We start from the raw sequence: 57,671 nt of genomic DNA, 5'->3' as shown, positions 1-57,671 counted from the left end.
TTCTTCCCGCATCCTTTGGATCGTCTCTGCATCTGCCATATGCGCCATTGCACAATCAGCTGACAGCTCCGGCATTAGGACCGTCTTGTTTGGGTTCAGTATCTTAGCGCTCTCTCCCATAAAGGACACCCCGCAGAACACAATCGTCCGCTCCTTCAGATCAACTGCTGCTTTACTTAGATAGAACGAATCTCCGACATAATCTGCAATCTCCTGCACCTCAGGGGCCACATAATAATGTGCAAGAATCACTGCATTCTTCTCTTTTTTTAATCTCTGGATTTCTTCCGTAATACTCATATCCCTTGTCTCCTTTTTTAAATTCACCCCATTATATCACTGTATATTACATATGACAAGACACATGAATAGACAAAATATCCATAAATTCTCTTTTACTCATACACAAAGCATTGATCATTCCCTGCTGATCCTCTAACAATCCGCGGATCTCCCTGTCATTTTCAGCACAATGTTCAAGCATATATCCAAGCCGCTGATAATACAGACCGGTCTCTCTATCCTCTTCTTCTTCCTCCTTCTTAAGTCTCCTGCACCTCTGCCATAATTCTTCCGCATTTTCTATCATTGCCGGCCTCCCGTTACTATCTCCTCACTCCAGAAGAATATACACCTTCGTTCCAATTATCCCGGAATATTCTCTCTCCTTTTTCAACTTGATCTTATCCAGATATTCACATTTCTCTTTCATATTGTCCGTTGGAAGAAAATTGCCGGATGCATCGTATCTCTCAGCATTCGAAATCTGCAGTACCAACGCCTCGTTGGGAATCCTGGGCTTCCTTCCCTGCGCTTCCGAATAGAGGAAGCTGCCTTGATCTTCTCGATTCCTGGGATTCCTGACCCTTATGACCTCCTTACAGGTTTCCCCTGCCATCCGCTTAAGCTCATCCGTCACTGCTGCCGTTCCCTCTTTCAGCTGAGTCTCCAGAAGCTTTAGCTGGTCTTTCTCCAGATATTCGATGTAAAGATTATTCCTCAGATAGATAAATTCCAACCCCATCGTGGATTCTCTCTCATACAGATTCTTATTCGCAGGTTTCTTGCTTACGAATCCCAGTCCGCTGTTCTTCAACTCATCATCCAACGCTCCAAGATCAAGAATTTCCAGCAGATACGCATCCAGATTCGCCCTGTATACTGCCTGCATACACAGATAATACCGGCTGAGACTGTCTCCGTCTATCAACCCTTTGTCCTGGCACAGTTCATGGTTATAGCAATATATATACTGATTGTTCTCTGCAGCTTCTACCGACGGAATCTTAAGCTTCCCGGCAAGCTTATACTCCTGATGTACCTGTTCCATATCCTCCTCCTTCTTACATCCCTGTCCAATCCAGCACATCACCAACGTCAACACGGTTATTACAATGAATCCAAGATATCTTCTCATATGCTTTCCTCCGGTATATCCGTCATAATTCAACAGACTGGATCCTTATATATGCATCCCTTGCCCGGTTCTTGTCCGGTTCCCTGTAATCCGAATCCTCCGGAGTGATATAATACTTCTCTCCCCAGGATGAGACCTCTATTCTGCCGTCGTCCATAAGCCCGGTCACCGTCATCGCATGACCGCCATCCATATAAGCTGGTTCATCCGCTTCATCCACCAGCCTGACCGGACAGGTACTTATAATGATCCGTTTCCCCTGACTGATCTCTTCCTCACATCTGCCGTAGATCTCATCAGGCGTACACTCAATATTCTCGATCCCTGCCTGCAATCCATAACTCCTCATATATCTCTCAAACCGATACACCCTGTCCTCCTGCGTTGTTCCCCTTCCAAACGTTGCCGAACTGTCCTCGTCAGCATTATAAACGTCATATGTCCATCCGGCGATTCCTGCTCTGTTATGATTATCACTGGCACAATACAGATCCACGATAAGATGATCATAGTTAACATATGTGTCTCCATTTACATCTTCAAGAAACAGGGGAAATCCAAATATTTTCTCAAACTCCTCTTCTTTTCTCCTGTACGCATCCACAATGATATTGGCAAATGCCACATATCCGCAGCCTTCACTGTTCAGCCTGGTCAGCAGCATCCCGATTTCTTCATCCGAATAATCCGAATACTCTTCATAACTTCGGACCAGTTCCCGCAGGCTCTCCCTGTCAGAGGCTTCCCCTCTCTGCCATAAGGTATAGGGGCCGTTCTGATCCCCGCCTTTATCTCCGCAGCACATGGCAAGACGCACACCTGCATTCCTGATCTGACTGCGCCATTCGCTCTGAAAGACCGGCATGTATCTGCCCATTTGGAATGCGCCGCCGATTTCGTCCAGTCCTTTTTGTATCCAGGACTCGATATCTCCACTGTCTGCAAACAGATGGGCCGTCGATGCGGCGATCTCATCAAAACGTTCCGTCTTTTCCAACCATTTCTCATATAGTCTCTGGCTGTTATCGGCAAGGCGAGCGTACTGCTCTGCTTTCCGCCAGTAATACAGCGATAGCAGAGGCTCTCCTTCCGCCGCCATTTTTCTTCGGAAGAAGACTTCACTCGAGAGATAACTCTCCTTCATATTATTTGCATTTTCCATCTGACAGAATATGTTCTCTCCGTCCAGCACTTCACTGCCTGCAAGATCGCCGAGGCTTCTAAAATCCGCCGCATCCGCATCATTGGCAATCTGCATCCCTTCTATAAGAAGCTGATAATCCGCAAGCTGCTGTTTGAGCGTGTCAAACGCTGTGCTCTCTATCTCACTGTCTCCTGCAAACCGGCCAATACTCTGATAGACGGTCTCAAGCGCCCTTTGATCCTCCTCAAGGCGGTTCGCCGCTTTGGCGCACTGACACTTCAATTCAGACGGATTCAGATAATCAGTTCTTTGCATCACTTTCACCCCCTGTCATTTTGCTGATAAGACCGGATACCGATTGCCGTTCCCCCTCAACTGCCCCATCATCTCATCAAATTGTGCAAATGCCGCGCCAAGCCCCCGGATATTCTTCACTTCCTGATCTAACAGACTCCCAAGAGCGGCAATCCGCTCCTGGGACCTTCCGTATGCCTCCCTGCCCTTTTCATTGGCGGGAAGGGTCGTTTTATTGTCCTGCGGCGTTAATGGTACATTCACTAGATAGGCTGCCGCGCCTCTTATCTGTCCTGCTTTCTCTTCAACCCTGCCCTGATCAATATTTATTCTATCTGCCATTTCCTTTCTCCTCATATCTGCTTTCTGGAATACGGACTCTGCGATATACACCGTTCTTAAAGAGCAGTCCGTCCCCAAACTTCGGATACTCCCTCATACTCGCAACCGGGAAGATGGGCACGATCCCCTGCGGTCCCAGCACAAGCCCGTTTGCCGCCTGCTTCACCATTCGGTCCATCTCACTGATGCCGTGCACCTTCGCCGCATGTACTGTGACAATACAATTAACTCCAAGCGTTCTTCCCTCTTTGAGCATCGCCGCTATCCTGTCAAGCTCCATATTCACAAATTCCGCGAAATCATCCAGATCATCTATCAAGACCGTGTAAAACGACATTTCTTCGATCACCTGCCTGGGAAGCATCCCCGGGCATGCCTGAAGTCTCTCCTGCAAGAACTTCCTCCTGCTTTTCAGTTCCTCCGACAATTCCTCCATAAAAAGTTCCAACGCCTTCTTCCCATCCACGTACAGTGTATTGGAATTCTGCCGGAGTGCATAGAGCTCCATGCTCTTTGAATCAAACAGGTAAGTCTTCCCCAAATCTCCCGCCTGATCCGCGAGTACCTTAAGGATATTCGTCTTCCCGGTTCCTGTATTCCCAATGATCACAAACAAGCCCGCCGTCTGATCGAAGCCTTTCCCCACTACCTCTTCTGCATCCAGGCCGACCAGATAACTGCTCCCATCACTCGTATAATCCCTTAACATCCCTGAGCCAAATTCCTGCGGCAGAACCGAGATATGCGGCGCTTCCCTGCCAGGACAGCTCCTGCGGATCTCTTGTATGAGCGTCTTCAATCCCCTTGTATAGAACGCACGCTCTGTGCAGTCTTCCATAACATAGAGCTGCGCCTCATGCACAGACTCGCCGCCTGTCAATACGCGTCCTTTGACCTCCGTCTGTCTGTATACCGTTCTTCCCGCGGCCAGGAATGTCTCATTTTCATCAAAATTATATCCTGCCAGCTTATTTTTGAAATTATTCAAAGTAGCCTGACGGACCGCACTGACCCTTGCTGCCGCTGCAATGGTATAGATTCCAAGTCCCAAACCGTCCCGTGTAAGCTTCATAAAGAATTCTTCCTCTTCTATCCCCATCTCTTTCACAACATCCAACTGATCTACCGCAACGATCACGGCCCTTCGCGGATTTCCTGACAAGTCCCGGCAAGTCTCCCATGAAGAGCACGCCGACTTCGCTAACAGCTTCTTTCGGGCAGTGATCTCTTCCATAATCAGCTTCTTAAACTTCTGGTACCGCTCTTCATCATCAAGAGAGATATAATCGGCTGTGTGCGGCAGTTCCTTCAAAGGCATACAGCCATGATTTCCGCAGTCTACGATATAGAAATTCACCATATCCACATCATAAGAAACTGCAAAGCTTGTCAGCACAGTCGTTAAAAATACCGTCTTACCAAAACCGGCGGAAGCCACAAACAGCAGATTCCCGTCCCTTTCAGGACAATACTCCATCTCTCTTTGCTCCTGCATCTCCGGGATATCCAGCTTCCCGATACATACTGACAGATTCTTTTCTGTTCTGCCTGCTTCCTTCCGTTCTCCTTGGGCTGCATATGGACTGATGAGCATGCTCTTAAGGGGCGGCATCCAAGGCTTTTTCACTTCTACTTTGCCTTCCTCCTCTGCAATCTTGCAGATCTGCTCCACTGCCGCCTCAAGCTGTGTCCTGCCGGAACGATATTCCCCTTCTCTGCCGCTTAGATCCTTATTGACCAGTTCTCCCTGCCCCAATTCATTCACCACATAAATACGTTCATCAGCCGCATCCCCGCCAGTATCTTCTCTGTACGGCGCTTTACTTAACGCCGCCTGGAACAATTCATAGGTCTCGTTATTTCCCACCTTAAGATAGGCTCTTCCGGGTATCGCAATATTCGCTGCATCCATCGTCCTCAAGACCTCTTTGCTGTCCATTTCCTCCTGCACCTTCAGACACAGCTTAAACCGGCTGTTACTCCATATCTGCTCATCCACAACGCCGGAAGGCTTCTGCGTTGCCAGGATCAAATGCACCCCAAGGCTTCTCCCTATACGCGCCGCCGAGATCAGCTCCTTCATGAAATCAGGCTGCTCCTTCTTAAGCTCCGCGAACTCATCACTGATGATAAAAAGATGCGGAATCGCTTCAGACGCTTTTCCTTCCTTGAACAGCTTCATATAGCCGTTGATATGGTTCACATGATAGCTCCCGAATATCCTCTGTCTCCGGGACAGCTCCGCCTTAACTGAAATCAATGCCCTCACACCGCCCTGGCCGTCCAGATTCGTGATCGTTCCCAGATGATGCGGAAGTTCATGGAACAAACTTGCCATCCCGCCCCCTTTATAGTCGATCAGCAAGAATCCAACTTCATGAGGGTGAAAATTCACTGCCAACGACAGAATATAACTCTGGATCAGCTCTGATTTGCCGGAACCGGTCGTTCCGGCTATAAGGCCGTGAGGACCATGGGCCTTCTCATGAAGATTCAGATACAGAATATCATCTCTCGACCGCATTCCCAGAGGTACTGCCAGAGACTTATAGGATTCCCCCTTCTTCCACCGGCTTTTTATATCAAGCTCTTCCGGATGCCGGATCCCGTACATTTCAAAGAAAGTGACCTGTTCGGGAATTTGGCCCCCTCTTCTCTGTTCATGCACCAACACGCCCAGATTTCTTGCCATCCACTCACAGTCTGCATCCCGGGCATCATACAGCTTTAATCCCTGTTCCAGATACTCTCCCGCCTCCGTCAGCAGCACTCCTTCCTCGGAATTCTGGATAGACAGCATCGTTCCGATGAATTCTGGAAGGCGGGCCTGGATATCACTGGTATATACAACTGAAAAGCCCAATGCGCTCCCATCCATATACAGATATTCCATAATTCCATGGTTCAGTATCCAAGCCGGTTCATCGATCAGGAACAGATAATGCGGCAGATATCCGCCCGTCTTCTTCCCGTCTCCAGACCTTCCTGCCCGATCCTTCAATATCTGGTACATGCTTCCAAGCACAAGATCCCTTGCCCGCGGGGAACTAACCATGCCAAGCACATTCACAGAACGCAGCCGCAGATGAGGAAGCCAGCGCATCCAGGCAAATTCCTCTTCGTATATCGGGTCATAGACTGCAATAATTTGAAGGTCATGATAACTGTGGAAAAATGCAAGCTGGACTGTCAATATCTTAATCTGTTGATGCAGGACGTCCTTTGCCCCTGTCAGCCCAAGATGTGCTTTCTTAAGATTGACCGCCTTCGGCTTATCCACAAGCGAGTATCTTCGCACAATCTGTCCCGCAAGCTCGGCCAACAGATCCTTATCTGCATCCCATGCCGGTTTCTTTCCTTCCGCCGTATATGCCGGTTTGCCCAAATAATGCCCGATCAGCACAGTAAGAAAATCATTATCCGAATACATCCTCTCATAAATCCTGCTGTCATACCGCCTCACCATCTCGCACAGGTCCGCCGTATCTGGATACTGATAGGCATAGATTTCCTGTTCCTGTTCATACATCTGTGTAATCTCCTTTTTCTTCCCCCAGAGATATTCTCTATACTGTTCTTCTCTCTTCTGGTTCCGCTCCTTTCGCCCCCGCTTATCGTCCATATATTTTATCACGGAGAAAAGAGCCGTCACCCCCGCGCCTGCCGCAGAGAGAATCAGATAGACACCTCGTCCTGCAATCAGACCGATGATGAACGTCACCGCTGCCATACCAAGCGGGGGCATAACCGCCATAAGGAGTTCTTTCTTCTTCTGTTTTTCTTTTTCATTTGGGAATTCTATCAAGATTTTTTCCGTTGACGGCCTTTTTATCAGCCTTGGTGAGCGTTTGCAGACTGGAAACCCCTCGGGATTCTGTACCGGCGGGCACTCTGGAAGTACGGTCTTATAAGCATCCGGAGAACCCCAGACGGCGATCTGGTCTTCCCAGACTTCAAGCTTTAGATTCCTGAGAAACAGCACATCGCCGGAGTGCATCTGGAAATCTCCCGTCGGCATCTTCCTCTGGTTTCGATAGAGATGATCCTCGTCTGCGGCTTCATAGAATACCCGCATCCCTCTGATATAAAAACGGCTCTTTAGAGCCAGTATCCGGAGTACGGCTTCTTCCCCGGAGGAGACGGTTAGATTCTCATCCCGCCAAAATAGGCGCCTTTCCCCGCTAAGGCAGAATACGAGCTCTCTATCCTTAAACTGCCATATATTCTCCTGATATCTATATCCGTCTTCCTCCAAGGGCATCTCACAATAACCATACCCCGTCTCCGTAAGCAAATATCTCATAAACCGGCTCCTATTGGTCAGATATAGAGAAAAGCCGCAATCAGCAGAACCAGCATGATCGCCGAAGCCGTGCATGCCCTGACCAGCCGCTCGTAAGTTCTTCTCTCCACCTTCTTCATACATTTCTTCTCGTGTTCCAGACAGCTTTCATAAGCTTCCACAAGCAGCTTCTTCTCTTCCTGCACTGTCTCAGGTTCAAAGAATTCTGCATCCGGCTCCTTTGCAGTCAGAAGCTCCGGCTCCCCATACAGATAATCCTCATAGGTTCTGGCTCCATCCATTACATACCCGATCAACGCCTGATACCGTCTTAAGAATTCCTTCCTCCGGTCCTTCCCGCCGGGCAGGGTACAATCACGTCTCTTCACTCTCACTCTGCCCAAGATATCATAGTATAGATTCTCAGGCTCCAGTGAGAATTCATATCGCAAATACAATTCCTCAAGTTCCGCCGCCGCGATCAAAAGCGCCAGCCTCACAGGCCTGTCCGCCTCTTTTATCCCCTCTAACGTCTGCATTCCCCGCAGATCGTAACTCATGCAGATGGTTTCCTTCTCTTCTTCGATCTTGCAGGGAAGCAGCAGATGATGACTCTCCTCCAACCGCCGGAAATCATAAACCGTCTTCGCCGTCATATCGCTTCTTCGTATCCTGTCTCTCAACTCTCCTTCCCCCCTTTATACAATCGGTCTCTAATACAACTCACACTCAACGAGGAGAATATCTCCCTGGAAGACGTGTCCTTCCCGGAAACTGAGCATAGAATTCAAATATGCCTTCTGCCGAAGTGAATATACCCTGACCTGCCTTCCATGGCATACCGATGTGAAATAGCCGTTTCCCTGAAGCCTCTGGTATACCTCTTCTATCTTCTGCTCCGGCTGCACCATGATATCAAGCTTCTTGTTATCTGCCACAAATGTAATGACCAACTTCCGCCTCCTAACCGCGGTTCATAGCGCCTGCTGCCCGATCGAACTCCGCATACTGCTGTGCATTCATCACGACTCCCTGGCCGATGGCACTGATAAGCTCCCGCATCGCGCCAAAGCTCGGCGCCAACTCCGCCACTCGGGCGGCGAACCCTTCATAGCCGCTTCCTTCCCATAACTCCGGGAGCTGGCGGTTCACAACGTCATTCAGATAATTCTGGAGCGCCGTAACATCCTCCACATGACTTCCAATCTCGCGTCCTCTGGCAATGACATCCTCTGTGTTCATTCTGATACTCATAGGCAATCTTCCTCCTCTTTCTGATGATCTTAGATAATAGGTCTCACATGGGTTTTTTAAGAACGGAAGGTATCGCACAGAACCTTCCATACAGATTGATATAAATCTGATTAATAAGAAATTCACTTAGATGAATTAGATCCATACTTGACAGCGCTGTCTGTATGTGAATCGTATCATACATGACTCACACGGATATGTCAATAACTAACCGTTCGACAAATGTTCATCCTCTCTCTTTTGCACAAAAAAAAGCTTCTAATTTTAGAAGCTTTTCACAAACTTTATTTCTATATAAAGATAGACTGACTTATCCAAGTACTGAGACATCTTAAGATTTGCCACCTCGCTTTAGTATAACCAGGAGATTGGCAGCACTCAAAGAATATCTTTCTTACAATACCGATAGAAGCCCGCACTGATTCCAATTACTGTAAACACCAGCCCCACAGAGAGATACTCCATGTTCAGACATTCATCCGCTATAATATCCGCACCCTCCGTATATCCAAACGGCGTGATATATTTCAGGAATTTTGCGTCTTCCGTCAGGTTTGCGATGATATTAAGGAAATAAAGAAGCGCCGCCATTCCAAGCCCGACTCCCATACCGCCGTGACTCAGGAACGCAGAGATTCCAAAGCAGACCGACGCCACCTCAACCTGCAGGACATAATACGCAAGAAACAGAAGAAAAAGCGGACGGTTATCCAGTGATTCCCCGATTATCTGCATAGACAATAAGGTAACGGCAATAACAGCAATATTCAGAAACAGGATCTGTATCATTATGGAAATATATTTCCGCATTACAATCTTCCGCCGGCTTACCGGGTGCGTCAACAGGAATTCTGCCGTCTGCTCCCTCTCCTCTTTCGACAGGACGGAGATACCAAGAAGCGCCGAGAAAAATGCTCCTCCAAGCCCAAGGATGTTACCGCATTCCACACCAAAAAACCCCATGAATTCACCGAAATTCAACCGATCCATGCCAAATGCGGCTGAAAAACTGCCCATCTCGGCAAACATAGTGCTTACATCCCCCATCTGCGTCTCCATCTCCGGATAGATCAGAACACAGAGCGCTAGCATAAATGCGATCACGGCCGTCCATATCATCAAAGTTACTTTTCCCTGCCTTAATTCATGTTTGATCAGAGTCATATCAATTCTCCTTTTCAATATAATGACTTTTTGACGCTTGTATCATAATAATGCATGAATATCTCTTCCAGATCCGGTTCGGTTATGGAGATATCCGTAAGCGGCAGCTCGGACAGGGTACGAAGCAGAATGTTAAGATCTCCGCCGTAGAGGAAGCTTATGGAATCCCCGTCTGTTTGTATGTCTTTGACCTGTGTAAGCTCTGGCAAGACGCCGACACCGCTTAGCCTCACCCGCCTAGTATCGGTATGCCCCAGGCTCTCCGTAGTGTCTGAGACTAACAGGCGTCCTTCCCGGATGATGGCAGCATGACGGCAGTTCCGCTGAATCTCCGAGAGAATATGTGAAGAGACGAATATGGTCGCACCTTTGGCGTTACGCTCTTCCAGTATGGCATAGAATTCCCGCTGCATCAACGGGTCCAGTCCACTTGTCGGCTCATCTAAGATACACACCTCCGGCTCATGCTGCAGCGCACAGACGATAGATACCTTCTTACGGTTGCCAAGAGACAGCTCGCGGATCTTCTTACTCACATCCAATTCCAATCGATCGCAGAGGTTCGCCGCTTCCGCACGGCAGTTCCTGCCCCTTAGATCCGCGGAGAGTTTTATCACATCCTTCACCCTCATATTGCGGTAAAAGGATGCTTCCGAGGGCATGTATCCTACATGTGAAAGGATCTCTTCTCTCTGCCGGATACTATCCCTCCCAAGAATCTGCGCACTCCCGTCCGTTGGAGCGATCAGGCCCAGAAGAATCCGGATAGTAGTGCTCTTCCCGGCTCCGTTCGGTCCGATAAATCCGAAGAAATCCCCCTCTTCTACCGTCAGATTCATATCCGTGATTCCCCGTGATCTTCCATAATATTTCGTTAGTGAATTCGTCTTTATTGCATCCATTATCTCTCAAGACTCCTTTCTCAGATACACATTCTTCCAGAATGCCAGCATCTCCGAGAAATCCGCTTCCAATGTCTTCGCCTCCAGAACCTCACCCTGCTGAGATATCTCCCACAGATAACCCACAGACATCAGGTAAATCTGGCGATGCATCATCGCCAGATCCAGTCCCGGGATAAAATCCTCCGGGTCAAGCCCTGCAAGGGCATCCGCCGCCTTCCTGTTAAAGTACTTCCGGTAGCTTCTCTGGATATCTTCGCAAACAGCCGGATCCTTCTCATAGAATGCTTTCATGGCAAACGCAGATATATCCGGATATTGACACATGATCTGAATCTTCGCGTACATCCCGCGTTCCATCATCTCGAACAGGTCCCTGCACTCATAGCAGTGATTCCGGGTAAGATACTCGATCGTGATATCCGCCGCTTTCTCCCACAAAAACAGATACAGCTCCTTCTTATTATGAAAATAGTGAAACAGAAGGGATTTGCTGATTCCCGCCTCATCCGCAATCTCCTGCATGGGACTCTTCTTATAAGTATTCTGGGAGAACACACGGAATCCGGCATTGATGATCCTCTGCTGTTTCTCAATCGGCAGGAAATAGAATTTCTCATTCATATCAAAACCTCGCTGACTAAAATGGTCAATGGTTATAACTATTATTATAATCCATTGACCATTTTTGAGAAGCCCTCTTTTACATATTCACGGTTGCGGCTGTCATGCCAGTTATTGTTCACACCTGCTTCTACAAGGCACATAAGAATAAATCTGATTCCTATCCTCTCTGATCAAAGTCCGCAGCGCTTCAACCGCCACCCGTACCGCCATATCCGTATCGTGAACGACCGGGTTGGGAAGCCCTTCCTTCTCCCGCTCCTGATTCGCGACCACAAGGAAGCAAGAACCTACTCTGACACGCAGGCTGCTTGCAACGACGAACAACGCCGCCGATTCCATCTCAGATGCCAGACATCCCAGTCTCTTCCATGCTTCCCACTTGTTCAGCAGTTCATAACTGACCGGTTTGGTCTCTGGAGAATGCTGTCCATAGAAGGAATCCTTACACTGTACCACCCCTACATGATAATTCCCTCCCAGCTTCCCGGCTGCATCCGTCAATGCATTAACGATCCGGATATCCGCTACCGCCGGGAATTCGATCGGCGCATACTCCCGGCTGGTTCCTTCCATACGGATCGCACCGCTTGCGATCACGACGTCACCGCTCATCACTTCCGTCTGCATGCCGCCGCAGGTTCCGATCCGGATAAATGTATCGGCCCCTGACATTACCAGCTCTTCCATCGCTATGGATGCCGACGGGCCTCCGATCCCTGTAGACGTCACACTCACCTTCACTCCATCCAGATACCCCGTGTAGGTAACATATTCCCGGCTGTCCGCCATCAGCTTCGCGTCATCAAAATATTTCGCGATCTTCGCACAGCGCTTAGGATCTCCCGGCATGATCACATACTTGCCCACGTCCCCCTCGCCTACCTGGATATGATACTGCTTTCCTTCAATTTCTGAATAATTCATAGAATCCCTCGCTTTCTTAAGGTAAGTATACCAGAAAGTCAGCCCTCTCTCAATCAGTTTAAGTATCCCGTAGGATCTGACAACAGCCTGCCCGATCGTGCCCGCTCCGTAACGGTTAATGACAGCGGCATACTTCAAGTCCAGATCACCAGAAATATCATGCGGATCAAATGCGATAACAGAAGTCGCATCACTCCACGATCAGCGGTACGATCTCGCTTCGCTTCACATCCACAAGCCCTTTATCCGTCAGTTTTAACGCGGGGCTTACCGGAAGTCCCAGAGTTCCAAGCGACATAACCGGATTACTGTGCCGATACCCCAGATCCTTAAGGCTGTCCCGGACTGCTCTAAGCCCGAGAGCCGTCTCTCTGACTCCCTGCTCGGAAAGTATGCCGCACACCGGCAGCGCCAGCTCTGCAAGGACCTTTTTGCCCTTAACGGTCAGGAATCCTCCCTGCAGTTCTTGAATCCTTCTCACAGCGAACAGCATATCCTCCGGGTCGTCCCCTGCAACAAAAAGATTGTGATGATCATGGAAATACGTGGCGGCAACGGTTCCGGTATTCAGGCATGAGCCGGTAATGAATCCGTAACCGATATTCCCGTTTTTCCCATGACGTTCTAAGACCATAGCAAGCAGGCACCCGCTGCCCTTCCAATCCACTATATGATCCCGCACCGGCATGGCAATCAGCTTCTCCTCCGTCTGCGTCCGGTCCGGGTGCACCTCTATCACGCGAACGGTAACTTCATCTCTGCCGTTATCCGCCCTGACCCCAAAATCCGCAAGCGTCACCGGCGGCAGGCAGACACTCCGGTAAAAATCTTCCGGGAACCGGTAGGATACCGGAACCTCCCGCCTGTTTTTCTGCGAGAAGATCTGAACGCCGTTCTTGTATACATACGACGGCTCCATCACCGCAGGGTCGTCAAGCAGTACAAAGTCTGCAAGCTTGCCGGGCGCAATCACTCCTCTGTCATACAGATGCATCCTTCGGCTCGGCGTGTATGTGGCGCAGTAGATCGCCATTTCCGCAGGGAACCCGGTCTCTATTGCCTTCTGTACAACATAGTTAAGCTGCCCTTTCTCGTAGAGGACATCCGCCATGGTATCGTCCGTCACAAAACCGCAGTATTCATAGAGCTGATTTTGACAGATATATTCCAGCACTTCCGGTTTCAGCATCTTGTCCTGTATCTCGAAGAACATGCCGTTTTCGATCCGCTGCTTCACCTCTTCCAGAGTATGTTCCGTATGATCGCCGTCAATCCCCAGATATAAGAACCTGGCAAGATCCAGATCCAGAAGCGACGGGCAATGCCCCTCGATTACATAACCCGGATGCTCCTTGCAAAGATAATCCAGAAACTTCGTGATCTCCAGATCATTTTCCCGGATGATCTGCCTGTAATTCATGATCTCCCCCACACAGACAACATCCTCTTCATTCAGCAGATGCTTCATGGCGCCGCAGTCAATGATCCCCCCTGTGGTCTCAAGCTTCTCATTGGTTGACGGCACGCTGCTCGGTATCCCGTAGAAAATGTCGATCGGCGCATCCTTCGCCGCAGAGATCATCTCCAGAACTCCGCGGGTCCCCTTGACATTAGCCATCTCGTGAGGCTCTGATACGATCGTTGTCACACCGTACGCCGCGACGCAGTCTCCAAAAGGCTCCGGCGTCATCATACTGCTCTCGATATGCATGTGAATATCCACAAGTCCCGGAATCATATATTTCCCATCGGCATCCAGCACGGCTTCCGCCTGAAAGTCCGTATCCCGCTTCCGGTCAATATAATAGAATCTGCCGTCCTTCACAGAGACATCCGCAGGAATAAACCGCTTCAGATAAGTGTTGAATACCTTCGCGTTCCTGATCAGCAAAGAAACTGATTCCATAAAGCTTCCTCCTTAAACAATAGTATAGAAATAGAGCATGCAGACTACCACAAGCACATACATAACAGGCTCGATCTCCTTGATCTTCCCCGCCGCGATCTTCATGATCAGATATGCCGGAAGCGCAACGCAGATTCCGTTCGCGATATTATTTGCAAATATCGTAAATGTAACACAGATAAACGCCGGTACATATTCTGTGATGTCTGAATAATTCACATTGCGCATTCCGCTCAGCATATTCATACCGATAAAGATAAGCATCGGCCCTGTTGCCGCGGATGGAATGATCAGCGCTATAGGCGCTAAAAACAGCGACAGCGCGAAGAATATACTTGTGAAAACCACTGTCAGCCCGGTCTTGCCGCCGGCTTCTACACCTGCGGAGGATTCAAGATAAGTAGTCATGCTCGGCATAGTGAATAACGCACCGAAGCTGGTCGCGACCGCGTCTACCTTAAAACATTTGTCAATTCCCGGAAGATTGCCGTCCTCATCCAGATACCCCGCCTTCGCGCCCACGCCGAGCACAGTCCCGAACGTAGAGAAGAAGTCAGGAACAAACAGCGCGATCAAAAACGGAATATACGCAAAATTCAAAGCCCCCGCAAAATCGACCTGAAGGAACTGCTTCCCTATATTGGCCGGAAGTGAGAACAGGCTCTCCGGAAGCTTCGTCACCCCAAACGGAATGCCGATCACGGTGGTGACCAGAATTGCCAGGATCATTCCGCCCGGAATGTTGCGGACCTTGATGACAAGAAGCAGAATGAAGCCGATTACTGCAACGATCACGGACGGAGAAGTCAGGTCTCCGAATGCAAGATTATTCTTATCCGCATTTGCTACGATCAGCCCGCAGTTCTTCGCACCCAAAAGGGCGATAAACAGACCGATGCCAGCGCTCACCGCATGCTTCATACTCACCGGGATCACACGCACAACGGCTTCTCTAAGCCCCAGGAATGAGATCAGGATAAACAGGATACCGCTCCAGAAGATAACGCCCGCAGCGATCGGCGCGCTGATCCCTTCATTGGATATCATGGAAGCCACGATCCCCACGCTGCCGAGTCCCGGCGCCAACGCAAACGGACGGTTCGTATAAAGCGCCATTGCGCAGCTCGTCAGAATGATCAGAAGAACCATCGCCGTAAGCACTATATGCTTGTCCAGACCGGCTCCGCCCAGAATATTGGGAACGGTTGCAAGGACATAGGCCATTGTGACGAATGTGGTCAATCCCGCCAGAAGCTCTGTTTTCACATCTGTTTGGAATGCTGACAGTTTAAATTGTTTTTCAAGCCAGTTTTTCATTTGTTTTACTCCTTTTCCTCTTGATAATAGTCCTATATTTATAGTATGATGAGGAAAATAGAATGTCCAATTCATATTTTCCATAAAAACTATGCCAAATTGGAATATATCAGGGAGCGAAGCATGAATTTTCAGGAATTGAACTATATCTTATGCATTGCAAAGCATCAGAATCTTACTAAAGCAGCTCAGGAGTTATATATCTCTCAGCCGACTCTGACAAAATATCTGCAGAGGCTTGAGCGCGAAGTGAACGGGAAGCTCTTCGTCCGCAGCGGGAACAGCTATACGGCAACCTATCTGGGACGAAGGTATATGGAGTATGCCAAGAAGATACTGGCGGTGAACCAGGACTGGGAGAAGGAGCTGCAGGATCTTACCTCCTACAACGAGGGCGAACTGAATATTGCATTTCCGCTGATGCGCAGCTCATGCATGGTTCCTCAGATCATGACGGTATTCCACAAGCAATACCCGGGAGTCCGTGTCAACCTAAGAGAGGAGACCTATGCCATTCAGGAAAAACTGCTTCTGGACGATCAGCTTGACTTTGCGATCTTTAATGAGGCAAAGCCGCACCCTAAGCTGGAATACGAGACGCTTCTTAAGGAAGAAGTGCTGCTTGTGATGCCAAAGGGGCATCCTCTGGCATCTCTTGGCGTGAAAAAAGACGGAAAAGAATATCCCTGGATCGATCTTCGGCTGCTTGGTCAGGAGCCGTTTATCCTGCACTTCCCGGAACAGACGACCGGGCAGATCGCGCTTGAATTATTTGAAAAATACGGAATCTACCCGTCTGTTCCCATACGCACGAGGAACACTGTGACCTGTGTCAAGCTATGCCAAAAGGGGATGGGACTGTGCTTCATCCCTGAAAATTATATGAAAAATATTGAGCTTCAGGAACCTCCTCTGTGCTTTTCCGTCGGCGACGAGGGGGCGTTCAGCACGCTTACGATCGCCTTCCGCAAAGGAGCTTATCTTCCGGCCTACGCACGGGATTTTATACGGATCGCGCAGCAGAATCTCTGACACGCAGCACTGACACGCAGCAAAATCGGTATTCTCACTGACTCAGATAACTATCTAGCTGACTTATATGCCACCAACAAAGCAACCGTCAGCATCAGCGTGAAAAACTCCGCAAGCGGAACAGCAAGCCATACACCCGTCACCTCTAAGAATTCCGGCAATACCAAAAGGAACACTGTAATAAATCCAAACGTCCGCAGGAAAGATATGGCTGCAGATGCTTTTCCGTTCGATAATGCCGTAAGTCAAAGCCCCCGCGACAGTCGCCAAATGTGCATGCAAGCATGCCCCCTTGGCTCGTTGTTCGCGGGAATAAAGCAGATGAAAAAATATTGCATCCTGAGAACAAAAAACTGAATGAAAAAATGCTGAATCCATTCTTGGTAATCTCAAAACATTCCTGTTATTCTCTGCAAATATCTTTGCAATGGTTTCCCCGCCTAGCATGGAAAACAGAAATACAACCTAAAATCCCGTTCAAATTATACACATGTTTAAGGTGTCAGCCCATATAACTCATATATGTCTTTTTGAAATGGCGTAAGTTCCGTTGTGTATTTTTTTCGTGTTCCATTTATACTGACACTACGGACAGTTTTCATTTCACTTATTACTTTTTGAAGATCATGATTTTTATACCATCCGGCTTCATTCATCACCTGCTTTAGACGAGTTGTGATCAGAAGTGCAATAAACTGTATGAAGATTCTGCCTTCCATAGCTGCCGCTGAATGGATACGCAAACGTTTCATATCAAGATCATTTTTGAGATCATCGAAACATTTCTCAACAGCATCCTTGCTCCGGTACACCTCAAGAGCTTTTGTCGTATCCTTAATGTGATTACTTACAAGCACGAACCAGCCGATATGGTTCCTTTTATGCTTGCTAATGGCTTCCTCATTGTAATCCACCCTGATGCCTCTTATAGGAGTTTTATGGATCAAGAAGAACTTATCATAATAAGAGGCATGCTCCTTTACATGCCTGCCGGCCATAAGTTCTTCATAACAGCAGTGCAGGGTATGGTCAAAATTCCGTTCGTCTGACGCCGCCTTGAAAATATCGTGGTAGATGTGGATATAGAACCGATGCCCTTTCCAATTGGAAGATTCCGTGACCGCATACAGTCCATCCCCAAAGACTGTACAGTAATTATGATGGGAACGGATGCTGTCTCTGTGGTGTTCCACTGCCTTGCAGGCAAAACCGACAGTAAAAGGTACTCCAATCAGGAACTTTTTATGGCTGGCATACATTGCGTCAAGGTTCGGTTCACTATAAAAGCCTTTGTCCATGACAAAATGGCATGTTGGGCTCTCCAGAACGGATATATTAGCTATGCTGTCTTCCAGAGCGTTCACATCTTTAATGCTGCCGGGAATGATCCTGTAATACAGCGGCATATGGGAAGTGACACCAGTGAGCATAAGGAGGTTGATCTGTGGCAGTTTTTCCCCGTCACGGTTGTATCCCCAGCGGACAAAGTCGATCAGTTCGCTATAGGAAGATACACTGGTGATATCCATTGCATAGACATCCTTCTGGCTGTTTACATCAATCCACCTGCTGAAAAAGTCCTGTTGCAGTGTGGGCGTAATCCTTACAAGGAGTTCGCTCACCCGCTGGCTTGCAAGCAGGGAACGGCACGGTGATGGATACATCCGCTGCCACTGGTCAACGTGGCGCAATGCCCCGCCTTCGCTGACAAGGTAATACGCACATGTCAGTATGCATCTCCAGTCATCCGGAAAGACTGTACTGAGCGGTTCCATCAGCCCTATGTCTGAAACAGCTTTATCCAAAAGGGACTGTATGCCGGTATTTTTCACAACACAGCGGCCAGCAGGTTCTTCCGTTTGAGCCCTTTTACGGGCAGCATCGCCTTTCCTGCGGTTGGGAACCACTTCACCTGTTACTGGATCCAGATGCCCAATGCTCTTGCGGATATGTTTGACTTTTTTAGTTTCCTTATCATAAATTGAAGTGTTGCTGTAAACATAGGTTTTACCATTTGGATTTTTGACGTAAACAAGTGATGACATGCCGTTGCTCCTTTAAATATGTATATAATATTTTCACTTATATTATAAAACTTATACACATATTTGTAAAGAGGGAGCGCCTAAAAACCCCGTATTTTCAATGGATTCATACTATCATACAGTCAATCTGTGTATAATTTTTTCGGGAGATTAGGATATATTGTATAACTGTTGATTTTACCGGCTCGGCTAACTGCGTTGTCAGTTTATTAAGCCATCTGCATATATCTTCCGCACATGAAATACACTGTATATGGTCAATGGGCAGAATGCACGTTCCTGATTTCTTTTTCCGGCTGTATTCGGAGGGGGCATTCCCAAACCTTGTCAGATAGACAAGCCGAGAATTTTTCGCATATTGATAATAGTCGTAGCATTGCCCTTCCTGTTCTCCGGCATAAATTTTGACTTCGATAGGGATAAAAAAGTGTGGATTTTGAATCACGATGTCAATGCGCCGTTCATTATCTATCACATATTCTGCTGCAACCTCTGTACGTGCAAGCAGTATATCGCTCATGGAGTATTCATTTAATACATCATGCATAAAAGATTTTAAAAACGATATTCCGCACCCATGCTGCCGCATTTGTACCTACTTCAAGATAATAATTCCACAGCATTTTAAAATCCTCATCTGCTACAGAAGCAGCATGAATTAAAATTGCATATGAGTTACAAGCTACCAAATCTGTAAAGCAGTCTGTTGATACCAAAACGCTTTTCTTATCAGGCAGCATTTTCCCTATGATATTTTCCTCTATGGCAGTAAATCCATAGGTGAAAATATAGTATGTCCGAAGCATTCTTTCACCTCCACTATCCAAATTATACCACAACATCACGCCAACAGTATTGCGTAATGCCAAAAAATTATTTTCTAGGCATTTATTTTAAATTTTGAAAAATGATTGACTATTTTCAGAAATATGGTATTATACTATTAGTGGTGAGTCCTACCGCAAAGTGGACTGCTAAAAGCGTTAGCAACTCTAATGGAGTTACTACACAAATGGCTATGTGGAAACGCATAGCCATTTTTAACGAGGAGATATATGCAGACAGATTTTAAATTATACAAGGTGGATATGAAATATATCCGTAATCTACATAATATAGATGATAAAGTGCTTTCTGTTTCGCCACAGGCAGGAAAAGATAACAGGGTTTTCATCGGGATTGTTGTTATTTGTGGCGTTCACAAATATTGCATACCACTTTCATCGCCAAAGGAAAAACATAAGAACATGAAAAATTCTATGGACTTTTCCAAAATTGAAGTAAATGGAAAATTATTAGGCGTTCTAAATTTTAATCTGATGATACCTATTGAAGAAGAGCAATTACAGCTTGTTGATACCACCATTTTTAAGAGAGATAGGGAAAATATCAGATATTATAAGAAGTTATGTACTTTGGAACTGGAATGGTGTCAGACGAATAATGAGGTAATCTGCAATAAAGCCAATGTCCTGTATAAGAAATACCTATCCAATGAGCCATTTGCAGGCAGGAATCGCTGCCTGAATTTTCCCAAATTAGAGGCAGAATGTGAAAAATATAATTTAAAGATCAAGAAAGGCACAAACTGAACCTCTCTTGATACACATTACCACAGTTCCAGTGAACCTAGGAAAAGTTTTAGAAACAACACATTTCTATTGATAGGGGAGGATGGAAAAGTTATTATGTTAGTAAATCAAAATAAAGATACTTATGACAGAAAAACAGATGAATATATTGTTGCGTACATTGACCTTTTGGGTGTAACAAATAAGATTAAATCAAAGGATAGCCAATTGGCAATGAACAAACTACATAATCTTTATACACTTTCGGTAAAATTAACACGAGATGTTCAAATTGAGGAAAATCAGGACATACAATTCAAAATTTTTTCGGATAATATTATAATAGCTAAAAAATTGTCAAATCAGATACCCCAACGAACTCAAGAGATTCGAAGCCTTCTAATGTGTGCTGGACACTTCCAAGAACTTTCTGCTGGCGATAGTGTGGGGTGGCTTTTACGTGGAGGCATTTCTATAGGACAATTATTTATAGATGATGTTATGGTTTGGGGTGAGGCACTTTTAAAATCATACTATTTAGAAGATAAAGTTGCAAATTATCCAAGAATAATTATTGATAAAGATATTGTGAACGAAATTATCCAAAACAATGTACTATGTGAATATTTAAGAAAAGATTTTGATAATTTATATTTTTTAAACTTTCTGAATGATTGTCATTTTTGTGGCGAAATGTTAATGAATGGATTTCAAATCATGCAAGAAGAAGCTGGTATAAAAATAGATGAGAAATTGTATCAGAAATTTAGTTGGCATATGAATTTTGTGAATGCTGAATTAGATAGAAAAAATGAAAAGAAAGATAGAAAGTATCGCCTATCAATGCTTTGATACAATTATAGCAAATAGCTTATCAAACATATATTAGCATGAATGAATAAGATACAATTTTAAAAGGAAAATCTTAAAGGAAAAAGTGGGAAACTCTTTAAGATTTTCCTTTATTAATTTACAAAAATTCCAATGAATCTTCTGCATCCACCCACATCTGCATATTTCCCTCAAGATACAATCTTGTGTATTCAAGCGGTTCGTCTATTGCCAAAGCATTAAAGGCACATTCGGAGCAGGGAGTGGTTTTCAATCCTTTTTCTGCTTTATTGCAGTCTATCCGCAAAAAGTAACCTACATAAGTGTATATGTCAATGCTGTTATGGTGGATATTGCATAAATCATATTCATTATTTATCTGTCCCTCTTTTCATTATTTTTTTGAAAGCATTTCAACAGTTCACAATTCCCGTATGTTTTGTGTTATAATATTTTATGTGATTTTGTTTCCCTCATTTTTTCCCTTATCAGGTTTGTAATGTCCTATGGGAATATATAACACGAGGGAAACTTTAAGGGAAATCTCACCTGCGATAAACTTAGTGTTTTCAAGGGTTAGCGGGTATTTTAATAACAAAATATAACAGCTAATATTTCCCTTAAAAATCATCAAATCACAATCGGAAGTTGTGGAGGTATACTAATGGAATACAAAGTGGATGATAAAGAACTTAATGCTTCAACTTTTCTTTCCTTTGTTAATCAAGTATGGCAAGGCGATTATGACATCGAAAGAACAAAGGAGACATTTTCCAAAACGCTGAATATAACCGCCTATGATGACAAAGTGCTGATAGGGTGTTTGCGTATTCTTTCGAATGGTTATTATTTTGGAACAATTACAGAGTTGCTTGTTCTTCCAGAATATCAAAAACAAGGAGTGGGAAGTAGACACAATCGGTTGCAAAAAGAGTATGCCCGTCACGGGAGAAAGGAGTAAATGGCAAGACATTCATTTATACAGATGTCGAAGCTACCAAATGTCAAGGGAAGAATATCCTATATTACAAGCCGCGCAAGACAGGAAAATCTCTATGCCACCTACCGTACCGCCAACAATGAATTTTGGAAGAACCTTGCAAGGGAAAGCCAGCAGGAATTTAAGCGGAGCGCAGGAAGTCCTTGAAGATTTTACAGAGGAGTTCCGCAGGCAGTATGGTATGGAGTGCGTGTCAGCTCTCCACCACAACAAACGCAAAACAAACTATCATATCCATCTTATCTTCAGCGAAAGAAAACTGCTCCCTGAGCCTGATATTAAGACAGCCACACGCAGTGTATTCTATGATGAAACAGGCAAAAGGGTACGCACCAAGAAAGAAATCACAGGGGAGGACGGGCAGATACGAAAAGGCTGTACCATCATTAAAAAGGGCGAGGTTTACGAAAGCCGCCTCTTTACCGTGAAAGATGATAAATTCAAAAGCGAGCCTTTTCTCCGGGAGGTTAAAGAGATTTACACCGACCTTATCAATCGGCATATCTCCGATCCCGAACAGCAGTTAAAGGTATTTGATAAGAACAGCGTGTATCTTCCCACCAAAAAAATCGGCAAGAACAATCCCAAAACCGCCGAGATTGAAGCGGATAACACCGCAAGGCAGGAATGGAACAGGACAGCGGATATGGCACTAATATCGGGTATTCCCGAAGCAAAGACTTTAGAAATCAAGCAGACTGAGATACACGAAAAAGCAAGTCAGTCAATCAAGAGCAAAGGATGGCTGCCAAATCTGTTCCGAGGGATTGTGACAAAGGCAAAAGATTTTCTGCAAAACCTTATTCAGGAAAAAGATATACCGCTCAAGCCTACACTTGATATTGATATGGGAGAGTTCCGCCATATAAGAAATCTGATGATAAAGGTGCAAGATAAGGCGATAAAAATCAAAAACTTGCAGGATAAAGTTTTGCCGCAGTTGAAACAGCAACTTGCCAATACAAAGGGACTTTTCAAAGGCAAAGAACGAAAAGCGTTAGAGGTAAAAATCAAAGAAACCGAAGCGGAGATTGCCGACAGGCTGGATAAAATCCCCGATACGCTCAAAGAGGACGGTTATCCCGATATACAAGTTTTTATGCGTACTTTCCGAGAAATGGAAAGCGTTGTGGAACAGTACAACCGTGACCTTGCCGAGTGGGAATATCAAGTCAGCAGGAAACCGACAGCCGCCGCCAAAGAACAGCACAGACCGCCCGAAAAGCAGAGCGTGCTAAAACATCTGCGAGAGATACAGGAACGCAACAAGCAGAGACTACCGCAAAGACAGCGTAAGAAATCCTTTGACAGAGATAGCCGATAGGCATTGAAAAACCGCCGTTATAGCGTTTCCCGCAGCGGCGGCATACATAATCATTTTCTGATTACAAGCGTGATTTTTATATCTCATTTTTTAAGTCCTATTATAGTATTTCCTCATCACAATTTACCGAATGTTTTAATAATGTTTTTCAAAATGTTTATACAGAACAATTCCTAAAAATGTTTGCAGTAGGAATAAACCAAATATAATTCCTATAATCCATGCTTCAATATGAAGTAATGCAAGTACAAAAGCAACAAACAAGTACACGAAAGTCATTAACTGATACACTAAAGAACCAGCTTTCATTCTTAAAAATACTTTTCTTTCATCAACACTATTGATAATGATTTCTCTATTTATATTTTCCAATTTTTCTTTATTTTTTGGCGTTTCATAATAATAAATTTTAAGTAATTGAACACATGAAGCAAAAGCTAAGCCGAACCCCATTGCGTAAAAAAGTGTAGAGTAATAGCCAGTGTTAATAACGAAATATCCAAAACAAATAAAGATTATGCCTATAATAATCTCAATGATAAATGATAATTTTTTCTTCATTGTCAATTCCACTTTCATACGACTACATTTTCTTATCTAAATAACGAGCTGTTATAACCCATGTAATTTGCCCGACAGCAATAACTCCTGTTATCGAAAAAAATACAACTTTACTCATATATCCCATAAAGATAAGGGCAAATAATACAAGAACCAATAATGTAAGTGTTACTTTGTAAGCATTCGCAAGAGAAGCGTTAATAATTGCAATATTTCTTTCATCATTTTCTAATATTTGCACTTCTTTTGTCGGCTTACTGAATATATCACACCCCATTAAAATCAATATTATCCCAATAAGTGTTGTACCATAGACAACCAAATCTGGACGAGGTACAGGTAATAGTCGATGTACGCCTAAACCATAAGTTAGTAAACCACCTAAAAAAATTATTACACCGATGAACAATTCGACTTTTTGTATCTTATGCCTCATTTACTTTCCTCCTCATAAATAAAATTTCTTCAATGCTCATTTGAAAGTATCTTGCGATTTTAAAGGCTAACATGATAGAGGGATTGTATCGTCCATTTTCTAAAGAGCCTATTGTTTGACGAGATACTTCAAGAGCAGTAGCTAAATCTTCTTGTTTAATACCTCTTTGTTTTCGTAATTCTTCTAATCGATTTTTCAAAATATCCCCCTTCCTACGGAAAGCATGCTTTCCATACCTTTATTATAGCAAAAAAAGTTCTGATGTCAAGCACACTTTCCGTTTTGGATGATCATTCTGCACTTTTCCAATTGCTATCTTTACGAAGCGTATACTTGTGGCGTTATACCTTTTCTGAGAAAACGAGAGAATTTTTTCTTTAGGAAAAGCGGTTGCCCTTATAAGCAGTCAGGGAAAGAGTAAACTTGTGTGAAATCATATAAAGAGATAAGGCGAACACATTGCGACAAATCCTTTGTTTTCAAAGCATTTAGAAGATTTTATTGACAACCTATGAAGCGCAATGATCGCTCATAATTTTATGTTTTCCAATTTCCGATTTAACGGGCAGACATCCACCAACAGGTGGCTGCCCGCTTTGAACATTTTGACGAGTGGTAATTGCTAATAGTATTCCCCCTTCAATGCTCCTATCCATTCTTCAATCGCCTGTACCAGCCGGAATTGCTGATTTTTGTTACTGCTCTCTGTCATTGATTGTTTTCATATTTGAATTGATATCCTTTTACTTCTTCGAATCTGTTATCTAACACATAAAAAACCTTATGTCTTTTGACCGAATATACAAAAGATACCCTCGTTGCCCATATCCCTTCCTGCCGAACAGATTTTAAGAGCTTCAAAGCATCTGTAACCGAAAAATCAGCATTTTGCTTCTCCAGTTGTTCCTCTGCCCTTTCAAATCTATCGTCTCCGGGCACAATATACGGTCTGGTTATATCTGGATCAAGTATCGAATAATTGGTCATCAGAGAATATCTTTTGTACTCAAAACGGTGTCCAACCCCTCTATGATATTCTGCAAGGATAGCTTTATTGCATCTTTCAAGCTCCCTTCGGTAACCAGACAATTCACCCCAAGATCTATGCTGTTCGCTCTTAGCCGGAATATAGATATATCCTGCTTGGACATATTTTTGTAATTCCTTAACCAACACATCCGGGAGAATTTCATTTGCATTTATATATTTCATATACAGGCTTCCTCCTTGATCCTCCTAAAAACCACACGAAACATGTATGATCAGGTTCTAATTCAAGCAGCAAAGCCAGCTATACTTCTACATCAGCGACTTATATTCCTCCATGCAAATGTCGCTTATTATACTGGCTTTGCATGGAGAAAGCCTTGATTTTTTCTTTTTTTATTCCTGCACATAATATCCTCCGATACGTTTATCCCTATTCTTTCAATGCTGCTTTCACAGCCAGAATTTCTGTTCTCTCTAATGAACCGGAAAACAAAAAATCCCATATTTATATTTATTATTGTTTCCCGTATATTCATCGATCACATTTTTCCAGAATAGATAAGCAGGCTTCTCTGCCCTTTTCTGTGAAGTAGTTTTCAAACTTCGCAGGAACATTGCCGTTAAAAATATCGCCGACCGCCTGCGGGAACGCAGAGAAGAAGTTGCCGTCTGTCTGAGTCAGCCCGACACCGATACAGAATGCCAATGACACCAGAATCATAGTGCGGTCATCAAATACGCATTCTTTCAGCATCTTCATCCCTTCATACATGATGGATCCAAACATCATGACCGTACATCCGCCTAACACAGCCTGGGGCAGTGAATTGAAGAAGGCTCCAAGCGGCGGGAACAGAGACGCTAGGATCAGGATCAGCGCGCCCATCAAGATCGTAAATCGATTGATTACACCTGTCATCGTGACAAGCCCCACGTTCTGACTGAAGGACGTCAGCGGCAGGCACCCAAAGCACCCGGAGATCGTACTGGAGAATCCGTCCACGGCTAACGACCCCTGAAGCTCCTCGATCTTGATATCACGCCCCAACGTTCCTGTGCAGACAGCCGTCGTCGCACCCGTCGTCTCTGCCGCAGATACCATGAACACGATCGCGATGGTGAAGAACGCGCCGATATCAAATATCGGCTTATGGCTCGTGAAGAATACGATCTGAGGAATGCTAAAGACCCCAACCTCTCCGATCGTCTTTGATATACCGGAAAAATCGATCATCGGCGCAATTCCTGCCGCCGTAAATATTCCGGACAGGATATAGCCGAAGATGAGGCCCACCAGAATATTCAGATTCTTATACACACCTTTCAGCAGATAGCGTGAGACAAGACATACCACCAGCGTAAACCCGCCTACCAACAGATGATGCCAAGCCCCGAAGGACTCTGAACCGCTTCCTCCCCCCCCAGGAGTTCATGCCTACCGGAAGAAGGGATAAACCGATTGCGATCACCACGCAGGCAGATACCACAGGCGTCAGATATTTCTTCCAGTATTTCGCGCTTAAACCTACCACGCCTTCGAAGATACCGCCAAGGATCACGGCTCCCACCATTCCCTCGTATCCAAGCTTTGGATTCGTACAGATCATCAGCAGGCTTCCCAGGAAGGTGAAGCTGACTCCCATGACGATTGGAAGCTTAGACCCTATCTTCCAGATCGGATAGAGCTGCAGACAGGTTCCGATCCCCGCAACAAACATGGCACACTGCAGCAGACGAGTGATCTCCACCGCCGTCAGGGCTTCTCCCGTTCCCCTGACCACGGCTGCCCCGCAGACGATCAATACCGGAGCCAGGTTCGATACGAACATGGCAAGCACATGCTGCAGTCCGAAGGGGATCGCCTTGCCAAGAGGCACCCTCCCATTTAATTTATAGATATTTTCTTCACTCACAGTTGTAATCAGTTCTTCTCTTTCATTATCCATCATTATCCTCACATTATTCTTGTTGATATAAACAACTTACCTGGTCTACACCTCGTCGGCTTCTTTCTCCTTCCCCAGGCGCCGCAGCATAGTCTTCTTCACCGCCCGGAAGATATTCTCATATCCCGTACATCTGCACAAATGACCAGACATCAGCTTGCGAATCTCGTCATCTGAGAACTCTTTCTTCGCTTCCAAGATCTCCACCGCACTCATGATGAATCCCGGGCTGCAGAATCCGCACTGTACTGCGGCCTCGTCGATAAATGCCTGCTGGATATCCGAGATCTCCCCGTTGGGTCCGGCAAGCCCTTCCAAAGTCAGGATCTCCTTGCCTTCCGCCCACACAGCCAGATAGATACAGGAATTAAAACACTCTCCGTCTATGATCACATTGCAGGCGCCGCATTCTCCGACCTCACAACCCTTCTTCACACTGGTAAGCCGGTAATCATCCCGCAGCATATCCGTTAGAGACGCCCGGACATCGATCATCTTCTCCACATGCTTCCCGTTGATGGTGCAGGAAACTAATTTGTACTGTCTACTCATCGATCTCACCTCCCGCAAGACGAATGGACTCCCTCAGCGCCCGTTCTGCCAGTACCACCGCGATATGCTGCCGGAATTCCTTAGAAGCCCTCCAACTGTCGCGGGGATTGATATCCTCCAAAACTGTTCTGGCAAAGGTCTTCACATTCTCTTTCGACACCGCTTTTCCCTTCGCCGCTGCTTCCGCCACAGGCGCACGCATAGGAACAGGCCCCGCCACACCGTAGGCGATCCTGACATCCTCCATTACCTTCTTATCCGAAGACAGCTTCACATTCACCGAACAGCCTGTAGTGGCAATATCCATAGCATTTCTCATGGCGTACTTGATATAGTGTCCATGATATCCCTCATAAGCAATCTTGGGAATAATGATCGCCGTCTGCACCTCTCCCGGCTTCAAGTCTACGACCCCCGCCTTGATGTAGAAATCATGGATCGGGATTCTCCTTACCCCATTAGGTCCGGTGATCTCCACGATTGCATCCCATGCATGAAGCGTAGAAGCAGAATCCGCAGACGTCACACCGTTGCAGGTATTCCCGCCGATTGTTCCGATGTTGCGTATCTGCGGTCCGCCTACCATATCGACCGCCTCTCCTAACACATTGATATGCTCCTGGATGATCGGATCTCTCGTGATATGGGAGAAGCTGGTAAGAGATCCTATCCGGATCGCCCCGTCTTCCTCATAGCTTATCCCGCGCATCTCATCAAGACCATAGATGCTGACCAGCTCCTTCCCCGCACGCTTTCCTTCCCGCATCTGCACCAGGACGTCGCTTCCGCCGGCGATGATCTGCGCTTCCGGGTGTTCTATAAGAATCTTTACCGCGTGCTCAATGCTCTCTGCTTCATAAAGTGCTTTTATGTCATACATATTCTTAACCTCCATTTTTTGATTCCCGCGGACAGCAGACCGAACAAACCAGCATACTCATTCGACAGCTGTCCTGTCTGTTACAGATCGGCTAAAGCAGCCCTTCCTCCGTGAATCTCCGGAACAGATTATGCGGATTCACAGGAGCCTCATTGACTCCCACTCCCGTCGCCTGATAGACTGCGTTGCGGATCGCAGGCGCTACCGAACAGGCCGGCGGCTCGCCCAATGCCTTAGTCCCAAACGCACTGGTCGGTTCTGCATTCTCCACGAATACCGCCTTAAGCCTTGGATGATCCATGAACGTCGACAACTTGTAATCCAACAGGTTATTATTCAGCGCACGCCCTGTCTTCTCATCGAAGATCAGCCGCTCCGACATCCCGTATCCGATTCCCATGCTCATACCGCCGTGTACCTGTGCCTCTGCGAGCGCAGGATTGATCAGCGTTCCCGCATCATGGGCATTGACGATATCTATAAGCTTCACCTTGCACATAGGGATATCCACCTCCGCTTCCGCAATGGTACATCCGAAGGAATAGGCATTGGATTTAATCTGGGACGTACTCTCCGCCGACAGATGCTGACTGTTGGTCAGGCTGTACAGCGCTTCCGTTGACAGTTCTCCAAGGCTCATCAAGATTCTTCCGTCTGTGGTGCGCACAATATTACCCTCCACGATATCCAGATTATATTCCGGCATACGTGTCAATTCATGGGCGTATTTTAAAATACGCTCCTTTAAGAGCAGAGCCGTCTGCCGTATGGAGTATCCTGCCGTATACGTCTGCCGGGACGCATAGGCTCCCGTCCCAAAAGGCGTCACATCCGTATCCTGACATGACACTACATGAACGTCTTTCAACGGAACTCCCAGTACATCCGCCGTCATCTGCGTATAGACGGTATCCGCCCCCTGACCGATCTCCGTCTCCCCAAGCTGGACCTGAAGCGACCCGTCCTGATTCAGAACCATCCGGCAGGATGAGGTCTCCAGGGAAATGGGCCACACAGCCGTATTGTACCAGAAGACGGACACACCGATTCCCCGCCGGATATCACCGGTCTGATTCTGGTACTCTTTGAACTTCCGTCTATAATCAATTGCCTCCATAGCTTTATCAAGACACTGGTTAAATGTATCGTCATACAGTTCATTTTGGGAAAATGCATCTACATATCCCACCGGCATCAGATTCTTACGCCTGAAGTCTATCGGATCCATCCCCATCTTCGCCGCCACGTCCTCAGTATGACATTCCACTGCCCACATTGCCTGAGGGATTCCATAGCCGCGCATTGCCCCCGCTACTGATTTGTTGGTAAATACAGTATAAGCATCCACCTCTACATTTTCACAGGGATATAGCTGGGGGAATGCCCCTGCTCCCTTCGCTACGATGCTGTGACCGTGAGAAGCATACGCCCCCTGGTCGGAAAATGCTTCCAGCTTGCGTGCCGCGTAAGAACCGTCCGGCCGCACCCAGGATATAATATGGCTGCGGATTGCATGACGCACACGGTTGGATACGAAAGTATCCTCGCGCGGAATATCAAGCTTCACCAAATGTCCGCCAAGCTGCATGCACAGCCATGCACACAGCGGTTCGTACAGAGCGTCCTGTTTATTCCCGAACCCGCCTCCTATGTATGGTTTGATGATGCGCACCCTTCCCCACTCAATCCCCAATGCCTGGCCCACGATCCTGCGGACAATATGAGGAATCTGGGTGGAAGCCGTTACCGTGATCCTGTCTCCCTCCATCTCGGCATAACAGATAAAATTCTCAATATGGCAGTGCTGCACCGTCGGCGTGTCATACCAGCCTTCTATCTTCGTAAGCCCCGGCTCCTTGACGGCCTCTTCATAATTCCCCTTTCGTATGGCTGTGTGCTTCAGGATATTATTCGGATACTCCTTGTGGATCTGAGGCGCTCCCTCCTTCATCGCCTCCTGCACATCCAGCACAAAAGGATACTCTTCATACTCCACCTTAATCGCGCGGAGCGCCTGTGCCGCCGATACTTCATCCTCCGCCACGACCGCTCCGATGTCGTCTCCATAGAATCGGACTTCCTCGGTCAGAACCAGACGGTCCGCCACGTCCTGATGTCCCGGATCCGTAGACCACGGATGTCCCGCTGTTGGGAAATAATGCTTCTCCTTCACATCAAAACAGGTAAATACCTTCACAACTCCCGGAATCTTCTCCGCCTCGGAGGTGTCAATAGACACCACCCTTCCATGGGCGATGGTTGAATGTAACACTCTGGCAATATATGCACTCTTATCGCACAGATCATCCGTATACCTCGTTCGCCCGATCACCTTATCATAGGCATCTACACGGGTTACCTTCTTTCCTGCATACATTACTGCTCCCTCCTTCTTACTTCTTAAATGTCTGCCTTCTGACAGACTTCACCGTTAATATAGTACGCGATATGCTGCTTCATCTTCAGATATCCTGCTTCCGGAATAATGATCTTCCCCTTTTTGACAGAGATCAAATCATCTTCCTCCAGTTTTTTTATATTACGATTCAGCGTCTTCACAGAGAACCCGATCTCCTCGGACAATTTTTCCCTGCTTGCCTTTATTTCCAGCGGCTTTTTCAATGGCTGCTTCTGCTCATACCTACGGATCAGATGCATCATCAGCCGCTCCCTGCTCTCGATGAACAGATACCTTCTTGCATCAGCCGTCTGTGAGATCAGTCTGCCCGTATTCTCCTTCGTCCGCAGATACAGCGCCTCCACATCACTTCGCAGCCATTCCATATAGTAAATGATCGGTATGATAAGCACCCTGCATTCGGTCAATGCTATCGCACTGATCCTGTAATTCGAAAGATCTGCAAAATACTCGATCTCACCAAAGAAATCCCCTGGGCCATAATCCTTAAAATAATAAGAACGTCCATACATGGGCCACTCGATCCCGCTCACCTTCCCGGATAATATTATATAAATGTAATCACACTTCTCTCCCGCCTCAATCAGGAGCTGACCTTCCTTAACATCCGCAACACTCATATAATACTTTACTTCTTCTGTACAGTTTTGAAACAGTCTCTCCATATATTCCTGCTTTTTCACCGGCAGTTCCTTGAATACCTCCATGGACCTCACCTCTTAATCCTATTTTACCAAATGAATCATACAAATAAAAAGGACAAGAGACCTGATTTTCTCAATTAGTCAAAAAATAGCAACTCACCCAAAAAATATCCCTTTTCCCCACCTTTTTAATTCTGTTTTTATCTAAATTAGACAAAAACAGAGTGTAATGTTACGTTTCTTACATAACACTACACTCTGATCGCTGCATATTATCTATACTAAATGGCACGCTACCATGTGTCCCGGAGCAACCTCCTTAAGCTTCGGCATCTCTCCGAAACAACGGTCCGTGGCGAATTCACACCGCTCTGCGAACCTGCAGCAGTTCTTGGGATTGATCGGGCTTGGGATCTCTCCCTTGATCGGGATTCGTTCGTTGGCCTTGGCTTTCTTAGGATCTGCCTCCGGAATCGCCGACAACAGAGCCTTTGTATACGGATGCTGCGTATTCGAGAACAGCTCCTCCGTCTCTGCGGTCTCCACGATAGTTCCCAGATACATAACCACTACACGGTCCGAGATATATTTGACAACACTCAAGTCATGGGCAATAAACAGATAAGTAAGCCCCATAGTCTCCTGAAGGTTCTTAAGCATGTTGATGACCTGTGCCTGGATGGATACGTCCAGAGCGGAAATCGGCTCGTCACAGATAATGAACTCCGGATCTACCGAGAGCGCCCTGGCAATACCGATACGCTGTCTCTGCCCGCCGGAGAACTCATGCGGGAAACGAGACATGTGATCCTTGTTAAGGCCTACCGTCTCAAGAAGCTTCTCCACCTTCGCATCTGCTTCCTTCTGGGACATCCCATGCTGCTTTAATCCCTCGCCTACGATCTCCTTGACTGTCATACGCGGATTCAGGGAAGAATACGGATTCTGGAAGATCATCTGTACCTTCTTGCAGAACTCCTTCTTCTCCGCGCCGCTAAGCTTCATAATGTTCTTGCCGTTGTAGATAACCTCTCCCTTCGTGGGATTATACAGACGGATCATGCACCGCCCGGTGGTGGATTTGCCGCAGCCCGACTCTCCTACCAGGCTGACTGTCTCTCCCTTGTTGATGTGAAAGGTCACATCATCTACCGCTTTCAAAGTCTCCTTGCGGCTGATATGGAAATATTTACATAGATTATTAACCTGTACGAGAGGCTGATTCGTCTCCTGATTCGCCATTATTTCACCTCTCCTTTCTTTATCACGGTTTTCTTCATATCGGTATCCGGTGCAAACTCATGCGGCAGCCAGCAGCAAGCGGCATGCTCGTCAGAGAGCTGATAAGTCTCAGGCGGTGTATCGATACATACATCCATACAATATTCACACCGGGCTGCAAAGGGACATCCGACCGGAGGGGAGAATAAGTCAGGAGGTGTCCCTTCGATCGGTTTTAATTTCTCACCTTTAGCGGTATCCAGCCTCGCGATCGACTGCATCAGCCCTTTCGTATAAGGATGAGAAGTGTTGTAGAAGATCTCGTCTGCGGTACCTCTCTCCACGATCTTTCCTCCGTACATAACCAGAACACGGTCACAGAGCTTCGCAATCACTCCCAGATCATGGGTGATCATGATAATAGAAGTTCCCAGCGTCTTCTGCAGGTTCTTCAAGAGGTCCAATATCTGCGCCTCAATAGTAACATCCAGAGACGTAGTCGGCTCGTCAGCGATAACGATACTCGGGCTTCCTACCAGCGCGATCGCGATCATGACACGCTGCTTCATACCGCCGGACAACTCATGCGGATACTGCTTATATCTGCGCTCTCCGTCAGAGATTCCTACTAATTTCAGGATCTCCAGAGCCTTCTGCTTCTTCTCGGCCGCGCTCATACCCTTCTTGCCCACGAAGACCTCTTCGATCTGTTTGCCGATCCTCATGGTCGGATTCAGGGATGTCATCGGATCTTGGAAGATGAATCCAATCTCCGTCCCCCGCATATTACGGAGCGCCTTCTTATCCATCTTGAGCACATCGTCGCCCTTGTACAAGATCTGGCCGCCCTCGAAGAATCCCGGGGGCTCCGGATTCAGTCTCATGATACAGGAAGAAGTAACACTCTTCCCGCAGCCCGACTCTCCTACGATACCCAGGATCTCACCTGGACGCACTTCAAAGCTTACATCACGGACTGCCTTTACGACACCTCCATAAGTACGAAAGGAGAATGTCAGATTCTTAACTTCTAATAAATTTTCCATCTTCTTACTCCTTTCCTATTCTGTTCCTCGAAGCTTCGGGTCAAATGCATCACGAAGTCCGTCGCCCAACAGGTTCAGGGCAAGCATGGTCGTACAGATCAGCGTTGCCGGGATCACGACCTGATAAGGATTGATACGAAGCTGTGCGATACCCTCTTTGGCCAGTACTCCCCAGCTGCACCCCGGCGGCTTGATACCCAGACCGATATAGCTTAAGAATGCCTCCTGGAAGATGGCTCCTGGGATCGCCATGGTAAGATTCGTGATAATGAGTCCCATGACATTCGGCAGGATATGCTTCACGATAATCACCATATCCGGCACACCCAGGATCCTCGCTGCCGCAACGAAATCCGACTCTCTAAGCTTGAGCACTTCACCCCGGACGAAACGGCAGCTCCCGATCCATCCTACCATACACATGGCTATGATCAGACAGTGTACGCCGTTACCGATCACCACCATCAGCAGGATCGTAACGATCATGCTTGGAATTCCATACAATACATCTACGATACGCTGGATCAGCATATCCACCTTACCGCCGTAGAAGCCGGAGATGCCTCCCATGATCGAACCGACGAAAGCATTGATCATACTTGCCGCGAATCCGATCGTAAGGGATACTCTCGCGCCCATCCAGGCACGTACCCAGAGATCCCGCCCCAGGGAATCCGTACCGAACCAATGCACGGATGAAGGCGGCTGGTTCATCTTCTCCACACTCTGAGTCGCATAGTCAAACCCGCTTAACATCGGCGCAAATATCGCCATAAGTATATACAGTCCGATCAGGCACAGGGAGAAGAACGCGATCTTATTCTTGCGGATTCGTCTCCATGCATCCTGCCAATAACCGATATTTGGGCGGGAAATGGACTCCATGCTCTTAGCGTTCTTTCCAATAATATTAAATTTATCTCTTGTTATCTCTGCCATATCCGCTTCACCTACGCTTTCTTTCCGCTGAGTCGGATTCTCGGATCCACGATACCATACAGGATATCCACGATCAGGATCGCTATGACAAGGAATGCGCCGTAGAAGATCGTCATCCCCAGAACCAACGTATAATCAGCCATATTAATACTGTCAACATAATATTTGCCCATACCCGGAATCGCGAACAGCGCCTCGATTACGAAAGTACCCGTGAGTACAGCCGCAACCGTAGGACCCATGATCGTAATGATCGGGGTGATCGCATTACGGATCTGGTGCTTGAAGGTCACGCGGAACTCTGACAGTCCCTTTGCCCTGGCCGTCTTCGTATAATCTGAGGTTACGACCTCCAGCATACTGGAGCGCATCAGACGCGATACCGATGCCAGGGTATAGAATCCCACAGCAATAGACGGCAGGATGGTATGCTTGAAGCTGGTATACTGCGCAACCGGCAACAGCTGCCATTTGATCCCGAAGAAATACTGCAGAAGCGACCCCATGATGAAGTCCGGTATGGACGTTCCTATGATCGCGATCAGGATACAGAAGAAATCCAGCTTCTTCCCGCGGTTCAGCGCCGCTATGATCCCCAGTATAATTCCGAAAAAGAACGCAAAACACAGCGCCCTGATCCCTAAGTCCGCAGAGAACGGGAAAGATTCGGAGATAATACGGTTGACCGTACGTCCTTCATACTTCATGGAGTAGCCAAGATCACCGCGGATAACATTCTTCATATAGGTTACATACTGTACCGGCAGCGGTTTGTCAAGGCCGTAATACGCCTCTAAGTTCGCCTTGATCTCAGGTGTCATCTTCGGATTGGAAAACGGATCACCCGGCAGCAAACGTACCAGCACGAACACGATACTTACAAGTACGAATAATGTCACGATTGCAAGCAGCACTCGTTTTATTATATATTTTGCCATGTGTTTCTCCTTTCTCTTGTCTTGTGGCAATTATTTGACAATTTTGATTATCCCACACCTCTTAAATTTCCCTGAATAATCAAAATTGTCAAAAGGGGAACCGTATTACGGCTCCCCTCGCTTAAAACCATGCTTTACAATTCACTAACGATTATTCTGCTAAATCTGCATATACAAGGTTAAAGTCGTATCCAACGAAGTATACGTTGAAGTTCTCGATCTTCGGATTCACAAGATAGGTATCCTGGCGTAACTGAAGCGGTACTAAAGCCGCGTCTTCTTCAAGGAAAAGCTTCTCAGCCGCAAATAATAGATCCTGTCTTGTCTTCGCATCTGTCTCAGTCGTAGACTTCTCAAGATACTCGTCATATTTCGGATTGTTGTAACCGGAGTGGTTGTACTGTCCGTCGCTGATCCACAGCTCAAGGTAAGAATATGCGTCAGAGTAATCCGGTACCCAGCCGGTAACTACCATATCATAATCAAGATCCTGCTCTCTCTGGAGTCTCTCTTTGTAGGTTACCTGCTCGATCTCTACCTTGATACCAAGGTTCTTCTCATACTGCTCCTTTAATACCTCTGCCTGCTTCTTAGCATTCTCCGTATCGGTTGTAAGAAGTGTGACTTGGATATCTGCCGGTGAAGATACTCCAAGCTCCTTTACTGCCTTATCAAGATACTCTTTTGCCTTCGCGTCATCATTCTCAAGCGGGAACGGCTCATACGGATAAGCCTCGCCGTATGTGGTATCTGCTGATGTTACATTTGGAAGGACAAGTCTCTGTGCCGGTACATATGTATCATAGTTCACAAGTGTGTTGTATTCCTTCCTGTTCAGGCCAAAGTTCATCGCGAATCTTAAGTTCTTATTCGCAAACGCCTTGCCCTCTGTCTGGTTGAGCATGATATAATCATCCGCGCCTGTGAAATATGCCTCTGTGTTCAGCTCGCCTTCTGCATACTGAGGAACCATATCGGAAGGAACGATGGTAATGTCAACCTCGTTCTGTTCGAACATCGCCACACCTGTCTTAGCATCCAGTACGGTCTTGATGCAGATCTCGTCAAGCTTGATGCTGTCAGCATCCCAGTAATCCGGGTTCTTGGTCATGATCAGCTCGTCGCCGTGCTTCCACTCAGACATTACGAATGGTCCGTTGTAAGCAGCCTTCTCCGGATCTGCCGCATATTCTGCACCATACTTTTCAACAAGGTCTTTTCTTGCCGGTCCGAACGCACACATAGAAGCCATCGCATCAAAGTATACTGCCGGATGCTCCAGCGTGATCTCTACAGTCTTATCATCCAGAGCCTTTACTCCAAGCTCTTCTACCGGAACCTCACCGTTATTGACAGCAGTACCGTTCTTCAATATATATCCGATGAATGCATAATCAGCAGCAAAATCTGGATCCATCAACCTCTGCATACCATATACATAATCCTCTGCCTTTACATCCTCACCATCACTCCACTTCAGACCGTCACGCAGATGGAAGGTATATACCAGACCGTCGTCGGATACTTCCCATGTCTCAGCAGCATCGCCCACTACTTCGCCTTCCTTATTCCTTGTCAGGCAGGCAAGTACATGGATATTGGCAGATGCAGAACTGATCGAGTTACTGTTCTGCGGGTCCATAGACGGAACATCCTCACGCAAAGTATATGTAACTCTCTTCTTACCGCCTGCATCGGAGCTTCCGCCGTCAGAATCTGATCCTGAACCTGCTCCGCTGTCTCCTCCTCCTGATCCCGGCGTACTGCAGCCGGTCACCATTGCGGCTGTCATAGCCATTGCTAAAAATGCGGCTAATAATCTCTTCTTCATAAAGAATCCTCCTTTTTATTATATTAGCTCTATGTAGCTTAACAGGTCCTCATATACGATGCGCATACAACTCCCTGGTTCTACCAATCCTATGCCAGTATATACTGACTATACTCTATACTTTAGTCTATCATACGCAGATGAATACTGTCCCGGCGTCACTCACTGCAAATCCCATACACATGATAGCTTTCTTCGTCTACCATACACAACGGAATCCACCTCGTTCCCTCACAGATGAACGTAAGCCTCTCTTCCGCCGGCGCCATCTTCTCTTCTATATCCGTCTCCGTAAACGGAAGCTTCAAGAAGCCCTTCTCCTCGGACAATGCCGCCATAACAAACGGTCCGTAGGCAATTGCCGCCCTCTCCGGGATATCCGCTGCCCGAAGGATTCGGAAACTGAATGTAAATGTGAGTTCAAACGTGATCTCCTCCGAGAAATCCCTTGTAAATACCAGGTAACCGTCCTCGTCGGGTTCTACGGCAAGCTTCCTGCCATTCTCTTCTATCTCATATCCCCGTACACGAACTCCATTCTCTTCCGCACCTGCGGCGTTCACAGTCCACTTCGGCAGACGGATCTTGATTGTATGGACTCCAGAACCCTTCACGGTAATTCTTGTCCTCTCCGGATGACCGCCGACCGCCTCCTGCCGGATATGGACATCCCTTTCTGCCCACTCAAGCACAGACGGAATAAAAAGATTCACATAGAACTCATCCTCCCGGTGGAAATAGATCCCATCCCTGTACTTGAAATGACTCTCCATACCGGTGCCGTGGCAGCAACTATTCTCCCACAGGAATTCCCTCTTCGCTCCCGGCTCTAACGGGAAGAAATACGTGCTCTCCCCTGTAGGGCGCTTGTCTTGGGACGCCAGGATATGATTCAGGACCGTCCTCTCATAGTAATCCATATAACAGCTCTTCGGCTCATACTGGAATAACTCCTTCGTAAGCTTCAGCATGTTATAAGACGCACAAGTCTCCTGCGTCTTCTTCGTAAGCAGATCTCCGATCCGATCCTTAGCGAAGAACTTCTCGCTCTCCCCGCAGCCTCCCGGCGCATAGGTATGCCCGTCCGTGACGATCTGCCAGAAAAACCGCGCCATATCATAGTACCGCTTCTCACCTGCAGCCTTGTATATCTCCAGTGCGCCAAGCATCTGCGGAATATGCTGGTTCGCGTGCATCTGGTCAAGCTCGTCCCTCTTCTGCTCCAACGGATAGATCAGCTTCTTATTGTCAAACAGCTTCGCACAGTCAATGAATTCTTCCCGGCCTGTCAGCATATACAACTGTGCCATGATCACATTCATCGCCCCGAATTCACCGGCGATATACATGCTCCACATCCTGGTCCGCTGCTGATATGTAAGCTTAGAAAGCCTTCTCCACACCCACAGTCCCAATCTCTCGGATACTGCAAGCGCTTCTTTTGCCCCTGCATATGTATAACAATCCAGCAGCCCCGCGAAGATCTTATGCAGCGTATAATACGGCGCCCAGATCGTCGGATACTCCACGTATTCCTCCAACTGGTCAAACTGGTCCGGGAGATACCCGCTTAAGAAGCCCTCTCCCACACCTTCCATCTTCGAAAACGCGTCCTGGCACTCTGCCAGGCTCTTTACCATATATAACGCCTTCTCCTTGAAGCGCTCATCGCCGGCCGCATGATAACACAGCGCCAATGCCGACATATAATGCCCCGTCGTATGTCCCTTGATCTGGCTCTCCCACTTCTCCCATCCGTCCAACGGTACTGCTCCGCAGGTATCAAGGCCCGCAGCCCGCCGGAAATTATACAGCATCCTGTCATCCTCGACAGAAAGGAGATACTCCTTCATCCGCTCCTGGGCATCATAGAAAGGACTCTCCGGCAAAAGTCTGATCACTGTATCATCGCATCCGTGTATACTGCCTATTGATTTCATCGATAATCACCTATAACGTTAATCCATTAACGTTAATCTCTCCCGAAATAAAAATAAATATGATTAATTTTATCATTTTCCGGCACACTGGTCAAGAAAACTCTAACAAACAATGCACTGTAAATTGTTGACAGTTTACCATGATCCTTAAAAATACGGGAATTGTCAGCATGACAACTCCCGTATTTTAGAAAAATTTAATAATACACCCTATTCCTTTTATATCCTCTCCAACGCCTCATTCGAGCCTATCAGCATCAATATCATCCCTTCCTTCAGCGACACGTCCGGATCCGGCGTAATCTCCACATGATCTCCTTCCTTCACCCCGACTACATTCACTCCATAGGTTCTTCTGACATCCAGATCCTTCAGCGTCCTGCCGATCCAGCGCTTTGGCACGGCAGTCTCTACAATACTGTAATCCGGCGATAATTCAATCCAATCAGCAAGGTTCGCAGACAGCAGATTCTTCGCGATCTTCCGCCCCATCTCTTCTTCCGGGAAAACCACCGCATCCGCCCCCACCTTCCGAAGTACCTGGGCGTATCTTGAATTATGCGCCTTGCACAGGATATACGGGATCCCCATCTCTTTCGCCGCCAATGTCGCCAGTATACTGCCCTCCAGATTCTCAGATGAAGCCACAACAATCCCGTCATAATTCCTTGACCCCAGAGATTGCAAGAGGTCCGGATTGCCGATATCAGCCTGCATGGCATAAGTGACCTTATCTGCGATATCATTGATCCGCTCCATATCCTGATCCACGGCTACAACATCGCAACCTAACTGCTGCAGGGTCACCGCAACACTTGCGCCAAAGCTTCCAAGCCCCAATACCACAAACTGTTTCTTCATAAATTATGTCTCCTTTTCCTGTAACCTACTCCTATCCGACCATGATCTGTTCCTTAGGAAGCCTTCGAATCTTGTCTCTTGGATGCGTCTTCCCTGCAAATGTGAGCACCAGAGACAACGGTCCCAGTCTTCCGATATACATCATGATCATCAGGACCACCTGACTGGCCCAGCTAAGATGCGGGGTCAGATCTGCCGTAAGTCCCACCGTTCCCACTGCCGACGCGGTCTCATAGAGGACATTGACCATTGGAATACTGTCCGGTTCGATCACTAGAATCGCAATCGTCCCGGTAATAAATACAGTAAATGCTACCATTACAACGCAGAACCCTGTACGGAAATTCGCCACTGATATCCGCCTGCCCATGCACTCTGTATCATTACCTCCCCTTACGAACGTAAGACATGCAAGAAATAACATGGCAATGGTTGTCGTCTTCACCCCGCCTGCGGTACCTCCCGGCGAACCGCCGATAAACATCAGTATCGAACAGAATAATTTCGACTCTCCATGCAGCGCCCCCTGGGAAACCGTATAGAATCCTGCCGTCCTTGTAGTCACCGACTGGAACACAGACGCCATAAGCTTCTCGCCAAGGCTCATACCGCCTATCGTCTCCGGGTTATGATATTCGGCAGCAAATACGAATACCGCCCCGGCAATGATCAGAGACACCGTCATAATGACTGCCAGCTTCGAATGCAGCCTGAGTCTCGTGAACCACCAGCGCCCCGGTACTTCTCTGTGAATAAGCTCCTTTGTATTCTCAATAACATCAAACCAGACCGTAAATCCTATACCGCTTAATATAATGAGCAGTATCGTTGTAATATTCACCACCGGATTCACCGCATAATCTGCAAAGCTGTTCTCTCCTAAGATGTCTATCCCCGCATTACAGAACGCCGAGACTGAATGGAAAACCGAATACCATATGCCCTTGATCACGCCATATTCCGGAACGAACTGCAGCGTATACAGCAATGCCCCGCCGCCCTCCACTATGAGGGTTCCCAGAATCACCTTCTTCACCATCCTGACAATTCCGCCCAACCGCTGCGCGCCATAGGCTTCCTGCAGGACTACTCTCTCCCGGACCGTGATCTTCCTTCGAAGCAGGAAGAAAAATATCGTTGCACATGCGATAACGCCCAGACCGCCAATCTGGATCAATATAAGCAATACCACTTTCCCAAACAGGGTAAATTGAGACGCCGGCACGATCGTCACCAATCCTGTCACACACACCGACGTTACAGAAGTAAATAGCGCGTCTATGAACGCAATCGGCTGCGTGTTGCTGACCGGAAGATACAGCAATATCCCGCCGAGAAAAATCACACCTAAAAATCCTACCGCCGTTATCTGCAGCGTATTCCATCTGACACTTTTTGTTCCCTTCACGGCATAGCTGCTCTCCTTCCTATTCATTCAAAAAGTGTAAAGCCCTCAATTACAAAAGACCTTACACCTTTTTGGTTAAGATTTATCATCATTGCACAATGCTTCATATTTTTCTACAAGCTGTTGATACTCTTCAAGCGTCTTACATTCTTTCAAATCATTCAAAATACGGACTCTCTCAAGTTTCCTTGCTAAGATTTCAATCGTCTCGGCTGTATTTGGCATATCCTCACCTCACTTCTTCAAACGCTACTCTTTGATTCTGTCAATTTCTGTTAAATTAATTCCAGATGAAGTAAGTATAACTTTTAGAGTATTATATCTTACTTTCATAGCTTCATATACCTCTGAGCCTTTATCAGCTAATAACATATAACTTTGCAGTTGAACAAATTCCTCAACATTTTTCTGCATTAACTCTTTTTCAGTCATATCCCCATCCACCTCTCTTTTAAAATACTGCTTTCTTTGGTACTTTTATTATATCAATCGGCATTCACCGTGTAAAGCACTATTTCTGTGAACAGTAACGGACAGCAGCAGACCAGCAACAGACCAGTCTGAATATCTCTTGTAACCCGCGAGCCGCAATGTTATAATTGAGGAATCTTCTCTGTACCAGGAGAATAAACGGAGGACAAAATGAAGAAAATACTGATCGGAACAACGAATCCTTCCAAGATCCAACGATTCATACAACTCTTATCCGGATACGCGGCAGAATTCTGCACCTTAAAGGATCTGAATATCACGAAAGAACCGGAGGAACGAGGACACACCCCCAGAGAAAACGCCGTTTTAAAGGCAAGGTTTTACGGGCAATATTTTGATTCTGTGATCTGCAACGATTCCGGGTTATACTTTGATGAACTGGCGCCGGGCGATCCCAGACAGCCGGGCCTTAATATCCGGACTCCGAACGGGCTGCCAAGATTAGATGATGAAGAGATGATAAACTATTATTCCGAACTGATTCATTCCCTTGGAGGAAAGGTACTGGCATATTACTTAGACGGAATTGCAGTTTATCATAAGGGTAAGATCTATTCCTATATGGAGGATACCGCGATCACAAGGGAAAACGCCTTCTATATGATCGACCGGCCCTCTCCCAGAAGACAGCCGGGCTGGCCTCTTGATTCCATCTCACTATACCGGGACAGCCTGACATATTTCGTAGACGAAGAAAATGAGAATTCCGATGAAGATGATGATGAGATTGTACCGGCCGAACATAAAAAACGGCTGGTGGATTTTCTTGCAGAATCACTGTCGCTTCCGCTAACGTCCGATAATGTATAAAGTGGATTGCCATAACTCGAAAGTTATCCTGACAATCCACTTTAACTGGTTACCTATTATTCGGTGTCACTTCGTATAGTCTGATTCAGGACTGCCGAAACCTCATAGTAAATGAATTGATTATCAGAATCGTCTCGAAAAACTCCTATCAGCTTGAATACTGTTAATACATGTTGAGTGTTTTATGTTAGAAACGATTCTTTACAAATACGAAACGAAATAATCAACACATTTACTATAGAAAGAGGTTCATTATGAAAATTCAAAAAAGTAACGATATTACTATCTGGCAAAGTCCAAACAGACGTGAACAACGGGACAAGCCCTATGGCTTTTCCTGTAAATATCATATATCAAGCGGAGATACAAAGCAATTAGAAAAAGCAGTAACATGGGATAACTGTATTGCAGAATATAAAGACGGCTATAGAAAAACAGACCATTTTATTCAGGCGGACTGCCTGCTTGCTGATATTGACAATACGCACAGTGAAAATGAAGCTGACTGAATAACGCCCGAAGATGTTGAAAATGCACTGCCTGATGTTCCATTTTACTATTACCCCAGCAGGAATCATATGAAACGCAAGAATGGACAGGCACCACGCCCCAAGTATCATCTGATATTTCCGACACATATATTGGAATCCGCATCTGAATATTATGCAAAGAAACTGGTGTCCATGTTTCCGCAATTATATTTTGATTCTGCTGTAACAGGGGCGGCACAGTTAAATTTCGGGGTAGAAAATCCCGTTGTATCGTATGTAGATGGGAAAACAAACTTAACGGAGTATATTTTATCCAATCATCAGGAAATACCTCTGCAAACGCCAGATACAAAGCCAAAAGATACTGCCGTCATCCCACAGGGACAGAGGAACAACACTTTACACAAGTTTGCACTATCTGTTCTTACAAAATATGGTGTGACAGACGCTGTATATAATCTGTATCTGAAAGAATCACAGAAATGCTCTCCATTATTGGCAGAAAAAGAGGCACAGTCAATATGGAATGAAGCAATAAACTATTATAACGATACGATAAAAGTACAGCCTGACTATATAGAGCCGTCTATATATCAAAAAGCTTCATTAATAACCCAATGGGAAATACCACCTGTAAATCCTGTTGCAGTTCAGCAATTATACAGTATAGATAAAAGAGACAGAAAATTCACCATTACAGTCACCAGGCTGATTTTAGAAGCGATTGGAGTTACAATAAAATTCAATGATATGAACAGACGGACGGAAATTAATGGAATACCTGAAAAATACGGACAGGATGATCTGAACAATCTTTTAGCCACATTTGTATATGACATTGCGTATAAACTGTCATTTAAAAAAGTGATCTTAAAGATTGCATATGAAAATCTTCATGTAATATCTATGGAAAATCATTATCACCCTGTAACGACACTTCTGCATGAGAGGTCATGGGATCATGTGGACAGGTTTCCAGTAGTCTATGAAATATTAGGCATTACCGATAAGAATTACCAGTCCCTTATAAGGAAATGGACCATACAAACAATTGCTGTCCTCTTTAATTCTGACGATACGCCTGTTACCGCAGAGGGAGTGCTTGTGTTACAGGGAAAACAAGGTATCGGAAAGACACAGTTTTTCAGACATCTTGCAATTAAGGACAGCTTCTTTAAGGGCGGAGCTACTTTGGATATGACAAATAAGGACAGCCTAATGTCAGCTACGAAAGTATGGATATGCGAGCTGTGAGAGATAGACAGCACTACGAAAAAAGAGCAGTCAGCGCTCAAAGCCTTTCTTACAGAACAGACAGACCGTTATCGGGAACCATACGCACGCTGTGAAACGGTTCGTCCCCGCAGAACCTCTTTTTGCGGAACTGTAAACCCACAGGATTATTTGCGGGACGAAACCGGAAACCGCCGATTTGGGACGATACCCATTGAGAAGATAGACTTAAAAAGAATTTTTGAACTCTCCCCTGAATGGTACGCACAGTTTTGGAGACAAATACTCACCATATACAAAAGAAACCCGAAAGGATATCTTCTTACAGAGAACGAAAAGGATTTCATCAATCGTAATAACCAACAATATGAACAACTGCTCTTTGGCGAAGATGAATTTCTGACTTGTGCAGACTTCCAAACCGACAAAGCGTTATGGAAATGGCAGACAGCGGCTGAAATCGCAAAGGCTCTCAATGAAGAGTTTAGAAGCCTTCATATTTCAAGTGCAAGAATCGGTAAGTTACTTGGCAGAATTGAGGAACGGGAACATATCGTATTTGAAAGGAAAGCAGTAAAAGGCAAACGCCTCATACTATGTCCTCCAATAACAAAAACAGCAACCAATAATACCTGTCAGATTTCTGATTTACCAGAATACAGATTCCGTTCTCTACAGATTTTGTCCGACGAAGAATCCGTAAGCTTCTAAACTCAAAAACGTTCGCTGGACATTTTTATTGTATGCTTGGCAACTGATATAGGGTGCAGGGTGTAAGATACGTTATATATAAATGATAAAAAATCAGTATGAGGTTATACTATATTTGATATACTACCTCACCTCTTACACCCTGCACCCTTTCCTGAATAAATTCTTATTGTATTTCATAAACAGATTCTCCTTACATAAATTCTGTAATAACTGACAAAACAAGTATATGAAAATGTATCCAATAAACTCCAAGTCAGATGTTTTGCTGTAACTGATATACGAACAGTTTTCGTTACTTAAACAGCATGAAAAGATACAACTCTCACTTATTTTATCCTCATACTTATGTAAGGTTTTTTCATAGGTATTTTTTGTTAAACTCTTACACCTTTTGTAACCTACTTTCTTCAATTTCCTTTAAAAACGCGCGCCCTTTCTGATTATAATAGTCTATCCGTTCCTGGGCGGTCATATCTTTTGTGACAAAGTAATTGTATTCACGCAATTTATGAATATCTTCAATTGTAAAATTGGGGCTTAGAATCGGTTTTTCCATAATCATTCCTCACTTTCTAATAATACGGACGGATTCAAAATTTCAATCGGTCTGTATCCTTTCAAATTTGTAATTGCACGTACTCCGCGAATTGTTTTGATATTAACTATATGCTTAAAGTTCCATGAGATAATACAATCACACTCGTTCACAACAGCCGCCCCGATATGCTGACAATCATCATAACTTTTTTGCGTCAAAATTCCCATATCTATGATTTGTTGTGCAACCTCCGCGGCATCATTAGAAATATCAAGGGTCGTAAACGAAATCTCTCCTAAATACTCCCTTAATCGGCTTCTTTTTGGTTCGGGACAGGCTGATATTTCTTCTAATGTAACCGTAGACACATATACCTCATAAATCCCCTTACGGAACAACTCCCATAACTGTAACGTATCAGCCATTTTTGCAGGAACGTCCTCTTGCATCAAATGACTAACAACAGATGTGTCTAAATATACTTTTAATCTTCGCATGGTTATCTCTCCTTACTTACAGTATAATATAAGATCGTAAAATCCTCAATGATTACTGTTCACTCCGTTCATAGCAACATTTAATTTTCTTTATTCTATGCTAATTCCAAGCAGGATATTTACCGCTTTTTGTAATTCCTTTTTCTCTCTGTATGCCTGTATAATCTTCCACTCTGTATCACTCAATTCCTCTTTCGACAGCTTAACACCTAATAATGAACTTGGAGAAACCTTTAAGGCATAGCAAATTTCAGCAAGCATATCGGCGTCCGGTCTGTTAATTCCCTGTTCCCAATTTGAAACACGTCCATTACTGACGCCAAGCTGCTCTGCCAGTTGTTTCTGACTTATTCCAAGCTCCTCTCTGTATTTACGGATTCGATTTCCGATTTCGTATTTCATATATTCACCGCCTTTTGACTAATTATACATTCAAAACTTTACAAAGGCAATTTCAAATCAAGATATTCTTGATATTCCGTTGACAAAAACAGATTATCTGTGATATTATGGATTAAAATCAAGAAATCCTTGATAGAAAGAAGTGATAATATGAAAGTTTACGAAAAAGTCCGGGAGTATATTGTTGATAACGGATACAAATTAGAGCAGATGAATGTTGCACTGGTATGTGAATATCTGCGGAATGTAGGACACGATATACCCAAACCAGACAGACATATTTGCAGGATTCTAAGCAATGAGTATCTTGCGTTTTCAGATAAAAAGGAAGTAACGCATTTTGAAGCGTTCGACATTATAGTGGAGCTATCAAAAATGACAGGGAAATCAGCCGCAGAAGTAGATTATATTCTTTGGTCTTATTGTGCAGATGGGTATGGGGAAGTCTGTACTGCAAAAAAGGCAAAAGGCAAAATATGTAAAGTAAAAAAATACTGTAAAAAGAAAGGAAACTGAACCACTACCGGCTAAAGCCGGTAGGTTCGATTTGCTGCTAAAGCAGCCTGAAGTTGTCCGTGCTCTTCTTTATGCTTTTGTACTTTAATTTTATCCAATCTCGAAGTTATCTGATTTGTTTTTCTCCTGCAAATCCTGGTTTTTGATATACTCTCTGATGATTTCATCCGTCACATTTCCACTACTTGCCACAAAATATCCTCTTGCCCACAAATGCTGTCCCCAGAATTGCTTATTCAAATCCTTATATTCCATTTGCAACTTTCTGGATGTATTCCCTTTGATATATTGTACCAATTTGCTTGCAGACAAGTGCGGTGGAGCAGATACCAGCATATGGATATGGTCTGCTCCTACATGCCCTGCCAAAATTTCCACATCATTACTTTGACAGATGATTCGGATCAGTTCTCTTGTCCGTATTGCTATCTTCCCTGTAATCACAGGTTTCCTGTACTTTGTAATCCACACCAAATGATACTTAATGTCATACGTACAATGTGACGATTTTCTATAATGCTGCATATTCTTCACCTCAAGTTTAGTATCTCTATTTTTTCCCTTTTCTAAACTTGAAGATATAGGGTTGACCTAAAGGTTTCGCCTTAAGGCGAGGGTTTTAACCCCATTATACAGACAATAAACTGATTGAACGTATTGATATTACCAAAGAAAGGCTGGTTGTCCGTTTTTAAATCAGCTTAGACGAGTTTCTGCCCCAGTCCCGAATCAGTAATAACGAAGTGGTACCGATATCTACACCGTAATCTTCCTCTTCTCATGCTCTGCCGCGACTTCTTCCACTGATTTTTCCTTCAGTCTTACCGCGCCCTTGTATCCTTCCTTCGTCGGGATCAGATCGCCTTTTGCAAGATTCTCCTTCGCCTGGGTAATGGCTTCCTGATACTGCGGCAGCCATTCCTCCTGAGCTACCAGCATCTCATCTATCATCTGCCAGATCTCCGGCGGATTACATACCGCACCTGTCAAAGGATCCATAAGCGCAGCCTGTTTTAGCAGGTTCACATCCCCATGTACCGCGGCCTCCACGGCAAGCTTCTGCACCCATATGGACTGAGAACATACCGCCGCACACCCCAGAGGCAGATCTCCTACCTTCGGTACGCTGATGCCGTTGCCGTCCACATAACAAGGAACCTCGACTACCGACTCATCCGGCAAATTGGTTATACATCCCTCGTTCATCATATTGAAGTGTCCGCGGTACTTCCTTCCAGTCTCAAGCGATTCGATAATATAAGAAGCATGCTCCTTCCCTCTCTCGGATCCGTCTAATTTCTTCGGCTCTTCTGCAAGGATCTTCGGGAATTCTGTCTCGAACCAGTTTCTCTCTTCTCTGGTGACACGGAGATAACCGGCAGTCTCTCCATTGATCCAGTTGTCCAGATTAATCCAGTCCTTGATCTCATCCGGACGTTTCCTGTACCAGGATACATATTCAGAGAGATGTCCGTTCGACTCCGTCGAATAATACCCAAACCGTTTCAGTACATCAATACGCACCTTCTCTTCTTCAGAGAATTTCTCATGCTTCAAGAATCCGGGCAGAATCTTATCCAGCATATCCTCTCCGTGATGCTTCACTGATATGTACCAGGTCTGATGATTGATCCCGGCACATACGATATCCAGCTCCTCCCTTGGAATTCCTAATACTTCCGCAATCTGCATCTCCCCGTGGATCTCCCCGTGGCACAGACCTATCGTCTTCACCCCGCCGTATTTGTTGCATGCCCATGTTGCCATTGCATTCGGATTAGAGTAGTTAAGCATGATGGCCCCCGGCTCTGCCACTTCCCTGATATCCTTACAGAAGTCAAGCATTGCAGCGATCACCCTCTGTCCATACATGATACCGCCTGTACATAAGGTATCCCCGACACACTGATCCACACCGTATTTCAACGGAATCTCAACATCTGTCTCGAATCCCTCCAGGCCCCCGATACGCACGCAGTTAACAATATAGCGCGCATCCTTGAACGCCTCTCTTCGATCCGTAGTCGCCTGGATCTTCACCGGAATCCCGTTCGCGTCCAAGTCCCTCTGACAGAGCGCCCGAGTCTTCTCCAAGTTGTCACCGTTGATGTCCGTAAACGCAATATCAGCCTTCTGCAATTCCGGCACAGACATAATGTCTGTAAATAATGTTCTCGCAAATACAAGGCTTCCTGCTCCGATAAATGCAATCTTAAAACTCATAACCATACCTCCTGATTCAATATGGTTCTATTATAAGCTTCTTTCCGATATCATGTGTAAAGTATTGAAGCTCAACAGACAAAATGCAAGATATTACCGCATTTTATTTTACGGCGCTCTTCACATCCACATAATTGTATCCCTCAAAACTATCCGCCAATCTGCAGCCCCCGTATATTTCTAATTGTTCAATTAACCAGTATCACTCAAGCTGTGATCCCGCTCTATCGATAATATGTAAAAATACTCTTTCTCTCTATATCCGAAGCACCTGATCTGAGAATGCTTCCCACAGCGGAATTTAGCAATCTGTTTGTCTGCAAATTCCGTATATATAAAATAGTTCTTCTTATTTGATGATGGTTTGTAGCTCTTATAGCAATAAAAATTATCCTTCAAAATCTCTGTCCACGGTTCTGTCTCAAATCGATCCAATGCTTCTCGAAGATCCTCTATCTCTGCCTTCTGCAAAGCCAGTACACTTTCCATCCCAGCATCCAGATAATCTGTTCGTATCTTACCTTCACCGTAACTTAATTTCAAGTATTCGTAGATATTTATTTCTCTATACTGCAATAACAAATCAAGCAAATACCTGGTTGTAACTGCAGATATAACCGGTACTGTCCCACCTTTATAAGATATCTGCAATGTCTTATCCTGATAATCAGAGTGCGGGAATGAGATCACATCCGTCTTCCGCCTGGCGGCCTCCTGCAGCGAATCCTCAGAATCCGTTGATTCCACATCCCAAAACGGAGGATCCATAACCAGAGAAGAAAGCTCTCTTTTCCATCTCTTTACTTCATCCCGCTGCAAAGGATCAACCTTCCCTTTACGGTTCTGCAAATCTAAAATCGTCATATCTCTTGTAATCTTTCTGGTATATAAAGAACTATGCTTCAGCAAATAAACCCTATGCTGTCTGAGAATCTTAAGATTTCTGCTCATATCCGGTAATACCTGATAGAAATCATCCTGATCCTCGAACTGACCGGCCAGTGATTTCTCATTAAGTAATAACTCCATCTATATTCCCTCACATCCCAAGCAGCTCATCCAGATCATCATCAAACTGATCGAAGAGCCCATACGGATGATTCTCTTCCGCACCTTCCTGATTCAGTCTGATCTTGTATAATTCTGTCTGCATCGCAGTATCTAATTCCAGAAAATAAACAGCAACATTATCCTTTAAAAGACGCCTTTTCTTTATACACTTTCTGACACCGTTGTAAATATGGTCACTATGCGTCTCCAATATCACTTGTAAACCGTGATTCGAAATATATGCAAGGAATTCTACAAACCGGGATTGTGCTCTTGGATGCAGATGTATTTCCGGATTTTCAATAACCAATACGTCTTCCGCTTTACAAGACAATGCTGCTATAACCAATGCTGCTATATACGTAACTCCGGTTCCTACATTTCCTGCTCTATAATAGCGATTATTTTGTGAATTCGAATACATGGCTATTACTTGGTCCACATCTGTTACTATATCTGTTTGAATATGAAATCCCAGCAGATAATCCAACCAATAATTCACCTGATTATTCAGGCTCATCCCCACCGTTTCCGAATCATATGCAAAAGCGCTCTCTGGGATCGGCTCCTGACCATACATCCCCAAAAATGAATACGCATATTCTCCATGGTTTCCGATTTCACGCGGTTTTTCTATATTCAGATCATAAGCCTTTTTCACGCCGATACGGTCCGCCGACAGATATACCACATTATGCGCCGATACATAATCATTCACACCTTCCTCAGAGCGCAGCATCTGCGCTGCTGCAGTAAAACTGTCCCCTGAAACCAGTCGCATTACCGAGGCACTCGTTGTAGTCCCTTTCTTCACATCCATTTCAAAGAGAATCTCTTTATTCCCTTTTACATGATTCCTGATATCGGCAAATTTCCCCAACACTACATATTCACTGTCTGTTTCCTTTTGAGTGTGCTGCTTCTGCATCTGGACCATATATAGAAATGCCTGAATAATCGATGACTTCCCCGCTGAATTCACTCCGGACAACAATGTAAACATCCCCAGATCCAATTCGGCTCTGTCAATACTTTTGAATCCGTCCACCAGTATTCTGCTTACCATCCTATCAACTCCTCATATTTATCTGTCACCATCTGGAATCTTTCATCCACATGTATCTTACTATCTACATTATAGGTCAAAGCAGTCAAAAATACACTGTCTTCCAACATTTCATCTATTGCCGTCTGAATTTCTTCCGGTTCGATCTCTTCTTCTCCCTCCGCCAATAACGCAAAGAAATAAAACAGACTTTCAAATAAAGTCATACTGACTGGCCGGCGGCGGCCGCTGTCTGTTGGGATGCGGAATGCATCTTCTCCCCGAATATGATAAGCCATATCCATTACCTCACAGAACAATTCTTCCAGTTCCCTAAGCCCTTCCACACTCATTCGGTTTAATTGTTCCATGGTCTTGCCCAGGAACTCTTCTATGTCGCTCCTGTACCTTACTTTCTCACCATTCTTTTTTAACAGCTGTCTGTTTCTCCAGAAATAAAAGCCTATTGCACGCAATATAATGTACTTATCTTTCATATGGACAGGACTGATCGAATACCCCGTAGCGGCTCTGAATTCTTCTCTTTCTGCCAATCGATTCAATAATCTTGTAGACCGCCCCTGATACAGCGCATTGCGCATCTCCTGGTTGTTCAGAGGAGTACCGCCTCTATTTACTCTGTCAAATATATCAAAACGCACTCTGTCAGGAGTCGGATATTTGATGATCTGCAAGATCAGCTGAAAATCTTCGATTGCAGACGCAAATCTGCGCATTTCTTTATCATCCTCTAAATCGCCGAATCTGTAACCATTCAATTCAGTCAGAATATTCAACCCTTTCAATGCAAATTTATTATCCATATAGTCGAAAAAGGTCGTAAGTCTCTGCCTTCCATCTACGATCACAAGAGTCCCCTGCATTGTCTCGGCCAGATAGATCAGAGGAAGGGGAATACCCATGATAACAGATTCAATCAACTCCGATTTCTGTTTTGTCTTCCACACATAATTCCTCTGGAAATCCGGATCCAGACAAATAGCTCCTCTGTCATAACGGCGCTTTATCTCAAAGATCGAAAATTGCTGCCTGTCAATTTTTATGTTGACAATCGGATATACCGATCTCCCGGCTTCCGTATTCATTCCATCATATCTTATTGTCCCGGCATCATCCACGCCGTCATCTTCTTCGATTTCCGCACTCCAGTTTTTCATCACCCAACTCCTGCATACTTGTCAATTCTTATGCCTCATCGATCGCCTTCCCGATATCATGGCGCATGTATTTGTTATCGAACTTCACCCACTCCGTCGCCGCGTAGGCATTGGCCCTGGCTTCCTTAAGGTCCTTCCCCTTCGCCGTAACTCCTAGCACGCGGCCTCCGTTGGTCACGATCTGCTCTCCGTCAAATTTAGTCCCGGCATGGAAGCAGTAATACCCTTCATGCTTCCCAAACTCCTCCAACCCGCTGATCGGAAGTCCCTTATCATACGCCACCGGATATCCCTCGCTTGCAAGCACCACACACACGGCCGCATTGTCTTCGAACTGCAGATCCACCTGGTCAAGCGTGCCGTCCACACACGCCTCTACGACCTCGATGATGTCGTTCTTCATCCTTGGCAGCACCACCTGCGCCTCCGGATCACCGAATCTTGCATTGTATTCCAACACCTTGGGACCTTCCTTTGTCAGCATCAGGCCAAAGAAGATCACACCCTTGAACGGCCTGCCTTCTGCCTTCATAGCATCTACCGTCGCCTGATAAATATATTTGTTGCAGAAGTCCTCTACTTCCCTGGTATAGAACGGACTTGGAGAGAACGTTCCCATCCCGCCCGTGTTAAGCCCGGTGTCTCCATCCCCTGCACGCTTGTGATCCTGCGCGGACGTCATGGTCTTGATAGTATTGCCGTCCACGAAGGAGAGTACGGACACTTCACGGCCGGTCATGAATTCTTCGATCACCATCTCATTGCCCGCATCTCCGAATTTCTTATCCAGCATGATGGTCTTGACGCCTTCCTTCGCCTCCTCAAGCGTGCTGCAGATCAGTACGCCCTTCCCAAGCGCCAGCCCGTCCGCTTTGAGAACGATCGGGAACTTCGCCGTCTCAAGATACGCAAGCGCCTTATCCGGATCGGTGAAATTCTCATACGCCGCCGTCGGAATGTTGTATTTCTTCATCAGATCCTTAGAGAATGCCTTGGACCCCTCCAGGATCGCCGCATTCTTTCTTGGGCCGAACGTGCGGATCCCCGCCGCCTCAAGCTCATCCACCAAACCGCCGACTAACGGGTCATCCATCCCTACGATCACAAGATCTATCTCCTTCTCCTTCGCGAACGCAACGATCTTATCGAATTCCATCGCACCGATAGGCGCACACTCGGCGTACTCAGCAATCCCTGCATTCCCCGGCGTACAGTAGATCTTGTCCGCCTTCTCGCTCTTTGAGACGCAGTATGCGATCGCGTGCTCTCTTCCGCCGCTTCCGACAATTAATACCTTCATATTCTACCTCCTGTCATATATCCAATCAATAACTCTGCATCGCAGCCACAAGCGCGTCCTTCTGCGGCGCCGCTTCAGCAGAATAACCCACAGACATCACAAACACATATCCATCTACCAGACGCAGATACTGGTCCATATGCATCTCTCCGACCGAAGCATCGTAAACCATCTTCTCATGGACGCAGCGGTAAGTCTCACCGCCGATCGTCTCTTCCGTAATCCCCTCAAAGGTCAGCCCCAGACTATCTGTGATATCCCGCTCTATACTCTTCTGCATCAGATTCAGGTACTGGTCTATCGTCATGCTGTTGAAGACCTTCTCAATCCCTATATTGACCGTCACACTGCCGGAATCTTCTACCGCCCCCAGTACATACCGCACATTCCCGTAATCCTGGGCATTCTCAAGTCTCTCCTGCCCTTCTTCTGTCATGAACTCATCTGCCGCAATATCCTGCGCATACCCCAGTTCATCTCCGGACAGCATAATATAATTCTCAGGCAGCTCCATCCTTAAATTGAACCACTCGTTGGTATAAGAATTCCCGTCAAGTGAACCGTACATTGTCTGGTCTTCTTCTCCGGAAGCGTCGTCCGTATCATCAACGTCCGTTCCATCCGTTTCTTCCGGCTCTGTTATCTCTTCCTCTTCCGGCTCATCTTCCGGCCACGAATAATCTTCGGCGCCCCGGACCAACGGCTTCTGTGTACTATACCTGTGCACCGCTGTAACCAACAACCTGGCAGACGTCGCGATACCCGCTACTCCGCAGATGACTGCAGCCACCACCAATACCTTATTCCAATGCTTCATCTTCGTTCTCCTTACTGACTCACAATAGCTTTCCCCGCCCGTACTGTCACTTTTCCATTCGCGATCAGATCAATGGCCCGGGGCAGTATCTTCCACTCTGCCTGCTCCATCACGCGCTTCTGCAGAATCTCCGGTGTATCATCTAGCTCCACCTCCACTGCCTTCTGAAGGATGATGGGACCCGTATCCGTCCCCTCATCTACAAAATGCACGGTCGCCCCCACAACCTTCACACCGCGCGAAAGGGCCGCCTCATGCACCTTAAGCCCGTAGAACCCCGTACCGCAGAATGACGGGATCAGAGACGGATGAATGTTGATGATCCGATTCCTGTATTTCGAGATCATAGCCGGAGGGATCACAACGAGGAAGCCCGCAAGTACGATAAGGTCCGGCTTCCATTCATCTACTGCTTCGATAAACTTCTCATTAAATTCTTCTCTAGACGCATAATCCTTCGGCGAGATACACCGATTGGCAATCCCATGGTCTCTGGCTCTTAACAGGGCATAGGCATTCTTATTGTTGCTGATCACTCCGGTAATCCTGGTATTGGTAATACTGCCGGATTCCACCGCGTCGATGATCGCCTGTAGATTCGTTCCTCCACCGGATACAAGTACCACTACATCTAGCATAATGTAACTCCTTTATCTCCTGCTTCTACACGGCCTACCACATATGGCTGCTCACCTGCCGTCCGTATCGCCTCCATTGCCTGATCCGCATCGGCCGGATCAACCGCGATGACCATTCCGAGTCCCATATTGAAGGTATTGTACATCATCTCTTCTGCAATATCCCCCTTCTTCGCCAGAAGATCAAAGATCGCAGGAACCTCATAGCTGTCCTTCTTGATCACCGCCCTTGCGCCCTTTGGCAGCATCCGCGGGATATTCTCATAGAAGCCGCCGCCCGTGATATGGCTGCAGCCCTTGACAGTCACACCGCTGTCCTTCACACTCTTCAACGCCCTGACGTAGATCTTCGTAGGCTCAAGCAGCGCCTCGCCAAGCGTCTTCCCCAGTTCATCATAATATGTATCCAGCGATTCCTTCGTCATCTCGAATACCTTGCGCACAAGCGAGAAACCATTGCTGTGGACACCGCTTGACGCCATGCCGATCAACACATCGCCCGGTCTGATATTCTCACCGCTGATGATCTCCTTCTTATCTGCCACTCCGACCGCGAATCCCGCCAGGTCATACTCATCCTCCGGCATAAGTCCCGGATGCTCCGCAGTCTCTCCGCCTACCAGCGCACAGCCGGACTGCTTACAGCCCTCTGCCACGCCGCTCACGATAGACGCGATCTTCTCAGGATAATTCTTGCCGCAAGCGATATAATCCAGGAAAAATAAAGGCTCGCCGCCCGAACATGCGATATCGTTGACACACATGGCAACCGCGTCGATACCGATGGTATCATGCTTGTCCATCAGGAACGCAAGCTTCACCTTGGTTCCGCATCCGTCTGTCCCGGACAGAAGGACCGGCTCGTCCATCTTCTTGATCCCGCTTAAGTCAAATGCTCCTGCAAATCCTCCGAGACCGCCCAGCACCTCCGGGCGCATCGTCTCCTTCACATGCTTCTTCATCAATTCTACTGATCTGTATCCGGCTTCGATATCCACTCCGGCTTTCTTATAATCCATACGCTCTACCTCTCCTCATCTTGAGTCTGTTTCCTAATATCATCCAATTGATTACCGGGCCAGATACGCCTCGTATCCGATCTCATCTAACTTCGCTGCCTTCCCCTGCACGGTCTCCTTCATCTCCCTGGAATAATCCTTAAGCTTATTCAATAATTCCTCATCAGATGTTGCAAGGATCTTCGCTGCAAGGATCGCCGCATTCATACCTCCGTCGATAGCAACCGTTGCAACCGGGATTCCCGGCGGCATCTGAACGATAGAAAACAGTGCGTCTTCACCTGCCAGATTCTTGCCTGACATCGGCACGCCGATAACCGGCATCGGAAATAGCGCCGCACACATACCCGGCAGATGCGCCGCCATCCCGGCTCCTGCGATGATCACCTTCATCCCCTTTCCCTCTGCAGCCTTCGCCCATTCGAAGAATACATCCGGCTCACGGTGGGCAGAGATGATCGTCATCTCATAATCAATCCCTAATTTCTCCAGCATCGTCGCAGCCTTGCTCATGACCTTAAGGTCTGAGTCGCTGCCCATCACAATTCCTACTCTTGGCATACCTCTTCATCCTTTCTTCTGTGTATATTTTTATAATGCATTTTCATGCGTTCATGATACCTTATTTATCTTGATTTTTCAATGGCTCGTTGAGAATCTCGGTTCCGGGCAATACGAATCTGCCCTCCGACAGCAGCACGATCTCTTTGCCTTCTCTTG

58 protein-coding genes and 3 pseudogenes (2 of these 61 running past the window's edge) are annotated in these 57,671 nt (G+C 46.1%); 9 read left to right on the top strand and 52 right to left on the bottom strand.

Annotated features, from left to right (window positions below; translation table 11 throughout):
* From nadA to VSQ62_RS07415, 15 genes are all read right to left on the bottom strand, one after another.
* Window positions 1-300 carry the beginning of a quinolinate synthase NadA gene (nadA, locus tag VSQ62_RS07485; protein ID WP_334634072.1) on the bottom strand. 603 nt of this gene lie to the left of the window's left edge, so only the first 300 of its 903 coding nucleotides appear in the window; the start codon lies at window positions 298-300; its stop codon lies off the left edge, out of view.
* Window positions 301-346: 46 nt separating this feature from the next.
* The gene (locus tag VSQ62_RS07480) at window positions 347-589 is read right to left on the bottom strand and encodes a hypothetical protein (protein WP_334634071.1); all 243 of its coding nucleotides are present in this window, start codon (window positions 587-589) and stop codon (window positions 347-349) included.
* 24 nt (window positions 590-613) lie between these two features.
* Complete coding sequence (locus VSQ62_RS07475; protein ID WP_334634070.1) at window positions 614-1,417, bottom strand: hypothetical protein; 804 nt, start codon at window positions 1,415-1,417, stop codon at window positions 614-616.
* 22 nt (window positions 1,418-1,439) lie between these two features.
* Entirely contained in the window at window positions 1,440-2,876 is a 1,437-nt protein-coding gene (locus VSQ62_RS07470) for a hypothetical protein (RefSeq protein WP_334634069.1), read from the bottom strand.
* A gap of 15 nt (window positions 2,877-2,891) precedes the next feature.
* Window positions 2,892-3,197, bottom strand: a complete 306-nt coding sequence (locus VSQ62_RS07465) for a TIGR04197 family type VII secretion effector (protein WP_334634068.1) — start codon at window positions 3,195-3,197, stop codon at window positions 2,892-2,894.
* The gene (essC, locus tag VSQ62_RS07460; protein WP_334634067.1) at window positions 3,187-7,500 is read right to left on the bottom strand and encodes a type VII secretion protein EssC; all 4,314 of its coding nucleotides are present in this window, start codon (window positions 7,498-7,500) and stop codon (window positions 3,187-3,189) included. Before essC ends, VSQ62_RS07465 begins: the two co-directional genes overlap by 11 nt.
* Before the next feature lie 17 nt (window positions 7,501-7,517).
* Complete coding sequence (locus tag VSQ62_RS07455; RefSeq protein ID WP_334634065.1) at window positions 7,518-8,162, bottom strand: type VII secretion protein EssB/YukC; 645 nt, start codon at window positions 8,160-8,162, stop codon at window positions 7,518-7,520.
* Window positions 8,163-8,192: 30 nt separating this feature from the next.
* Window positions 8,193-8,432, bottom strand: a complete 240-nt coding sequence (locus tag VSQ62_RS07450; RefSeq protein WP_334634064.1) for a hypothetical protein — start codon at window positions 8,430-8,432, stop codon at window positions 8,193-8,195.
* Between the two features lie 10 nt (window positions 8,433-8,442).
* Window positions 8,443-8,733: a WXG100 family type VII secretion target gene (locus VSQ62_RS07445; protein ID WP_334634063.1), complete on the bottom strand. Its 291-nt coding sequence runs from the start codon at window positions 8,731-8,733 to the stop codon at window positions 8,443-8,445.
* 378 nt (window positions 8,734-9,111) lie between these two features.
* A complete protein-coding gene (locus VSQ62_RS07440) occupies window positions 9,112-9,897 on the bottom strand; it encodes a DUF2705 family protein (protein WP_334634062.1) in 786 nt (261 codons plus the stop codon).
* Between the two features lie 14 nt (window positions 9,898-9,911).
* Complete coding sequence (locus VSQ62_RS07435) at window positions 9,912-10,799, bottom strand: ABC transporter ATP-binding protein (RefSeq protein WP_334634060.1); 888 nt, start codon at window positions 10,797-10,799, stop codon at window positions 9,912-9,914.
* A gap of 6 nt (window positions 10,800-10,805) precedes the next feature.
* Complete coding sequence (locus VSQ62_RS07430; RefSeq protein ID WP_334634059.1) at window positions 10,806-11,423, bottom strand: TetR/AcrR family transcriptional regulator; 618 nt, start codon at window positions 11,421-11,423, stop codon at window positions 10,806-10,808.
* A gap of 111 nt (window positions 11,424-11,534) precedes the next feature.
* Entirely contained in the window at window positions 11,535-12,350 is an 816-nt protein-coding gene (udp, locus tag VSQ62_RS07425) for a uridine phosphorylase (RefSeq protein WP_334637595.1), read from the bottom strand.
* A 190-nt stretch (window positions 12,351-12,540) separates the two neighbouring features.
* Window positions 12,541-14,256: an adenine deaminase C-terminal domain-containing protein gene (locus VSQ62_RS07420; RefSeq protein WP_334634057.1), complete on the bottom strand. Its 1,716-nt coding sequence runs from the start codon at window positions 14,254-14,256 to the stop codon at window positions 12,541-12,543.
* A 12-nt stretch (window positions 14,257-14,268) separates the two neighbouring features.
* Entirely contained in the window at window positions 14,269-15,573 is a 1,305-nt protein-coding gene (locus VSQ62_RS07415; RefSeq protein WP_334634055.1) for an NCS2 family permease, read from the bottom strand.
* Window positions 15,574-15,696: 123 nt separating this feature from the next.
* On the opposite strand from VSQ62_RS07415, the gene VSQ62_RS07410 reads away from it, so the two are divergent.
* Window positions 15,697-16,605, top strand: a complete 909-nt coding sequence (locus tag VSQ62_RS07410) for a LysR family transcriptional regulator (protein WP_334634053.1) — start codon at window positions 15,697-15,699, stop codon at window positions 16,603-16,605.
* 494 nt (window positions 16,606-17,099) lie between these two features.
* On the opposite strand, the gene VSQ62_RS07400 is transcribed toward VSQ62_RS07410, so the two are convergent.
* The 3 genes from VSQ62_RS07400 to VSQ62_RS07390 all read right to left on the bottom strand — a co-directional run bounded on the left by VSQ62_RS07400 (window position 17,100) and on the right by VSQ62_RS07390 (window position 19,519).
* Window positions 17,100-18,650: an IS1634 family transposase gene (locus tag VSQ62_RS07400; RefSeq protein WP_334634052.1), complete on the bottom strand. Its 1,551-nt coding sequence runs from the start codon at window positions 18,648-18,650 to the stop codon at window positions 17,100-17,102.
* A gap of 106 nt (window positions 18,651-18,756) precedes the next feature.
* A complete protein-coding gene (locus VSQ62_RS07395; protein ID WP_334634051.1) occupies window positions 18,757-19,197 on the bottom strand; it encodes a PD-(D/E)XK nuclease family protein in 441 nt (146 codons plus the stop codon).
* Window positions 19,190-19,519: a hypothetical protein gene (locus tag VSQ62_RS07390; RefSeq protein ID WP_334634050.1), complete on the bottom strand. Its 330-nt coding sequence runs from the start codon at window positions 19,517-19,519 to the stop codon at window positions 19,190-19,192. Before VSQ62_RS07390 ends, VSQ62_RS07395 begins: the two co-directional genes overlap by 8 nt.
* A 186-nt stretch (window positions 19,520-19,705) precedes the next feature.
* Between VSQ62_RS07390 and VSQ62_RS07385 the strand changes: the two genes are divergently transcribed.
* Together VSQ62_RS07385 and VSQ62_RS07380 are read left to right on the top strand one after the other, a co-directional pair.
* A complete protein-coding gene (locus VSQ62_RS07385; RefSeq protein WP_334634049.1) occupies window positions 19,706-20,242 on the top strand; it encodes a type III toxin-antitoxin system ToxN/AbiQ family toxin in 537 nt (178 codons plus the stop codon).
* 96 nt (window positions 20,243-20,338) lie between these two features.
* Window positions 20,339-21,073, top strand: coding sequence for a hypothetical protein (locus VSQ62_RS07380; protein ID WP_334634047.1), 735 nt, complete (start codon window positions 20,339-20,341; stop codon window positions 21,071-21,073).
* Window positions 21,074-21,191: 118 nt separating this feature from the next.
* Here VSQ62_RS07380 and VSQ62_RS07375 read toward each other — a convergent pair whose 3' ends face one another.
* Window positions 21,192-21,431: a DUF6061 family protein gene (locus VSQ62_RS07375; protein ID WP_334637594.1), complete on the bottom strand. Its 240-nt coding sequence runs from the start codon at window positions 21,429-21,431 to the stop codon at window positions 21,192-21,194.
* A 285-nt stretch (window positions 21,432-21,716) separates the two neighbouring features.
* Between VSQ62_RS07375 and VSQ62_RS07370 the strand changes: the two genes are divergently transcribed.
* Window positions 21,717-22,013: a GNAT family N-acetyltransferase gene (locus VSQ62_RS07370; RefSeq protein ID WP_502957726.1), complete on the top strand. Its 297-nt coding sequence runs from the start codon at window positions 21,717-21,719 to the stop codon at window positions 22,011-22,013.
* A pseudogene (locus tag VSQ62_RS07365) lies at window positions 22,014-23,376 on the top strand (MobA/MobL family protein).
* Window positions 23,377-23,511: 135 nt separating this feature from the next.
* Here VSQ62_RS07365 and VSQ62_RS07360 read toward each other — a convergent pair.
* The 19 genes and pseudogenes from VSQ62_RS07360 to VSQ62_RS07270 form a co-directional block, all read right to left on the bottom strand.
* On the bottom strand, window positions 23,512-23,937 hold the full coding sequence (locus tag VSQ62_RS07360) for a hypothetical protein (RefSeq protein ID WP_334634045.1): 426 nt from the start codon (window positions 23,935-23,937) through the stop codon (window positions 23,512-23,514).
* 22 nt (window positions 23,938-23,959) lie between these two features.
* Complete coding sequence (locus VSQ62_RS07355; protein WP_334634044.1) at window positions 23,960-24,373, bottom strand: hypothetical protein; 414 nt, start codon at window positions 24,371-24,373, stop codon at window positions 23,960-23,962.
* Window positions 24,363-24,572: a helix-turn-helix transcriptional regulator gene (locus VSQ62_RS07350; RefSeq protein WP_334634042.1), complete on the bottom strand. Its 210-nt coding sequence runs from the start codon at window positions 24,570-24,572 to the stop codon at window positions 24,363-24,365. The genes VSQ62_RS07355 and VSQ62_RS07350 overlap by 11 nt, the downstream gene beginning before the upstream one ends.
* A 509-nt stretch (window positions 24,573-25,081) precedes the next feature.
* Window positions 25,082-25,585, bottom strand: a complete 504-nt coding sequence (locus VSQ62_RS07345; protein WP_334634040.1) for a CD3324 family protein — start codon at window positions 25,583-25,585, stop codon at window positions 25,082-25,084.
* 310 nt (window positions 25,586-25,895) lie between these two features.
* Window positions 25,896-27,309: pseudogene (locus VSQ62_RS07340) on the bottom strand (uracil-xanthine permease family protein).
* 45 nt (window positions 27,310-27,354) lie between these two features.
* Window positions 27,355-27,861 carry a xanthine dehydrogenase subunit XdhC gene (xdhC, locus tag VSQ62_RS07335; protein WP_334634039.1) on the bottom strand — a complete coding sequence of 169 codons (507 nt, stop codon included), beginning with the start codon at window positions 27,859-27,861 and terminating at the stop codon, window positions 27,355-27,357.
* Window positions 27,854-28,741, bottom strand: a complete 888-nt coding sequence (gene xdhB, locus VSQ62_RS07330) for a xanthine dehydrogenase subunit XdhB (RefSeq protein WP_334634038.1) — start codon at window positions 28,739-28,741, stop codon at window positions 27,854-27,856. Before xdhB ends, xdhC begins: the two co-directional genes overlap by 8 nt.
* 91 nt (window positions 28,742-28,832) lie before the next feature.
* Complete coding sequence (gene xdhA, locus VSQ62_RS07325; RefSeq protein ID WP_334634037.1) at window positions 28,833-31,118, bottom strand: xanthine dehydrogenase subunit XdhA; 2,286 nt, start codon at window positions 31,116-31,118, stop codon at window positions 28,833-28,835.
* Window positions 31,119-31,141: 23 nt separating this feature from the next.
* Window positions 31,142-31,867, bottom strand: coding sequence for a Crp/Fnr family transcriptional regulator (locus tag VSQ62_RS07320; RefSeq protein WP_334634035.1), 726 nt, complete (start codon window positions 31,865-31,867; stop codon window positions 31,142-31,144).
* A 213-nt stretch (window positions 31,868-32,080) separates the two neighbouring features.
* Window positions 32,081-33,046, bottom strand: a complete 966-nt coding sequence (locus VSQ62_RS07315) for an ABC transporter ATP-binding protein (RefSeq protein WP_334634034.1) — start codon at window positions 33,044-33,046, stop codon at window positions 32,081-32,083.
* Window positions 33,046-34,071, bottom strand: a complete 1,026-nt coding sequence (locus VSQ62_RS07310; RefSeq protein WP_334634033.1) for an ABC transporter ATP-binding protein — start codon at window positions 34,069-34,071, stop codon at window positions 33,046-33,048. The genes VSQ62_RS07315 and VSQ62_RS07310 overlap by 1 nt, the downstream gene beginning before the upstream one ends.
* 15 nt (window positions 34,072-34,086) lie before the next feature.
* The gene (locus VSQ62_RS07305) at window positions 34,087-35,010 is read right to left on the bottom strand and encodes an ABC transporter permease (protein ID WP_334634032.1); all 924 of its coding nucleotides are present in this window, start codon (window positions 35,008-35,010) and stop codon (window positions 34,087-34,089) included.
* Between the two features lie 11 nt (window positions 35,011-35,021).
* Window positions 35,022-35,948, bottom strand: a complete 927-nt coding sequence (locus VSQ62_RS07300; RefSeq protein ID WP_334634031.1) for an ABC transporter permease — start codon at window positions 35,946-35,948, stop codon at window positions 35,022-35,024.
* A 151-nt stretch (window positions 35,949-36,099) separates the two neighbouring features.
* Entirely contained in the window at window positions 36,100-37,779 is a 1,680-nt protein-coding gene (locus VSQ62_RS07295; RefSeq protein WP_334634029.1) for a peptide ABC transporter substrate-binding protein, read from the bottom strand.
* Window positions 37,780-37,937: 158 nt separating this feature from the next.
* A complete protein-coding gene (locus VSQ62_RS07290) occupies window positions 37,938-39,719 on the bottom strand; it encodes a beta-L-arabinofuranosidase domain-containing protein (protein WP_334634026.1) in 1,782 nt (593 codons plus the stop codon).
* Between the two features lie 219 nt (window positions 39,720-39,938).
* Complete coding sequence (locus VSQ62_RS07285) at window positions 39,939-40,580, bottom strand: potassium channel family protein (RefSeq protein WP_334634025.1); 642 nt, start codon at window positions 40,578-40,580, stop codon at window positions 39,939-39,941.
* Window positions 40,581-40,611: 31 nt separating this feature from the next.
* Complete coding sequence (locus VSQ62_RS07280; RefSeq protein WP_502957725.1) at window positions 40,612-41,988, bottom strand: TrkH family potassium uptake protein; 1,377 nt, start codon at window positions 41,986-41,988, stop codon at window positions 40,612-40,614.
* Window positions 41,989-42,063: 75 nt separating this feature from the next.
* Entirely contained in the window at window positions 42,064-42,213 is a 150-nt protein-coding gene (locus tag VSQ62_RS07275) for a hypothetical protein (RefSeq protein WP_334634021.1), read from the bottom strand.
* A gap of 24 nt (window positions 42,214-42,237) precedes the next feature.
* Window positions 42,238-42,420 (bottom strand): hypothetical protein, encoded by a 183-nt coding sequence (locus VSQ62_RS07270; protein ID WP_334634019.1) that lies wholly within the window; start codon window positions 42,418-42,420, stop codon window positions 42,238-42,240.
* Window positions 42,421-42,630: 210 nt separating this feature from the next.
* On the opposite strand from VSQ62_RS07270, the gene VSQ62_RS07265 reads away from it, so the two are divergent.
* The 3 genes and pseudogenes from VSQ62_RS07265 (at window position 42,631) to VSQ62_RS07255 (ending at window position 45,725) form a co-directional block, all read left to right on the top strand.
* On the top strand, window positions 42,631-43,290 hold the full coding sequence (locus VSQ62_RS07265) for a non-canonical purine NTP pyrophosphatase (RefSeq protein ID WP_334634017.1): 660 nt from the start codon (window positions 42,631-42,633) through the stop codon (window positions 43,288-43,290).
* Between the two features lie 254 nt (window positions 43,291-43,544).
* Window positions 43,545-43,799 (top strand): hypothetical protein, encoded by a 255-nt coding sequence (locus VSQ62_RS07260; RefSeq protein ID WP_334634016.1) that lies wholly within the window; start codon window positions 43,545-43,547, stop codon window positions 43,797-43,799.
* A gap of 69 nt (window positions 43,800-43,868) precedes the next feature.
* Window positions 43,869-45,725 (top strand): annotated as a pseudogene (locus tag VSQ62_RS07255) (VapE domain-containing protein).
* A 385-nt stretch (window positions 45,726-46,110) separates the two neighbouring features.
* Here VSQ62_RS07255 and VSQ62_RS07250 read toward each other — a convergent pair.
* From VSQ62_RS07250 to VSQ62_RS07240, 3 genes are all read right to left on the bottom strand, one after another.
* Window positions 46,111-46,284, bottom strand: coding sequence for a hypothetical protein (locus VSQ62_RS07250; RefSeq protein WP_334634015.1), 174 nt, complete (start codon window positions 46,282-46,284; stop codon window positions 46,111-46,113).
* 2 nt (window positions 46,285-46,286) lie between these two features.
* Complete coding sequence (locus VSQ62_RS07245) at window positions 46,287-46,763, bottom strand: type II toxin-antitoxin system VapC family toxin (RefSeq protein WP_334634014.1); 477 nt, start codon at window positions 46,761-46,763, stop codon at window positions 46,287-46,289.
* Between the two features lie 90 nt (window positions 46,764-46,853).
* Window positions 46,854-47,165, bottom strand: coding sequence for a helix-turn-helix domain-containing protein (locus VSQ62_RS07240; RefSeq protein WP_334634013.1), 312 nt, complete (start codon window positions 47,163-47,165; stop codon window positions 46,854-46,856).
* 150 nt (window positions 47,166-47,315) lie between these two features.
* Here VSQ62_RS07240 and VSQ62_RS07235 point away from each other — a divergent pair, with 150 nt between their 5' ends.
* Window positions 47,316-47,681, top strand: coding sequence for a hypothetical protein (locus VSQ62_RS07235; RefSeq protein WP_334634012.1), 366 nt, complete (start codon window positions 47,316-47,318; stop codon window positions 47,679-47,681).
* Between the two features lie 90 nt (window positions 47,682-47,771).
* Here the strand turns inward: VSQ62_RS07235 and tnpA are convergent, their stop codons facing one another.
* The 11 genes from tnpA to VSQ62_RS07180 all read right to left on the bottom strand — a co-directional run.
* On the bottom strand, window positions 47,772-48,206 hold the full coding sequence (tnpA, locus tag VSQ62_RS07230) for an IS200/IS605 family transposase (protein ID WP_334632532.1): 435 nt from the start codon (window positions 48,204-48,206) through the stop codon (window positions 47,772-47,774).
* A 231-nt stretch (window positions 48,207-48,437) separates the two neighbouring features.
* Complete coding sequence (locus tag VSQ62_RS07225; RefSeq protein WP_334634011.1) at window positions 48,438-49,904, bottom strand: alpha-glucosidase/alpha-galactosidase; 1,467 nt, start codon at window positions 49,902-49,904, stop codon at window positions 48,438-48,440.
* A gap of 192 nt (window positions 49,905-50,096) precedes the next feature.
* Complete coding sequence (locus VSQ62_RS07220; protein WP_334634010.1) at window positions 50,097-50,933, bottom strand: hypothetical protein; 837 nt, start codon at window positions 50,931-50,933, stop codon at window positions 50,097-50,099.
* A gap of 10 nt (window positions 50,934-50,943) precedes the next feature.
* Window positions 50,944-52,020, bottom strand: a complete 1,077-nt coding sequence (locus VSQ62_RS07215) for an AAA family ATPase (protein ID WP_334634009.1) — start codon at window positions 52,018-52,020, stop codon at window positions 50,944-50,946.
* Window positions 52,014-53,177 (bottom strand): DUF262 domain-containing protein, encoded by a 1,164-nt coding sequence (locus tag VSQ62_RS07210; protein ID WP_334634007.1) that lies wholly within the window; start codon window positions 53,175-53,177, stop codon window positions 52,014-52,016. The genes VSQ62_RS07215 and VSQ62_RS07210 overlap by 7 nt, the downstream gene beginning before the upstream one ends.
* A gap of 28 nt (window positions 53,178-53,205) precedes the next feature.
* Window positions 53,206-54,477, bottom strand: a complete 1,272-nt coding sequence (gene purD / locus VSQ62_RS07205; RefSeq protein ID WP_334634005.1) for a phosphoribosylamine--glycine ligase — start codon at window positions 54,475-54,477, stop codon at window positions 53,206-53,208.
* A gap of 25 nt (window positions 54,478-54,502) precedes the next feature.
* Window positions 54,503-55,294 (bottom strand): hypothetical protein, encoded by a 792-nt coding sequence (locus VSQ62_RS07200; protein WP_334634004.1) that lies wholly within the window; start codon window positions 55,292-55,294, stop codon window positions 54,503-54,505.
* Between the two features lie 11 nt (window positions 55,295-55,305).
* On the bottom strand, window positions 55,306-55,932 hold the full coding sequence (purN, locus tag VSQ62_RS07195; RefSeq protein ID WP_334634003.1) for a phosphoribosylglycinamide formyltransferase: 627 nt from the start codon (window positions 55,930-55,932) through the stop codon (window positions 55,306-55,308).
* Complete coding sequence (gene purM / locus VSQ62_RS07190; protein ID WP_334634001.1) at window positions 55,926-56,951, bottom strand: phosphoribosylformylglycinamidine cyclo-ligase; 1,026 nt, start codon at window positions 56,949-56,951, stop codon at window positions 55,926-55,928. The genes purN and purM overlap by 7 nt, the downstream gene beginning before the upstream one ends.
* A 51-nt stretch (window positions 56,952-57,002) precedes the next feature.
* On the bottom strand, window positions 57,003-57,512 hold the full coding sequence (gene purE / locus VSQ62_RS07185) for a 5-(carboxyamino)imidazole ribonucleotide mutase (RefSeq protein WP_334633999.1): 510 nt from the start codon (window positions 57,510-57,512) through the stop codon (window positions 57,003-57,005).
* Between the two features lie 61 nt (window positions 57,513-57,573).
* Window positions 57,574-57,671: the final stretch of an aminopeptidase gene (locus tag VSQ62_RS07180; protein ID WP_334633998.1), read on the bottom strand. 1,957 nt of this gene lie beyond the right edge of the window; the window shows 98 of its 2,055 coding nt (coding positions 1,958-2,055); its start codon lies off the right edge, out of view; its stop codon occupies window positions 57,574-57,576.

This window comes from Sporofaciens sp. JLR.KK001 (assembly GCF_036941055.1).
Lineage (GTDB): Bacteria > Bacillota > Clostridia > Lachnospirales > Lachnospiraceae > Sporofaciens.
This window is presented reverse-complemented; position numbering and strand designations above follow the sequence as displayed.

Excerpts from the sequence above, each read along its gene's own strand:
- VSQ62_RS07380 (WP_334634047.1), top strand. The coding sequence starts at position 20,339 with ATGTTAGTAAATCAAAATAAAGATACTTATGACAGAAAAACAGATGAA.
- VSQ62_RS07355 (WP_334634044.1), bottom strand. The coding sequence starts at position 24,373 with ATGAGGCATAAGATACAAAAAGTCGAATTGTTCATCGGTGTAATAATT.
- purM (WP_334634001.1), bottom strand. The coding sequence starts at position 56,951 with ATGGATTATAAGAAAGCCGGAGTGGATATCGAAGCCGGATACAGATCA.
- VSQ62_RS07410 (WP_334634053.1), top strand. The coding sequence starts at position 15,697 with ATGAATTTTCAGGAATTGAACTATATCTTATGCATTGCAAAGCATCAG.
- VSQ62_RS07250 (WP_334634015.1), bottom strand. The coding sequence starts at position 46,284 with ATGGAAAAACCGATTCTAAGCCCCAATTTTACAATTGAAGATATTCAT.
- VSQ62_RS07260 (WP_334634016.1), top strand. The coding sequence starts at position 43,545 with ATGAAAATTCAAAAAAGTAACGATATTACTATCTGGCAAAGTCCAAAC.
- xdhB (WP_334634038.1), bottom strand. The coding sequence starts at position 28,741 with ATGTATGACATAAAAGCACTTTATGAAGCAGAGAGCATTGAGCACGCG.
- VSQ62_RS07200 (WP_334634004.1), bottom strand. The coding sequence starts at position 55,294 with ATGAAGCATTGGAATAAGGTATTGGTGGTGGCTGCAGTCATCTGCGGA.
- VSQ62_RS07315 (WP_334634034.1), bottom strand. The coding sequence starts at position 33,046 with ATGGCGAATCAGGAGACGAATCAGCCTCTCGTACAGGTTAATAATCTA.
- VSQ62_RS07400 (WP_334634052.1), bottom strand. The coding sequence starts at position 18,650 with ATGTCATCACTTGTTTACGTCAAAAATCCAAATGGTAAAACCTATGTT.
- VSQ62_RS07435 (WP_334634060.1), bottom strand. The coding sequence starts at position 10,799 with ATGGATGCAATAAAGACGAATTCACTAACGAAATATTATGGAAGATCA.
- VSQ62_RS07475 (WP_334634070.1), bottom strand. The coding sequence starts at position 1,417 with ATGAGAAGATATCTTGGATTCATTGTAATAACCGTGTTGACGTTGGTG.
- VSQ62_RS07275 (WP_334634021.1), bottom strand. The coding sequence starts at position 42,213 with ATGCCAAATACAGCCGAGACGATTGAAATCTTAGCAAGGAAACTTGAG.
- VSQ62_RS07310 (WP_334634033.1), bottom strand. The coding sequence starts at position 34,071 with ATGGAAAATTTATTAGAAGTTAAGAATCTGACATTCTCCTTTCGTACT.
- VSQ62_RS07320 (WP_334634035.1), bottom strand. The coding sequence starts at position 31,867 with ATGGAGGTATTCAAGGAACTGCCGGTGAAAAAGCAGGAATATATGGAG.
- VSQ62_RS07285 (WP_334634025.1), bottom strand. The coding sequence starts at position 40,580 with ATGAAGAAACAGTTTGTGGTATTGGGGCTTGGAAGCTTTGGCGCAAGT.
- VSQ62_RS07370 (WP_502957726.1), top strand. The coding sequence starts at position 21,717 with ATGGAATACAAAGTGGATGATAAAGAACTTAATGCTTCAACTTTTCTT.
- VSQ62_RS07300 (WP_334634031.1), bottom strand. The coding sequence starts at position 35,948 with ATGGCAAAATATATAATAAAACGAGTGCTGCTTGCAATCGTGACATTA.
- VSQ62_RS07290 (WP_334634026.1), bottom strand. The coding sequence starts at position 39,719 with ATGAAATCAATAGGCAGTATACACGGATGCGATGATACAGTGATCAGA.
- VSQ62_RS07270 (WP_334634019.1), bottom strand. The coding sequence starts at position 42,420 with ATGACTGAAAAAGAGTTAATGCAGAAAAATGTTGAGGAATTTGTTCAA.
- VSQ62_RS07240 (WP_334634013.1), bottom strand. The coding sequence starts at position 47,165 with ATGAAATACGAAATCGGAAATCGAATCCGTAAATACAGAGAGGAGCTT.
- purD (WP_334634005.1), bottom strand. The coding sequence starts at position 54,477 with ATGAAGGTATTAATTGTCGGAAGCGGCGGAAGAGAGCACGCGATCGCA.
- VSQ62_RS07295 (WP_334634029.1), bottom strand. The coding sequence starts at position 37,779 with ATGAAGAAGAGATTATTAGCCGCATTTTTAGCAATGGCTATGACAGCC.
- essC (WP_334634067.1), bottom strand. The coding sequence starts at position 7,500 with ATGAGATATTTGCTTACGGAGACGGGGTATGGTTATTGTGAGATGCCC.
- VSQ62_RS07415 (WP_334634055.1), bottom strand. The coding sequence starts at position 15,573 with ATGAAAAACTGGCTTGAAAAACAATTTAAACTGTCAGCATTCCAAACA.
- VSQ62_RS07445 (WP_334634063.1), bottom strand. The coding sequence starts at position 8,733 with ATGAGTATCAGAATGAACACAGAGGATGTCATTGCCAGAGGACGCGAG.
- VSQ62_RS07305 (WP_334634032.1), bottom strand. The coding sequence starts at position 35,010 with ATGGCAGAGATAACAAGAGATAAATTTAATATTATTGGAAAGAACGCT.
- VSQ62_RS07235 (WP_334634012.1), top strand. The coding sequence starts at position 47,316 with ATGAAAGTTTACGAAAAAGTCCGGGAGTATATTGTTGATAACGGATAC.
- purE (WP_334633999.1), bottom strand. The coding sequence starts at position 57,512 with ATGCCAAGAGTAGGAATTGTGATGGGCAGCGACTCAGACCTTAAGGTC.
- xdhC (WP_334634039.1), bottom strand. The coding sequence starts at position 27,861 with ATGAGTAGACAGTACAAATTAGTTTCCTGCACCATCAACGGGAAGCAT.
- VSQ62_RS07220 (WP_334634010.1), bottom strand. The coding sequence starts at position 50,933 with ATGGAGTTATTACTTAATGAGAAATCACTGGCCGGTCAGTTCGAGGAT.
- udp (WP_334637595.1), bottom strand. The coding sequence starts at position 12,350 with ATGAATTATTCAGAAATTGAAGGAAAGCAGTATCATATCCAGGTAGGC.
- VSQ62_RS07470 (WP_334634069.1), bottom strand. The coding sequence starts at position 2,876 with ATGCAAAGAACTGATTATCTGAATCCGTCTGAATTGAAGTGTCAGTGC.
- VSQ62_RS07395 (WP_334634051.1), bottom strand. The coding sequence starts at position 19,197 with ATGCATGATGTATTAAATGAATACTCCATGAGCGATATACTGCTTGCA.
- VSQ62_RS07440 (WP_334634062.1), bottom strand. The coding sequence starts at position 9,897 with ATGACTCTGATCAAACATGAATTAAGGCAGGGAAAAGTAACTTTGATG.
- VSQ62_RS07215 (WP_334634009.1), bottom strand. The coding sequence starts at position 52,020 with ATGGTAAGCAGAATACTGGTGGACGGATTCAAAAGTATTGACAGAGCC.
- tnpA (WP_334632532.1), bottom strand. The coding sequence starts at position 48,206 with ATGCAGCATTATAGAAAATCGTCACATTGTACGTATGACATTAAGTAT.
- xdhA (WP_334634037.1), bottom strand. The coding sequence starts at position 31,118 with ATGTATGCAGGAAAGAAGGTAACCCGTGTAGATGCCTATGATAAGGTG.
- purN (WP_334634003.1), bottom strand. The coding sequence starts at position 55,932 with ATGCTAGATGTAGTGGTACTTGTATCCGGTGGAGGAACGAATCTACAG.
- VSQ62_RS07345 (WP_334634040.1), bottom strand. The coding sequence starts at position 25,585 with ATGAAATATATAAATGCAAATGAAATTCTCCCGGATGTGTTGGTTAAG.
- VSQ62_RS07420 (WP_334634057.1), bottom strand. The coding sequence starts at position 14,256 with ATGGAATCAGTTTCTTTGCTGATCAGGAACGCGAAGGTATTCAACACT.
- VSQ62_RS07385 (WP_334634049.1), top strand. The coding sequence starts at position 19,706 with ATGCAGACAGATTTTAAATTATACAAGGTGGATATGAAATATATCCGT.
- VSQ62_RS07210 (WP_334634007.1), bottom strand. The coding sequence starts at position 53,177 with ATGAAAAACTGGAGTGCGGAAATCGAAGAAGATGACGGCGTGGATGAT.
- VSQ62_RS07265 (WP_334634017.1), top strand. The coding sequence starts at position 42,631 with ATGAAGAAAATACTGATCGGAACAACGAATCCTTCCAAGATCCAACGA.
- VSQ62_RS07480 (WP_334634071.1), bottom strand. The coding sequence starts at position 589 with ATGATAGAAAATGCGGAAGAATTATGGCAGAGGTGCAGGAGACTTAAG.
- VSQ62_RS07245 (WP_334634014.1), bottom strand. The coding sequence starts at position 46,763 with ATGCGAAGATTAAAAGTATATTTAGACACATCTGTTGTTAGTCATTTG.
- VSQ62_RS07465 (WP_334634068.1), bottom strand. The coding sequence starts at position 3,197 with ATGGCAGATAGAATAAATATTGATCAGGGCAGGGTTGAAGAGAAAGCA.
- VSQ62_RS07360 (WP_334634045.1), bottom strand. The coding sequence starts at position 23,937 with ATGAAGAAAAAATTATCATTTATCATTGAGATTATTATAGGCATAATC.
- VSQ62_RS07430 (WP_334634059.1), bottom strand. The coding sequence starts at position 11,423 with ATGAATGAGAAATTCTATTTCCTGCCGATTGAGAAACAGCAGAGGATC.
- VSQ62_RS07225 (WP_334634011.1), bottom strand. The coding sequence starts at position 49,904 with ATGAGTTTTAAGATTGCATTTATCGGAGCAGGAAGCCTTGTATTTGCG.